Here is a 57,671-nt window from a genome sequence, read left to right on the forward strand (position 1 = left end):
CTGATGCCCAATCATGTCCACCTGGTTCTGGAACCGGCCGATGAGGGCGGTCTGTCCCGGGCGGTGGCGCAGGCGCATCAGCGCTATACCCGACATATCAATGCGCGCGAGGGATGGACCGGTTATCTCTGGCAGGGGCGGTTTTCATCCTGTGCGATGGATGAGGCGCACGCGCTGACGGCGGTGCGCTATGTCGAGCTCAACCCGGTGAAGGCGCGGCTGAGCCCGCGTGCGCAGGACTGGGCGTGGTCAAGCGCGCGCTATCATCTCGGCGGCTGGACGGACGGCCTGACGACGGCAATCGAATATCTGGCGCGCGTGCCTGACTGGCGCCGATATCTTGCGGACGAATTGAGTGCAGAGGAAGAGGCGCGGCTGGGATATTTCACCGAGACGGGCTATCCGATGGGCGCTCCGGACTGGCTGGCCGGGCTGGAGACGAAGTCGTCGCGTCCACTACGCCCCCGCGCACGTGGACGCCCGCGTCTGGACAAGGAATAAATGGTGTGTGTCCCTGTTTTTTCGCGTCTGGACAAGGAATAAATGGTGTGTGTCCCTGTTTTTTCCGTCATGTTCGAGAAACTTGTTCAGTGTTCTGAACCGAGCAAACTAACAAAAGTGGGGTGAGCGTGCGTAGGTCATTCGCAGATCATATAGATTTTTGTCTTGAAGAAATTGCTGATTTTGAAGGAGGAATTTCTACTCAAGCTAGCGATAATCCGCCTGCGCAAATTTCGCTCTTTTCCTATTTGCGAAGGTTTCGATTCGAGCTCGCTTTGTTGCGGTGGCGTCAAGGCGAGATTGCCGCGAGTGTGAGTGAGTTTGAGAAATGCCTCGAAACATATGAAATTCAGAAAGAGCTGGCGAAATCGAGTAGTAAGGCATTGGTCGAGTTTGAGCGCACATATAGAGATCAAATCGCGTTTGTTTACTATGCAGCCCTCTTTACTGGGAGGGAGGTGAGCAAGCTTGTGCCGGGAATAGATTTCATAAAGCGCGATGCAACAACACTCGACGGCATGGACAGCCTCATGTCCGAAGCTCTTCTTTTTGAAGATGAGGTTGACTGGGGAGCAGTCATTCGTGACATGCGGCGGGCGGCGAACGATGTCTATACAAAGCACTATGCGTTTTACGCGGATCTGTTGCAGAAGAAGAAAGTCGTAGCAGCAGACCTCGAAAAGCATCTCACTCTATTCCTCGAAAGAAAAACCCACAGTGGGTTCGAAGAGGCTCATTTAATGGGGGGAGGAGAGTACAATGAGTACATACCGGACTATCGCCTCGCCGCGATCTTGATGAGATATGCGCCAGACGCAGAAGGCCCGCATGCTTGGAAAAGGTCGGGGGTGAATAAATTGGGGCTGACACATTCTCTCTGATCTTTCGGCCCCTCCGACAAGTGACGGAGCGCGAGTTTGCGGCCCGAAAAATGTGTGTGCCCCATTTTTCCGAAAAGGTAGCTGAATTGCGGTTCGTAGACTCTTACACCGACACAGACGGTCAGTACTCGCTTGGCCGTGACTCAGAAACGTCAGATTACTACCTGTCGATACCTGTCTCCAACAGGTTGGTTGACTACGAAGAGTATTATCGCCTGTCCCGAGACCTGTTTGGTGTTTTTCTGCAGGATCGATCTAAAGCCCTTGGGTTTGCGGATCGTTGCCGCGCGAGAGAATGTGATGATCTGCTCATACTGCAACCAGGTGCCGATCGGGGGGAGCCGCGGTAGTCGAGGCTTCGAAGCCGGCCTCCGGTGCCCAAGGAACGCAGTTCCTACAACCCCAAACCCCTCGACAAACCGCTCCCCAACCTTCGTCGGGACCACCCCACCACCCCAAAATCCCGCCCTCCAGGTGCAAGTGACACCTCCAGCTCCTTGTCACGGCGCGCAGAAGTCGTCTAACTGGCACAAACCTTCCTGACTGGACGAATTTCCATGCGCCTTTCCCGCTATTTCCTGCCCGTACTGAAGGAAACCCCTTCGGACGCCCAGATTGTTTCTCACCAGCTGATGCTGCGCGCCGGCATGATCCGCCAGCAATCCGCGGGGATTTATTCCTGGCTGCCGCTGGGCATGAAAGTACTCAAGAAGGTCGAGCAGATCGTGCGCGAGGAGCAGAACCGCGCCGGTGCGGTGGAAATGCTGATGCCGACCATCCAGTCCGCTGATCTGTGGCGGGAGAGTGGTCGTTATGACGATTATGGCCAGGAGATGCTGCGCATCACCGACCGGCATGAGCGCGAGATGCTGTTCGGGCCGACAAACGAGGAGATGATCACCGAGATCTTCCGCTCCTATTGCCGGTCCTACAAGGATCTGCCGAAAATGCTCTATCACATCCAGTGGAAGTTCCGCGACGAGATCCGTCCGCGTTTCGGCGTCATGCGCGGCCGCGAATTCCTGATGAAGGATACCTATTCCTTCGATATCGACGAGGCGGCGGCGCGCCACTCCTATAACCGCATGTTCGTGGCCTATCTCAACACGTTTGCGCGCATGGGCCTCAAGGCCGTGCCGATGCGGGCCGATACCGGTCCGATCGGGGGTGACCTGTCCCACGAGTTTATCGTCCTGGCCGAAACCGGCGAGAGCGAGGTCTTCTGTCATGCCGACCTGGTGGAAATGGCTGTTCCGGGGGCGGATGTGGATTTCGAGGGAGATCTCCAGCCGCTGGTGGATCAGCGCACCGCGCTTTATGCCGCCACCGAGGAAATGCACGACGCGGATGAATTCGCCAAGGTTCCCGCCGACCGCCAGCTGTCCGCGCGCGGCATTGAAGTCGGCCACATCTTCTATTTTGGCACCAAGTATTCCGAGCCGATGAAGGCCATGGTCATGCACCAGGACCAGAAAGAACACGCGGTTCACATGGGCTCCTATGGTGTTGGCGTGTCGCGTCTTCTCGGCGCGATCATTGAAGCGCATCACGACGATAAGGGCTGTATCTGGCCGGAAAGCGTCGCACCGTTCGGGGCGGGCATTCTCAACCTGCGTGCCGGCGACGACGCGGCGGATACGGCCTGTGAGGATGCTTACGCCAAACTGTCGGCGGCCGGGCTCGATCCGCTTTACGACGACACCAAGGAACGTCCGGGCGGCAAGTTCGCGACCGCTGACCTGATCGGCCTGCCGTATCAGCTGGTGATCGGTCCGCGCGGCCTTAAAGAGAACAAGGTTGAGGTCAAGATCCGTCGTTCCGGTGAGACGCATGAGATGTCGCCGGAAGACGCGGTCAACCGTCTCGCAGAAGGTGCCTTCTCGAATGGATAATCCTGCCGCCGGCAAGACGTCTGGCGCATTGCCGTTCAGCCCGTATGAATTCATGATTGCGGGGCGTTTTGTCGGCGCAACCCGCAAGGATGGCGGCGTCGCGCTGATTGCGATTATCTCCTTCATCGGCGTGGCCCTGGCCGTTGCGGCCCTGATCACCGTCATGTCGGTCATGAACGGCTTTCGCACCCAGCTCTATGAACAGCTGCTCGGTGCGCAGCCACATGTCTATGTCGATGCCCGAGTAATGACGCCCGATGACGTGTCCGAGCTTGTCGTCGAGCTGGAAGCCATGCCTGGCGTTGAAAGCGCCGACCCGGTTGTCCAGGGGCAGGTCATGGCGGTGTCTGATCGTTATGAGACCGTGATCCAGGTGCTCGCCGTGGAACCCTCCGATCTCGCACAGATGGAACTGGTGACGCAGGGCGAGACAGCCGGCAGCCTGACGGGGATTATTGCAGGCTCTCTGGGGCGTTTTGGCAGTGGGCGTTATGGCGGCAATGGCATCGTGCTCGGCCGCGGCGTCGCCCGCCAGCTCGGCGTCAGCATTGATGACCGCGTGACCTTCATCACCACCGCCATGCGCAACACGCCGGCGGGAAGTATCCCCACGCAGAAGGCCTATTATGTCGACGCCATCATCTCGACCGGTGTCTCAACCATTGATGATGCGCTGGCCTTCATGCCGCTGGAGCAGGGCAATCTCTTTTTCCAGAAAAACGGGGTGGTGGACCTGATCCAGATCCGTCTGGATGATCCGATGTTGTCGGCCAGTTTTGTGGCGCCCATCCAGGAACGCGCCGGGGTGAATTCCTCGGTCTTTGATTTCACAGGCCAGAACCCGGCGTTTTTTGATGCCCTGCAGATGGAGCGCTCGATGATGCGGCTCCTCCTCTCTGTGGTGATCGGCATAACCGCGATGAACATCATCGGCGGGCTGGTCATGCTGGTGAAGGTCAAGAGCGGTGACATCGCCATCCTGCGCACGGTGGGCGCGACGCGCGCCTCGATCATGCGGATCTTCCTCCTGGTCGGCGCGACGATCGGCATGCTGGGTACGCTTTGCGGGATCATCCTGGGCGTCGTTCTGGTGCTCAATATCGGGCCGATCCAGGATGTTCTGAACGCGCTGACCGGTGGTCCGGTATTTGATCCGTCGGTCTATTATCTCTACCGGATCCCGGCCGAGCTCGATGTCGGCGAGATCTTCTTCGTTTCCATTTTTGGCCTGATCATGTCCCTGGCTGTCACGGTCATCCCGGCCTGGCTGGCCTCCCGTCTCGATCCTGTGGAGGCGCTTCGTTATGAGTGATGCCGTTCTCGAACTGCGCGATATCGAGCGGACCTATGTCACCGAGGCTGGCAATCTGACGGTCCTGCGCGGGGCCAGCCTGACGCTGAACCCGGGAGAAATTGTCGGCCTGATCGGGCCCTCCGGTTCCGGCAAGTCCTCCCTGTTGCATGCTGCGGGGCTGCTGGAGCGCCCCGACGCCGGGGAAGTGGTCATTGCGGGTGAGAACACCCGAGAACTCTCTGACCGCGGACGCACGGCGCTGCGCCGCTCTGAGGTCGGATTTGTCTACCAGTTCCACCACTTGCTGCCTGAGTTCGACGCGCTGGAAAACGTCGTCCTGCCACAGCTCGTAGGCGGCAAGGGTGTGCGCACGGCACGCAAGCATGCCACCGAGCTTCTGACTGGGCTCGGTCTCGGCGAACGCCTCACGCACGCGCCGTCTCAATTGTCCGGCGGTGAGCAGCAGAGAGTCGCCATCGCACGTGCCCTGGCCAATGAACCACGGGTACTGCTGGCGGATGAGCCGACGGGCAATCTTGATCCGGCGACGTCGGAGAGCGTCTTCCTGGCGCTTCAGTCCGCCGTGAAGGAGAGGGGCGCTGCGGCTCTTATCGCCACGCACAATCACCAGCTGGCAGAGCGCATGGATCGCGTTGTCACGCTGGATAACGGTCGCCTGACGGCCTTCGATCCGGCCTGACTGCGGAACAAATCTGGAACAAAAATTCGAATCAGGTGTTGACGGCGGCCTTTATCGTCGAATAGAACAAATCAGGAACATTGGTTTGGGAGGGCGATATGCGCCGCATGATTCAAGATATGTCCGCTGCTACTGCAATTCTTGGCTTCACCTGGATGATCACGATGTGGGGCTCTATTTTAGGCGCGTCCTGATCGCGCTAGTCTGCCAGGATTCGAGCGTCGCCTAGCGGCGCGGGTCCGGGCACTCAGGAGATCAACATGGACAAGAAGCTTCCCTTTGTGCATCTGCGCGTCCGGTCTCCTTATTCGCTCCTAGAAGGGGCGATCCGCATTCCCAAAATGGTCGATGCCTGCCAGGCCTATGGCATGCCCGCCATCGCGCTGACCGATACGAATAATCTTTTCGGTGCGCTGGAATTCTCCGAGAAAATGGCCGAGGCCGGGATCCAGCCCATTGTCGGCATCACCCTCTCGGTCCGTGTGTCTGACCCGCATCCCGGAGAGCGCGCAGAACCGGATGGCACGCTGGCGCTCTACGCCCAGAATGCCGAGGGTTATCTCAACCTCATGGCGCTGACCTCTGCCGCCTTCCTCGATGTGGACGGCGCGGAGGAGCCGCAGGTCGCGCTGGACAATGTGCTGGAACATAGTGCGGGTCTGATTGCGCTGACCGGCGGGCCTGACGGGATTCTCAACAAGTATGTTGTGACTGGACGAGAGGCGGAAGCGGCTGATGTGCTGGGGCGATACCAGGTGGCATTCGGAGATCGTCTCTATGTCGAACTACAGCGCCACGGTCTGGCCGAAGAACTGACCGCCGAGGACTGGCTCGTCGACGAAGCTTATGCCCGTGACCTGCCACTGGTCGCCACAAACGAGGCCTTTTTCCCGGACCAGGGCATGCACCGCGCCCATGACGCGCTTCTGTGCATTTCCGAAAGTACCTATGTCTCGGTCCAGGAGCGGCGCAAGGTCACCGCAGATCACCATCTCGCCACGCCGGACGAGATGCGGGAACGCTTCAAGGACTTGCCCGAAGCGCTTGAGAACACGATAGAAGTCGCCAGTCGTTGTGCCTATCGTGTACGCACGCACCCGCCCATCCTGCCCAGTTTTGAAACCGCCGAGGGCCGGGACGAGGCGGAGGAACTGGTCGCCCGCGCCCATGACGGTCTGACCGACCGTATTGCCGCGGGGCAGGCAAATTCCCTGCCGGAAAGCGAGTATCGCGAGCGCCTGGATTTCGAGCTCAACATCATCAAGCAGATGGGGTTCCCGGGTTATTTCCTGATCGTCTCGGACTTTATCCAGTGGTCCAAGGAAAACGATATTCCGGTCGGTCCCGGCCGTGGTTCCGGTGCGGGCTCGCTGGTGGCCTATGCCCTGACCATTACCGATCTCGATCCCTTGCGGTTTGGCCTCCTGTTCGAGCGTTTCCTCAACCCCGAACGTGTTTCCATGCCCGACTTCGACGTCGACTTCTGCCAGGAACGGCGCGGCGAAGTGATCCGTTATGTGCAGGACAAGTATGGCCACGACCGGGTCGCCCAGATCATCACCTTCGGAACACTCCAGGCCCGTGCCGTGGTGCGCGATGTTGGGCGTGTGCTGCAATTGCCGTTCGGTCTTGTCGACAAGCTCGCCAAGCTGATCCCGGCTAATCCGGCCAATCCGGTTACCCTGGCCGAGGCGCTCAATATCGAGCCGCGCCTGAATGAGATGCGGGCCGAGGACCAGGCCGTCGACAGCCTGCTGGAAGTGGCGCTGAAGCTGGAAGGCTTTTTCCGCAACGCCTCCACCCACGCCGCCGGTGTTGTCATCGGTGACCGCAAGCTGTCCGAACTTGTTCCGCTCTATCGCGATCCGCGTTCCGATATTCCCGCCACCCAGTTCAACATGAAATGGGTGGAGCCGGCCGGTCTCGTGAAATTCGACTTTCTCGGACTGAAAACCCTGACGGTGATCGCGCGGGCGCTGGGCTATATCGCGTCAGCGGGCAAGGAGGTCCCCGATATCGAGGCGGTCAGCCTGGAAGATCGCCCGACGTACGAACTCCTGGCCTCGGGAAATGCCATCGGCGTGTTCCAGCTCGAGAGCTCGGGCATGCGCGATACGCTTAAAAAGATGAAGCCTGACGCGATCGAGGATCTGATCGCGCTCATCTCGCTTTATCGACCGGGCCCTATGAAGAACATCGACGTCTATGTCGACCGCAAGTTCGGCCGCGCCGAGGTGGATTGTCTTCACCCGGACCTGGAAGGCGTCTTGTCGGAAACCTACGGGGTCATCATCTATCAGGAACAGGTGATGCAGATCGCCCAGATCCTGTCGGGCTATTCGCTCGGTGAGGCCGACCTTCTTCGCCGCGCCATGGGCAAGAAGAAAAAGGAGGAGATGGACAAGCAGAAAGTCCGTTTCCTTGATGGTGCCGAAGAGAATGGCGTTGATCGTGCCAAATCCTCGTACATTTTCGAACTTGTTGCCGAGTTCGCCGGTTATGGTTTCAACAAGTCTCACGCTGCGGCCTACGCCGTCATTGCCTACCGAACCGCATTTCTGAAGGCGAACTACCCTGTTGAATTGATGGCCGCGCTGATGTCGCTCGACGCCGCTAACACTGACAAGCTTGCTGCTTTCCACCAGGAAATCCGCCGCATGGGCATCACGGTTCGACCGCCGGATGTAAACGCATCCAATGCCGATTTCTCGGTCGAGGAGGGCTGTGTACGTTTTGCCCTGGGCGCCATCCGCAATGTCGGTTTTTCTGCGATGGAACACATTGTTGCCGAACGCGATGCCAAGGGGCCGTTCAAGGATCTCTACGACTTTGCCGAGCGCATTGATCCACGTCAGGTCAATCGTCGCACGTTCGAAAACCTTGCCAAAGCGGGCGCTTTCGACACCATGGAACCCGACCGGGCCAAGGTCATCGCGTCTGCGGAAATCCTGCTCTCCATGGCCCAGCACACTGCTGAACAGCGCGAGAGCGCCCAGGCCAGCCTGTTTGGCGGCGGTGGTGGCGAGGTCGAGCTACAGCGGCCCAACCTGCCCGAACCTGAACCTTTTACCGCCCAGCAGCGTCTGGACGAGGAATTGTCAGCCATCGGCTTTTATCTCTCCGGCCACCCGTTGGACGATCTGACGGAACAACTGGCAGGCCGCGGCGTAGTGATGTTCGCGGAAAGCACGGGCCGCGTGCTTGAAGGCGCTACGGCCTTGCGATTGAGCGGAGTGGTCCGTCGGCGTCAGGAGCGTGTATCCAACAAGTCCGGCGAACGTTTTGCCTGGGTCACCCTGTCCGACCCGACGGGCGAGTTCGAGGTCTTTGTGGCGCCGGAGCTTCTGCGCACCTCTCGAGACCAGCTGGAAAGTGGTACAGCCGTTCTGGTCAATTGCCGTGTCGATAATCGAGACGAGCAAATCAGCTTCTTTGCTGACCGGCTGGAAGTTCTCGATACCCGGATGGCGGCGCACAGTCTGAAAATCCGTCTCGACGACCCTTCCGCTCTGGCCGGGATCAAGGCGCGGCTCGACCGGGCCAACTCCCGTTCGGATGCCCAACTGGACGCGGCGGTCAATCTGTTCGTGCCGCTGCGCGATGGTGGGGAAGCCGAGATCCGGCTGCCGGGGCGCCATTGCGCTGATGCTGCGGTGCAAGCCGCGCTTCGTGCGGTGAGGGGCGTTGCCAGCATTGATGCGGAGCTGGCGTGATCCGCCCTGGTTCGCATTGATTGAAATGACACCGATCCATCTTAAGCACGCCACCAAAGACGGGCTGGATGGCATTGGCTTTTTTGTTCCGGGCTTTGCCTTGGCAGAGGATCATGATCAAGTGCGCATCAGGCTTGAACGCTCTGCTCGACAAGCGTTTGAACGCCATCGTCTTCGTCATCCGGACATCAAAGGCCAACCGATCATCACTACCGATGGCGTCAGGAAGTGTAACTGGCTCGTTTTCATTGTGCTGCGTGGCAGCAGATTGTTTCCAGTAGGCATGGATTTCACCTGGTATCCTGCTGAAAACGACAGACCAGAGCCCTGATCTGACGATCAATCTCGCTATTCGTTTTCGTGCGGAGCCATGCCGTGCATCTCACCCCTGCATAATTGATAGCACAAAAGCCGGATGAGCCTGCTTGCATTACTCAAAAGAGGTGCCTATAAGCCGCCTCATTACGCACACGGAGCTCCGGCGGGCGCCTTGTCTGCCGCTCCGGTGTCGTTTGTTTGCGCAAGCGACTCCGCTCCGTGGAGGCCAACCGGAAAAGGATACATCGATGGCTCTCCCTGAATTCAGCATGCGCCAGCTGCTCGAAGCTGGTTGTCACTTCGGACACCAGACCCACCGCTGGAACCCGAAGATGAAAGACTACATCTTCGGCGATCGCGCCAACATCCACATTCTTGACCTGTCCCAGACGGTGCCGCTGTTGCACCAGGCCCTGGTCAAGGTCCGCGATACTGCTGCCAAGGGTGGCCGTATTCTCTTCGTCGGCACCAAGCGCCAGGCCTCCGACCCGGTTGCCGCGGCTGCTTCTCGCTGTGCGCAGTACTATATGAACCAGCGCTGGCTCGGCGGTACGCTGACCAACTGGGCCACGATTTCCAACTCCATCGCGCGTCTGCGTGAGCTGGAAGCCATGTTTGATAGCGAAGGCGGTGTTGACGGCCTGACCAAGAAAGAACAGCTGATGCTCACCCGTGAGCGCGAGAAGCTGGAGCGCTCCCTGGGCGGTATCAAGGACATGGGCGGTACGCCGGACCTGATGTTCGTGATCGACACCAACAAGGAAGCGATCGCCATCCAGGAAGCCAAGAAGCTGGGCATCCCGGTCGTTGCTATCGTTGACACCAATTGTGATCCGGACCCGATCGACATGCCGATCCCGGGCAATGATGACGCATCCCGCGCGATCTCGCTGTATTGCGACCTGATCGCCGACGCTGTTCTGGACGGTATGGCAGACAGCCAGCTGGCCATGGGCGTTGATCTGGGTGAAGCAGAAGCTCCGGTTGAAGCCATGCTGGCTGCCGAAGACGCTCCGGCGGAAGAGGCGGCTCCGGCTGCTGAAGCCGCCGAAGAGGCTGCTGCTCCGGAAGCGTCCTCTAAATCTGACAAGACCGAAGCATAAGCTTCGTTAGCAACTCTATTTATTCCAGGAGAATCCGATGGCCGCGATTACTGCTGCTCTCGTGAAGGAACTTCGCGAAAAAACCGGCGTTGGCATGATGGACTGCAAGAAGGCGCTGAACGAGACGGACGGCGATTTCGAAGCCGCTGTTGACTGGCTGCGCAAGAAAGGTCTGTCCAAGGCCGCCAAGAAAGCTGACCGCGTTGCTGCGGAAGGCCTGGTTGCCGTAGCGACCGATGGTGCCAATGGCGCTGTTGTAGAGGTCAACTCTGAAACCGATTTCGTTGCCCGCAACGAAAAGTTCCAGGCTGCTGTTGCCGAGATCGCCAAGCTGGCCCTGACCACCGACGCGACAGTCGAAGCGCTCAACGCTGCGACCCTGCCGTCCGGTGAAACGGTTGAAGCGACACTGACGAACCTGATCGCCACGATCGGTGAGAACATGTCCCTGCGCCGCGTCTTCAAGCTGGACGCCGGAACGGGTGTTGTTTCCTCCTACGTGCACAATGCTGCTGCTGACGGCATGGGCGCGCTGGGCGTTATCGTTGCGCTCAAGTCCGAAGGCGATGCCGGCAAGCTGGCCGAGCTGGGCCGCAAGATCGCCATGCACGTCGCTGCCGGTTCCCCGGCTGTTGCCGTTGCCGTTGATACCGATGGTGTCGACAGCGCGATCGCTGACAAGGAACGCGAAGTGTTCGCTGACCAGGCACGTCAGTCCGGCAAGCCGGAGCAGATCGTCGAGAAAATGGTCGAAGGCCGTATGCGCAAATTCTACGAAGAAGTTGTGCTGCTGAAACAATCCTTCGTCATGGACCCGGACAACACGATTGAACAGGTTCTGGCCAACGCTTCCAAAGAACTGGGCACGCCGGTTGAGATCGTTGGCTTCCAGCGCGTCGCCCTGGGCGAAGGCGTTGAGAAGAAAGAAGAAGACTTCGCCGCTGAAGTTGCTGCTGCAACTGGCCAGGCCTAAGTCAAAAACAGCCAGCGCCGGAGCTTTTCAGCTCCGGCGCTTTCTGTATGCTGCCAGACCGTGACCGACTCAGCTTCCTCCACGCCATCAGGCGCCAGCAATCCGCCGCAATTCCGGCGGGTTCTTCTTAAGGTTTCCGGTGAAGCCCTCATGGGCCGCCAACAATTTGGTATCGACCTGGAAACCGCCAATCGTATCGCGCAAGAAGTCAAACAGGCCGTCGAAGGCGGCACCGAGATGTGCCTCGTCATCGGCGGCGGCAATATCTTTCGGGGATTGTCTGGCGCCGCCAAGGGCATGGACCGCACCGCTGCCGATTATATGGGCATGCTGGCGACGGTGATGAATGCCTTGGCCATGCAAACCGCTCTTGAAAGCATTGGTGTTCAGACCCGTGTGCAGTCGGCCATACCGATGACCACTGTGTGCGAACCCTATATCCGTCGCCGCGCCACGCGGCACATGGAAAAGGGGCGTGTTGTCATCTTTGCTGCCGGGACCGGAAACCCGTTTTTCACTACCGACACGGCTGCTGCGTTGCGCGCCGCCGAGATGGGCTGTGATGCTCTGTTCAAGGGCACCCAGGTCGACGGTGTCTATACGGATGACCCGAGGACGAATTCGGACGCGGAACGTTATGATAAACTCGATTACCTCGATGTCCTGACCCGCGACTTGCGCGTGATGGATGCCTCGGCCGTGACGCTGATGCGCGAAAACCGTATTCCGATCGTGGTGTTCAGCATCCATGAACAGGGCGGCCTGGCCAAGGTTCTGGCCGGTGAGGGTGTGTGTACGACTATCGGCAAGGTGCGTTCGCAAGAAACCGCCTGACCGCAACAGAATAAGGGGAGAGACCCATGAGCGATTATGACGAGGACGATCTGAAACGCCGCATGGAAGGCGCGATCGATTCGCTGCGCAAGGAGTTTGCCGGTCTGAGAACGGGACGCGCCAGCGCCAATCTGCTCGACCCGATCAAGGTTGAAGCCTATGGCACGCCGACCCCGATCAACCAGGTTGGCACGGTCTCCGTTCCGGAGCCGCGCATGATTTCGGTTCAGATCTGGGACAAGGACATGGTGGGCGCTGTCGACAAGGCGATCCGTAATTCCCAGCTTGGTCTTAACCCGGTTGTTGAAGGTCAGCTTCTGCGGATTCCGATCCCGCCGCTCAACGAGGAGCGTCGCGCCGAGCTGGCCAAGCTGGCCGGTAGCTATGCTGAGAACGCCCGCGTTGCTGTGCGCAATGTACGCCGCGACGGCATGGATGGTCTGAAAAAGCTGGAAAAGGATGGCACGCTGTCCGAGGACGAACACAAGTCCTTTGCCGACGACGTCCAGAAACTGACGGATGACGCGATCAAGAAGATCGACGAAAACCTGAAGACCAAACAAGAAGAAATCATGCAGGTCTGACGACCTGAGCGAGGCGACACTTCTATGAGCGAGACCGCATCGGACAAAACGAGCGTTCCGCAGCATGTCGCCATCATCATGGATGGGAATGGCCGCTGGGCGCAGCAGCGCGGCCGGCCCCGTACTTTCGGTCATTCCAAGGGTGTTGAGGCTGTCCGCCGGGTCGTTGAAGCCGCCGGAGACATGGGGATTCACACCCTGACCCTGTTCAGCTTTTCAACCGAGAACTGGAACCGTCCCGCCGATGAGGTCGGGGCGTTGTTCGAGTTGATGAAACGCTATGTTGCCGCGGACCTGAAATCGCTCAAACAGCGTGGTGTGCGTATTCGCATCATCGGTCGGCGGGAGGACTTGCGGGAGGACCTGGCGGAGATTGTGGGCCAGGCCGAGGCCGAAACCGCCAGCAATACCGATTTCAACCTCAATATCGCATTCAATTATGGGGGCCGGGACGAGATCCTGCGTGCGGCACAAAACCTGGCGCGCGCTATCCACGCCGGTGATCTAAGCGTTGACGCGATCGATGAGGGCCGTTTTTCCGGAGCTCTTGATACGGCGGGGCTGCCCGATGTGGATCTGATGATCCGCACGAGCGGTGAACAGCGCATTTCCAACTTCCTGCTCTGGCAGGCCGCTTATGCGGAGTTCCACTTCACCGATGTGTTGTGGCCCGATTTCGACGAGGCCGAGCTGGCTCGAGCGCTGGAGGCCTTCAAGAACCGCGACCGGCGTTATGGAGGCGTTGATGCCGGAGCGGCATGATCCGGTCTTCAAGCGCCGTCTGGTCTCCGCCCTCATTCTCGGTCCTCTGGCAGTTTTCCTGCTCTGGATGGGTGGATTGTTCTTCACCGCTTGGGTGGCGGCTTTTGCAGCCGCCATGGCGTGGGAATGGATCCAGATGTCCGACGAGGACGCGCCGCCTGTTGCCTATGCAATCGCCTGCGCAACCGCATCTGGCGCCGTTTTGCTGGCTGGACAGACAAGCATTCAGGAAGCGCTCGTGTGGGGCGCGCTGGGAACGGCTGCATCCGGCGCCGAGCGTTGGCGTCGTGGCTGGTCGATCGAGGTGCTCGGCATTCTTTATGTCTCGCTGAGCGCTGGTCTTCTGGCGGCTATGCGCGCCGAGGGCGGGCACGGACTTGAGGCCGTGATCCTGTTATTCGCGATCGTGTGGGCGGCGGATAGTTTCGCCTATCTGGTCGGAACCTGGATTGGTGGCCCCAAGCTTCTGCCCCAGGCCAGTCCGAACAAGACCTGGTCGGGTTTGTTGGCCGGTGTGACGGCTGGCGGCGCGGCTGGATACGCAGTCGGACTGCTGTTCGGTCTGTCCACCGAGGGGGTGATCCTCTTCTCGGTCCTGGTCGCCTTTGCCTCTGTTGGCGGGGATCTGGCGATGTCACTGTTCAAAAGATCCTTCGGCGTGAAGGATTCAGGTACACTCATCCCCGGACACGGGGGTGTTCTTGATCGCGTGGATGCGCTGATGCTGGCCGTCGTGACGGCTGTGATCGCGTCACGTTTCATCGATCTTGGCTGGTCGGCATAATGGCAAAGACAAGAAAAATCAGTGTGCTCGGGGCGACGGGTTCGGTTGGTGCAGCCACGCTGGACCTGATCGAGCGTGCTCCGGCCGGGGCGTTTGAACTCGCCGCGCTGACGGCGCATACCAATGTGGACGAGCTTATCCGCCTGGCCCTCAAATTCCGCCCAGAAATGGTAGCACTGGCCGATTCCAGCGGCGAAGCGAAACTGCGGGATGCGCTGGACGGACTCGGGATCGCGATTGCCTGCGGTGAAGGCGCTGTTGTTGAAGCCGCACGACGTCCGGCGGACTGGACGATGGCAGCAATCGTGGGGGCAGCGGGTCTGCGGCCGACGCTGGAAGCTCTGAAACAGGGAAATGCGCTGGCCTTTGCCAACAAGGAGTGCCTGGTCTGTGCCGGCGGGCTTTTCATGCAGGCCGCGACCAAGGCAGGGACCGAGCTGCTTCCGGTTGATTCCGAACACAACGCCATCTTCCAGGTTTTCGACAATCGGCAGAAAAAGCAGATCGACAAGATCACCCTGACCGCGTCCGGAGGACCGTTCCGGACCTGGACGTCTCAGCAGATGGACAACGCACGCCGCGCTGATGCGCTGGCGCACCCAACCTGGGAGATGGGCGCGAAGATCACGATCGATAGCGCCACCATGATGAACAAGGGACTCGAGATCATCGAGGCATGCTGGCTGTTTGACCTGCCCGAAACCCGCGTCGATGTGGCTGTTCATCCGCAGTCCATCGTCCACGGGTTAGTGCATTATGCAGATGGCAGTGTGCTGGCGCAGATGGGATCGCCGGACATGCGGACGCCGATCGCAAACGCATTGTCCTGGCCGCAACGCATGCAGGCGCCGGTCAAACCCCTGGACCTGTGTGCCATTTCGAGGCTGGATTTCGAGGCGCCGGATCTCGCGCGTTTTCCTGCCATGCGTCTGGCGCGCGAGGCGGTCGGGCAGGGTGGGATTTTACCGGCAGTGCTTAATGCTGCCAATGAAATAGCTGTCGACGCCTTCCTGGCCGAACGGATCGGTTTCCTGGACATTGCCGGGACGGTCGAGAATGTGATGGAAGCCGCACTGGGTGATGCGGACATGCCGCAACAGCTGTCGTCATTTGACGATGTTTATGCGATCGATCATCGTGCCCGGGAATTGGCACGCGACTTGATTGCTGTTGCCGCAGCATAACAGAATACGGATCGTTTCATGAGTGCCATTGCGGGTCTCCTGCTAGGAACATTCTCCTTTATCTTCCTGATCTCCCTGGTCGTGGTTATCCACGAGCTCGGCCATTATTGGGCGGGGCGGATGTGTGGGGTTCACGCCGAGGCCTTTTCCATGGGATTTGGCCCGACACTCTGGTCACGCCGGGACAAGAACGGCACTGTCTGGCGCATCGCGGCTTTCCCGCTGGGTGGATATGTGAAGTTTCTCGGCGATGCCGGTGCTGCGAGCGAGCCCGATGCCGACAAGCTGGCAGAATTGCGCGAACGCATGGGGCCTGCCGCCGACCAGTGTTACCACTTCAAGCCGATCTGGGCGCGCAGTTTCATTACCGCCGCTGGCCCGATCGCGAACTTCATTCTCGCGATCGTCATTTTTGCCGTGCTGGCATTGAGTATTGGCGGCCCTCAATATCAGCCGGCTGTGGTTGGCTCGGTTGCGGAGGGATCTGCCGCTGAAGAGGCTGGATTCCTTGAAGGGGATGAAATTCTTGCGATTAATGGCAGTGATATCCACAGTTTTCAGGAAATCATTACGGAAGTGATCTGGCGCCCGGGGCAGGAGATCACTTTTGACGTTTCCAGGGGCGAACAGCAGGTCACCCTGTTCGCAACGCCTCGCGCAACCGAGGTCGAGGACGAGTTTGGCGGAACACGCACATTCGGCCAGCTTGGCATTGGTAATGTCCCACAGCTGATCCGGCGTGATGAGTACGCGATCTCACCGGGTGGTATCGTCTCGGCGATCGGGCATGGTGCGGATCGCACCTGGGATGCCGTCTCGATGACCGGCCGCTATGTCGGACACATAGTAACCGGTCGCGCATCGACAGATCTGCTGAACGGTCCTCTGGGAATCGCGGAAGCGGCAGGGCAGACCGCTCAGCGTAGCGTCGAGGCCGGACGGACTCCGCTGGAAAGCACGTTATTGCTGTTTATTAACCTCATTCAGCTGGCCGGGTATCTGTCCGTCGGACTGGGATTGGTGAACTTATTGCCGATACCGATCCTCGACGGCGGGCATCTTGTGTATTACGCATATGAGGCAGTGGCGCGTCGTCCGCTGAGCATGAAGGCACAGGCCATCGGTTTTCGATTGGGGCTTGTCTTTGTGCTCATGATGATGCTTTTAGCCACCTGGAACGATATTAACTACAAGCTCAGTCAATTCTTCTGATTGAGCGGAGAGAACGGCGATCTTCCATGGCGAGTGTTTTGCGTGTGCTCTTTGCAGCCCTGATGACCTTTAGCCTCGGCGCAGTTGCGTCGGCGCAGGCTCAACCGGCACAAGGGGAGGCGGCGGCTGTCCAAGCACCCGCTCGCCCAGTTGTCCGGCAGATCCTGGTAGAAGGCAATCAGCGCGTCGAAGCTGACACGGTTTTGTCCTATCTGCTGATTCAGCCGGGCCAGTATGCGGATCCGCGCTCGATCAACCTCTCCATCCAGACGCTGTTTGCGACGGGCCTCTTCTCTGATGTTCAGATCGAAGATGGCGGCGAGATCGTTACCATTCGTGTCCAGGAAAACCCGATCATCAACCGCGTGGTGCTGGAAGGTAACCGCGCCATGGATGACGACAAAATCACGGACGAAATCCAGGCTCAGCCCCGCGCGATTTTCACACGCGCACGGGTCCAGAGTGATGTCCAGCGTATCATCGAGGTCTATCGCCGCTCTGGTCGCTTTGCGGCGTCCGTGACACCCCAGATTATCGAGCTGCCGCAGAACCGTGTGGATCTGATCTTCGAGATCTCTGAGGGGCCGGTTACCGGCGTTCGCCGCATCAATTTCATCGGCAATGAGAGTTTCTCGGATCGTCGTCTTCGTCGTGAACTGGTGACAGAGGAATCGCGTTGGTGGCGGTTCTTCAGCTCCAATGACAATTACGACCCGGATCGCCTGGAATATGACCGCGAACTGCTGCGCCAATTCTATCAGAATCAGGGTTATGCGAATTTCCGTGTGCTCAGCGCCGTTGCCGAACTGACGCCGGATCAGGAGAGCTTCTACATCACGATCACGATCGATGAGGGCGAAGTATACAGTTTCGGCGAGGTCACAGTGACCAGCGCTATCGAGGACCTGAACGAGGAATATCTCGAGGCAATCGTACCCACCCGCGAGGGGGCGACCTATCAAGGCCAGCTCATTGAAGATGCAATCGACACGGTGACATTCGCTGCGGGTGCGTCTGGCTATGCCTTCGTCAACGTGCGTCCGATCACGCGTCGCAACCGCGAAACGCGGACTGTTGATGTGGAATATGTCATCGACGAGGGCCCGCGGGTCTATATCGAGCGCATCGACATCGTGAACAACACGCGGACGCTCGACCGGGTGATCCGTCGCGAGCTGGACATTGTCGAGGGTGATGCCTTCAACCGCGTCCTGATCGATCGTTCCCGCAATAATATCCGTCGTCTTGGTTTCTTTGAGGAAGTCGAAATCACGGAAACGCCGGGCTCGACACCGGACCGTGCGCGCCTGCAGGTCGATGTGTCGGAACAGCCGACCGGCGAACTGGCCTTCGGTGCCGGTTTCTCATCCACCGATGCTTTCCTGGTGGACCTCTCAATCTCGGAGCGAAATCTGCGCGGTCGGGGCCAGTTCCTTCGCTTGCGGATTTCGGCGAGCTCGCGCCGCGAGACGATCGATATTCGCTTCACAGAACCGCGATTCATGGATCGCAATCTGGCCGCTGGTTTTGACCTCTTCCGCGTGAACTCAGATTTCCTCAGCGAAGCCTCGTTCCAGACGGAATCGACAGGTGGCAGTATTCGTCTTGGCTTCCCAGTCACGCGGCAGACCAATCTGCAACTGCGCTATACCCTGCGAAACGATAATGTCATTGTCTTCAGCAGCGCGTCACAGGCGCTGCGAAACCAGGCCGGATCGCGTACAACCTCTGTTGTGGGCTACACTTTCCAGTGGTCGCGCCTGAATGATCCGGTCGAACCGAGTGACGGTTTCCGTTTCGTTTTGAACCAGGACCTCGCCGGATTTGGCGGCGATGTGCGCTATCTGCGCACCGAGATCCAGTCGGCTTACTATCACGAGATCTTCCGCGGCTGGGTTGCGAGCTTCACGGGTAATGCCGGTTTCGCAGTCGGCTGGGGCGGTGATGGTATCCGCATCAACGACCGTTTCTTCAAGGGTGGCAACTCTTTCCGCGGGTTTGACGTCGGTGGTCTCGGTCCGCGCACAGTGCAGCGTGATACGTCGACAGGCGAGCTGGTCCGGGGCGACTCTCTGGGTGGCAGGCTTTATGCAATTGGTGCCGTTGAGCTGACGCTGCCAAGTTTCCTGCCAGAGCAATACGGTATCCGGGGCGCGTTGTTCACTGAATTCGGTACGCTGGGCATGCTCGACTCCGCGGACCAGATAGACGAGGGTACGTCAACGATCTTCACAGTCGATGATTTGGCGCTGCGGGCGTCAGCCGGTCTGAGTGTCTTCTGGGACTCTCCGTTCGGCCCGGTCCGTTTCGACTTTGCAGAGGCATTTATGGCGGAAGAATACGACCGTACGGAGTTCTTCCGCTTCAGTACAAGAACAGGGTTCTAGGTTATGAAATTCATTCAATCACTTCTGCTGCTGCCAGTTGCTGTGTTGAGCCTCGCGGCTCCGGCGCTGGCGCAAACGAACATCGCGGTGATGAGCGAAGAACGTGTACTGCGGGAAAGCGCAGTGGGTATTCACATCCAGACACGTCTGGCGGCTATCGCACAGGAAGTTGACGCGGAACTCCAGGCCATGGGCCAGCCCCTGGCTCAAGAGCGTGAAGCGCTCAATGCTGAAACCGCAGCCATGACGATGGCAGCAATCCAGGCGCGTCCGGATCTCGTCCAGCGTATCGAAACCCTGAACCAGCAGGCTCAGGCTTTCGAGGTTCAGCGCCAGATTCGTCAGCGTGAGCTTGTTGCCACCGAGCAGTCTGCAATGCGCCCGGTTTATGAGAGCCTTGGTCCTATCCTAGAAGAAGTTGTCGCTGCACGCGGCATCGACATTCTGGTCGATCGTTCCAACCTGGTTTTCGCCAGCCCGGAAGTTGATATCTCCGAAGAGGTTATCAATATCCTGAATACGCGCCTGCCGACGGTTTCTGTAAACCGCGTGCGCCTGCCGCAGGATGGCGGTCAGGCTGAGGCCGCTCAATAAGACTGGATGTGAACGTGGCTGACCCGAGATTTTTTGATCGGCTCGGTCCTGTCGCAGTATCAAAGATCGCCGCGCTTTCGGGTGCGGCGATTTCTGATTCTTCGGGAGGCGAAGTCGAGGATGTTGCTGATCTGGCGGATGTGAGACCCGGTGCCATCAGCTATCTGGAATCTGACAAGTTCTTCGGCCTTCTGGACGGCAAGTCCATGCGGGGCATAGTCCTCCTGGTCACCGCAGCATTCGCCGGTGATGAGCGTCTGGCCGGAGCAACACTCCTGGTCCATGATAATCCGAGGGCGGCATTCGCTCTTGTCGCCAATCATCTCTACACGCTCAGGGAAGCCGGGTTTGGTGATGCGGACGCGTCGTCCGCCCGGGTGGACGCGAGTGCTCGCATCGCGGCGACCGCAGTAATCGGTGAGGGCGCCGTAATCGGCGCAAATGTCACGATCGGCCCAGGCGCGCACATCGGTCCCGGTGTGACGATCGGGACAGGGTCGCGGGTTGGAGCCAATGCCTCGGTCATCTGTGCGGATATCGGCGAAAACTGCAACATTCTGGCAGGAGCTGTGATTGGCGAAGCCGGCTTTGGCGTTGCAATGTCCAAGTCCGGCTCGATTGACGTGCCGCATCTGGGTCAAGTGACCCTGGGGAATAATGTGACTATCGGAGCCAATTCCTGCGTGGATCGGGCGGTGTTCGGTTCGACCAGGCTCGCCGACGGCGTCAAGATCGATAATCTCTGCCACATCGCTCATAATGTGTCGGTGGGAGAGAATACGTTGATGGCAGCGTTTGCAGGCGTTTCCGGAAGCACGACGATCGGCCAGCGGGTCATGTTCGGAGGCCGTGTCGGTGTCGCGGATCATGTCGATATTGTCGATGACGTCATTGTTGGTGGTGGCGCGGCGGTCATGAAGAGCCTTCCAAAGGCAGGGGCGTATTCGGGTATGCCGGCCCAACCCCTTCGAGATTACATGCGCGAGGTTGCCGAGATCCGGCGCCTTGTTCGTTCCAAGAACAAAAAGACTTAGGATCCACCATGAGTGACCGAATTGAGAGCGCTGAAATCCAGACTCTGCTGCCGCATCGCTATCCGTTTCTGCTAATCGATGCAGCCGAGGACTATGTCGAAGGTGAGAGCATTACAGGCATCAAGGGAGTGACGTTTAACGAGCCCTTTTTCCCTGGCCACTTCCCCGGCAATCCGGTGATGCCCGGCGTCTTGATGATCGAGGCCATGGCGCAGGCAGGCGCGGTTCTCATGTACAAGACGCTCAAAGCCTCTCCTGCGGATGCCACGGTCTTCTTCATGGGTGCTGACAAGGTGAAGTTCAGGGCTCCCGTGCGCCCGGGAATGATGTTGCGCATGCCGGTTAAGGTGAATGTTGCACGCCATGGCGTGTTCAAGTTTTCCGGCGAAGTCTACGCTGATGGTGTCAAAGCCGTTCAGGCAGAGTTTGCAGCCAAGGCGATGCCCCACTCATGAGTGCCAAGATCCATCCGTCTGCGGTCGTTGATCCGGCTGCTGAACTCGGCCAGGACGTCGAGATCGGTCCCTTCTGTGTAATTGGTCCTAAAGTCGTTCTGAAAGACCGCGTGCGTGTCATTTCAAACGCGACGGTAGCCGGGTTGACCGAGGTTGGGCATGACTGTGTCCTTTATCCCGGCGTGCACCTGGGCCACCCTCCGCAGGATTTCAAGTATCAGGGCGAAGATACGACGCTGACTATCGGTGATCGCAATGTAATGCGCGAGAATGTCACCATGCACCCCGGCACAAGTGTCGGCGGCGGGGCCACGCGCATTGGCCATGATGGATACTTTATGGTCGGCGCACATGTGTCTCACGACAGCCAGGTGGGCGATCGTGTGGTTTTCGCCAATGGCGCGGCCATTGGCGGCTGCAGTCACATCGAGGACCACGTCATCCTTGGCGGTTATGCAGGAATACATCAATTCAGCCGCATCGGGCGTCACGCCTTCATCGGGGCGATGGCCATGGTCACCGCGGATGTGATTCCCTATGGTTCGGTCATCGGCAATCATGCGCATCTTGCGGGACTGAATGTTGTCGGTCTGAAACGCAGAGGCATGCCGCGGGAAACCCTGCGCGAGTTGCGGACAGCCTATCGACTGCTCTTCGCGGAGGAGGGTACGTTTCAGGAACGACTGGACGATGTGGCCCGGGACTACTCTGAGAATGCTCCGGTGATGGAAATTATCAACTTCATTCGTGCGGCGGATGCCAAACGCTCGCTTTGCATGCCCAATGGCTGAGTCTCCGGCAATATCTGGCAGATGGTCACGCCTTGGTATCCTGGCGGGGGGGGGTGACCTTCCCAGACTCATTGCCGAGGCCGAAGCTGAACGATCCCCGCTGGTTGTCGAACTCACCGGATTTGTGGACCGCGAATTTCCCGAGTTCGAGACCGCGCAGTTTTCAGTCGGGCAGATCGGTGCGATCTGCAAGGCCCTGAAAGCCGGCGGCTGTGACGCCGTCTGTTTTGCTGGTTACATTCAGCGCCCTGACATCAAAACACTCAAACTGGATGCGCGTGGCATGATCATGGTGCCCAAGGCGCTGGCCGCTGGACGGAAGGGTGATGATGCGCTGTTGCGGGTGGTCGTCGGCGAGTTTGAAACACAGGGTTTCAAGGTTGTTGGCGCGAACGAGGTGCTCGAGAGCCTGACACCGGATGCCGCAGCCGGCTTCAATTCCCAATCAGTACCCGAACACCAGCATGATGTCGTAAAGGCCTGTGCTGTCGCGCGCGAAATCGGCCGTCTGGATATCGGTCAGGGCGCTGTGGTCGCCGATGGGCTGGTTCTAGCCGTGGAAGCCCAGGAAGGCACAAACCAAATGCTGGAACGGGTCGCCGGCCTTCGGGCTGAGGTCCGTGGAACACCGCAGGCGCGACGCGGCGTGCTCGCCAAAATGCCCAAACCGATCCAGGAGCGTCGAATCGATCTGCCGACAATGGGTGTGGAGACCATCGAGCGTGCGTCTGCGGCAGGCCTTGCCGGTATCGCCCTGCAGGAGGGTGCGGCCCTCATCGTCAATCGAGATGCCGTTGAGGCCGCCCTTCGCGAACATGACATGTTCCTGGCGATCGTGGAGCCGGCGGATGAGTGAGGACACTCCGCTGATCTATGTGGTCGCAGCGGAACGGTCCGGCGATCTACTCGGCGCCGGCCTCATCAAGGCAATGCGTTCGCGATACGGTAATGGCGTGAGTTTTCGCGGCATGGGCGGTGAGGCGATGGCAGAGGGGGGCGTGCCCTCTACAGTGAGTATCGAAGGCCTCTCCATTCTGGGTTTTTTCGACGGACTCAAGGCGTTTTCGCGCATCAAGGAACGTGTCGCCGAAGTTGTCGCGGATATCATCCGACACAAACCCGACGCGGTCGTGCTGATTGACAGTTGGGGGTTCATGCTGCGTGTCGCTCAGGGCGTGCGCGAAGCAGATCCTTCCATCAAGTTGATTAAATATGTCGGTCCGCAGGTGTTTGCGACGCGTCCCGGTCGCGCCAAGACCCTCGCCGAAACGGTGGACCATCTCATGTCCATTCTCAGTTTCGACGAGCGCTATTATCGTCCTTTCGGCCTGCCGGTGACCTTTGTCGGCAATCCCACACTCGATCGGATCGAACCGGGGGATGGCGCAACCTTCCGCGCTCGCCATGGGATAGCTGCCGATGCCCACACCGTCCTGGTCCTGTTCGGGAGTCGGAAATCGGAAATCGATCGTATCGGGCCGGCCTTTGTTGCCTCGCTGGAGCAATTGAAGGCGGAACGCGAAGTGACGCCGATCATAATCGTCGCTGGTGCCGTGAAGGACCAGCTCGCACCTGTCCTGGACCATGCGCGCAGTGAGTTTGGCGCTGTCATCGTTGATGAAGCTGAAAAAACCGATGCCTTCGCTGCCGCCGACGTCGCGTTGGCCTGTTCTGGGACCGTTGTTACCGAGCTCGCGACCGCTGGCGTTCCAACCGTGACGGCCTACAAGCTGGGCTGGCTGACCTGGGCGATTATCCGAGCCTTCAACATCATGAAAGCGCCTTATATCAGCCTGGTGAATATCGCGGCTGATGAAATGCTGGTCCCGGAATTTGTCCAGACCCGCTGCCGCGGCGGTCTGCTGGCCGCGGAAGTCTCTGCACTTCTCGATGACCCGAAACGCCGAGAACGCCTGCACAGTGAACTGGCAGCCGCGACAGACAAACTGCGCGGCGAGGGCGATGCCAGCGAGAATGCGGCGCAGACCGTGTTTGAACTGACCCAATAAAAAAGGCCGCTCGATTGAGCGGCCTTCTTCTTGTACCGAGTAAAGCCTAGCGCTTGCCCAGCGGGACGTAGTCGCGGGACTGGGCGCCGGTGAAGAGCTGGCGCGGGCGGCCGATTTTCTGGGACGGATCGCCCAGCATTTCTGACCACTGCGCGATCCAGCCGACCGTACGTGCCAGGGCGAAGAGAACGGTGAACATCTCGGTCGGGAAACCCATCGCCTTCAGCGTGATGCCAGAATAGAAGTCGATGTTCGGATAGAGCTTCTTCTCGACGAAATACTCGTCTTCCAGCGCGATGCGCTCCAGCTCCATGGCGACCTGCAGGGTCGGGTCATTGCGAACGCCCAGTACGTCGAGGACCTCGTGACAGGTTTCACGCATGACTTTCGCACGCGGATCGTAATTCTTGTAGACGCGGTGACCAAAGCCCATCAGGCGGAACGGGTCGGACTTGTCCTTGGCCTTGGCAACGTATTCCGGGATCTTGTCGACGGAACCGATCTCGTTGAGCATGTTCAGCGCGGCTTCGTTGGCACCACCGTGTGCCGGCCCCCACAGGGAGGCGATGCCGGCTGCGATACAGGCAAACGGGTTGGCACCGGAAGAACCGGCCAGGCGAACCGTGGACGTCGATGCATTCTGCTCGTGGTCGGCGTGCAGGATGAAGATCTTGTCCATCGCCTTGGCGAGAACCGCATTGCTTTCATAATCCTCGGCCGGAACAGCAAAACACATGCGCAGGAAGTTAGCGGCATAGTCCAGCTCGTTGCGCGGGCTGATGAAAGGCTGTCCGATGGCATACTTGTAAGCGCGGGCGGCGATTGTCGGCATTTTCGCAATCATGCGATGGCTGGCGATGGTGCGCGCTTCGGGGTCATTGATGTCGGTTGAGTCGTGATAGAAGGCCGAGAGGGCGCCGACCGTACCCACCATGATGGCCATCGGATGCGCATCGCGGCGGAAACCGCGGAAGAACATCTCGAACTGGTCATGCAGCATGGAGTGGCGACGGATCGTCCAGTCGAAATCATCCAGCTCTTTTTGTTCCGGCAGACGGCCATTCATCAACAGGTAGCAGACCTCGATGAAGCTCGATTGTTCGGCCAGCTGGTCGATCGGGTAGCCGCGATAAAGAAGTGTGCCTTCATCGCCGTCGATATAGGTGATCTGGCTTTCACAGCTGGCGGTCGAGGTGAAACCCGGATCATATGTGAACGCCCCGGTCTGGGCGTACAGCTTGCGGATATCGATGACATCCGGCCCGATCTCACCGCTGAAGACCGGCAGTTCGATGCTCTGGCCATTATAGTTCAGGGTGGCGGAGCCGTTCGGCTTTGCTTTGCTTTCCATGACGTCTTCCCTCTACGCGTGGCGGGCAGTTAGCTGCCCTGCGACATTTGATCTTTGATGCGATCCAGCGCTTCGTCGCGGCCGAGGAAGACCATGACTTGTGCCAGATCGGGGGCGGGTGCCCCTCCGGTCAAAGCCGCGCGGAGCGGTTGACCTACTTTACCGAAACCAACCTCTTCAGCGTCGGCGAAATCCTGCAGGGCCTTTGCCAGCACCTCTTCTGTCCAGTCCGTGGTGTCGGACAGAGTGGTGAAAAGGCGGTTAAGACGTTCTCTTGCGTCTTCTTTGAGCGCCTTGGCGGCCTTGCCGGAAAATACGAATGGACGAGATTTGATCAGAAAATAGCCTTGCTGAGCCAACTCATCCAGTCTTGATGCGCGGGTTTTCAATACCGGCATCGCGCGCATGTAACGCGCCTTGATCACTTCAAGGTCCTCGAGCCGTTCCTCGAGGCCCTCAATCCAGGGCCAGCTCAGCTCCAGCAGCCGAGAATCATCGGCCAGGCCGATATGGTGGCTGTTGATGTGAGCGAGCTTGTCAAAATCCATGCGAGCCGGGGCCTTGTTCAGGCCGCCCATGTCAAAGGCCGCAATGGCTTCCTCGTCGGTGAACAATTCCTGGTCACCATGGGCCCAGCCGAGGCGCAGCAGGTAATTGCGCATGCCTTCAGATAGATAACCCTGGTCCCGATATTCTTGAGCGCCCAGTGCGCCGTGGCGTTTGGACAATTTCTTGCCGTCATCACCATGGATCAGTGGGATATGCGCGAAAACCGGGCGTTCCCAGCCCATCGCATCATAGATCTGGCTCTGGCGGCCACCGTTTACCAGGTGATCATCACCGCGAATAATGTGGGTGATGCCCATGTCATGGTCATCCACAACAACCGCGAGATTATAGGTCGGTGTGCCATCGCTGCGCAGCAGGATAAGATCATCAAAATCCTTGGCAGCCCACTTCACCGTGCCCTGCACAGCGTCTTCGATCACGGTATCGTCATCACTGGCGCGGAAACGGATGGTGAAAGCCTGTCCGTCCTGTTCCGCGCCCGGCTGCTTGTCGCGCCAGGGTGAGCGAAGGGCGCGGCCTTCCTCGAACGCTTTGTCGCGCAGGGTCTGGGTTTCTTCCGGGCTCAGATAACAGCGGAATGCCTTGCCGCGTTCGAGCAGAGCGTTGGCAACCTCGACATGGCGATCAGCCTGGGCAAATTGCGACACGGCATCACCGGTCCAGTCCAGGCCCAGCCACTCCAGTCCTTCGCCAATTGCATCAACGGCTTCCTGGGTCAGGCGCTTGCGGTCCGTGTCCTCGATTCGCAGCAGGAACTCGCCGCCATGATGTTTGGCGAACAACCAGTTGAACAAGGCGGTACGGGCGCCGCCAATGTGCAGAAAGCCCGTCGGAGAAGGTGCGAAGCGAGTTCGGATCGTCATTTGGTTTTGTTGCACCTGCGAAATCATGTTGCGCTGCAAGGAAGGAATTCAGGTGTTAGCATGATTAACTCCTCGAGCGATAGAGCGAAGGCACAGACATGTCTCTTGGTGTGCACGGGTTCAAGCGTTTGAAAGCAGTCCTGGATCCGCCGACGCATACGCGGCCGGTCGCACCAGCCCTCCTGCTCGCGCTCGGGCTGGCAGCCGGGGCTGTGCTGTATTTCTCGGCCGGACAACGCCCTGGCTCAGTGTGGACCGGGGGGGCAAAGGTCATGGCTCTGTGCGGGTTTGCCGCACTTTTCCTGCTCCCCGAACTTCGAAAACTGGCCCTGATCCTTACAGGAGTAGCCTCGGGATTGCTGGTTTCGGACATGCGCCTGTCCTCGATTGAAAGCGTTCTGCCCGGGCATCAGTTGTCCGGGCGCAACGAGATCACCGGTTGGTTGGAGCGGATCGAGCGCAGCGGATCTGGTCGCTCCCGTCTTATCATCAGGATCGAGGAGGCGGATCGCTGGCACCGCGTGCGTGTGCTGGCTCGTCCGGGCGAGGCCCGCCCGGGAGACAGGCTGTCCCTGTCCGCCATGCTTGAACCGCCGCGGGGCGCGGTGGTCCCGGGTGGATATGACGGGCGTTATTACGCCTGGTTCCAACGAATACGCGGTTCGGGTTGGGCGTTGTCTCTGCCTGAGCGTCTGGAAGACGAAGACCGGCGGGGTCCGCCACGTTTACTGGCCCGCTGGCGATATGACATGGCCGAGACCATTCGTGCTCGCATCAACGGACCGGCGTCAGGAATCGCAGCAGCGCTGCTGGTCGGGGATCGCTCCGGCATTGACCCGGAGACGGCGGAAAGCCTTCGCGTGGCAGGGCTTGGCCATATTCTGGCGATATCCGGGTTACACATGGCATTGATGGCCGGCGGAACCTTCTTTGCGGTTCGTCTCGGGCTTTCCGCTATTAATCGGCTCGCACGCAGACAGGATGTGGCGCGACTCGCCGCGATTGTTGCTCTGGTGGTTTCGGTCGCCTACCTGCTGATTTCCGGTGCCGGAATTCCGACACAGCGGGCTTTTGTCGTCACCGTGGTGGCACTGGGAGCGATGATCGCGGGGCGACGAGCGTTTTCCCTGCAATCCTTTGCGCTCGCGTTAGGGGCTGTCGTGCTGATCCAGCCTGAAAGTGTGATCTCACCCGGCTTCCAGATGTCTTTCAGCGCGGTGGGGGCCCTTATTGCCGTTCACGAATGGCGACGTTCCAGAGAGGATGTCATGGAACGGCGATTGCCCGGTTTCCTGCGCCCTTTCTGGGAACTGACGCTTACAAGTTTTGTGGCCGGAACCGCTACGGCAGTTATCGGTGCTTTCCACTTCCATCGCCTGGCCAGTTACGGGCTCCTGGGCAATTTGCTTGCGATGCCGGTGTTTTCATTCCTGGTCATGCCGGCGGGCGTTCTGGGGCTGTTGCTGATGCCTGTGGGACTGGACGCTCCGGCCTTTGCTCTGATGGAGCTGGGACTTAACACCATTCTCAGTATCTCACGATGGATCGAGGCCTTGCCTACAGCGGCGCGTGCCGTGCCGTCTGTTCCGGGGTGGTGGCTGGCGCTTTATATCGCTCTCGCAGCGTTGTTGATCCTGGGGCGCGGGCTGCTGGCCCGTCTTGTCGCGGGCGGCGTGGCTGCGACGCTGGTCGGACTCTGGGCGCTCTGGCCGCAACCGGATGTCTTCATCAGCGCCGATGGGGTTGTGGTAGCTCGGTCGGGCGAGGGATGGACCGCCAACACGTTGCGTCGTGGCCGGTTCGGGCGCCAGGTCTTCCTGGAGCGGTCTGCCATGGCGGGGCAAACCGGGGAGAGGGCGGCCTGTGATGATCTGGGTTGCCTGCTTGAAACCGACTATCTGCGCATTGCAGTGCCCAGTCGGATTGAGGCCTTGCAGGAGGATTGCGAGCGCGCCGACCTGGTCGTGCTTTCCGCGGACACACCGCGTTGGATTGGGCGCCGATGCGGGCGTCCGGTCATTGCACTGTCTGAACTCGCCGAACGCGGCAATGCCCTGGTCTGGCTCAACAACAGCGGTGTCGCCCGTATCCGCTATGTGGATGCGGCGGAAACCAGCTGGCCCTGGCAGACCTGAAATCTAGTGATAGCTACGCAGCAGGCCGACGAGCTTGCCCTGAACCTTCACCCGGTGTGGCGGGAAGATACGGGTCTCGTATTCCGGATTAGCCGCTTCAAGCGCGACAGACCCGCCTTTCTTGCGCAGCTTCTTCAGCGTGGCTTCCTCGTCATCGACCAGCGCGACAACGATGTCGCCTGTATCGGCCACATCGCAGCGACGGATGAGGACCGTGTCACCATCGAGAATACCGGCCTCGATCATGGAATCGCCGTTCACTTCGAGCGCGAAATGCTCGCCATTGCCCAGCATGTCAGCCGCGACGGGCAGGCGATCGGTTTCGTGCTGGATGGCAGAAATGGGAACACCGGCAGCAATACGCCCCAGCATGGGAACCTCGATCGTGCCGCGATCATCGGAGGGGGCTGCACCCTGGCCTGTGAAATCAGCGCGCACCACATTGGGACCAAGATCGGCTGATTTTTCCTCGGTGTTTTCAGCGGCGGCGCTTTCGGGAAGCTTGAGGACCTCCAGTGCGCGGGCGCGGTGGGCAAGACGGCGGATGAAACCGCGTTCTTCCAGTGCCGTGATCAGGCGGTGAACGCCGGATTTCGAGGCCAGGCTGAGTGCACCTTTCATCTCGTCAAAGGAGGGTGAGACACCGGTTTCCTTGATGCGCTCATGGATGAACAAAAGCAGTTCATGTTGCTTGCGGGTCAGCACAGCTCGACTCCCTCCAATTCGCCGGAACAAAGCGGCAACTTGATGGGTGTTCTACATGTGTTCTATTTTGTCGTCAACAGGGGCTAATAGGCCGCCATCAGCGTTTTCGTTGCCTGTTCGACATCAGTCTGACGCATCAGGCTCTCGCCGACCAGCAAGGCTCCGGCGCCTGAAAGCTTCAGCCGCGCAGCATCATCAGCCGTGAATATCCCGCTTTCGGCTACCATGAACTGGTCGTCCGGCACGAGTGTGGACAAACGCTCGAAAGTGCTGAGCGAGGTTTCGAATGTCCGCAGGTCACGATTGTTGACGCCGATCAGCGGTGCCTCTAGGGCGAGCGCTCGGTCCAGCTCCGCCTCGTCATGGACTTCCACAAGCGCGTCGAGTGACCACTTGTCGGCTTCATCCATGAGCTCGCGGGCACAGGCATCATCAACGGCCGCCATGATGACCAGGATTGCGTCAGCGCCGAGCGCTCGGGCTTCCGCGACCTGGTAGCGGTCATAGAGAAAGTCCTTGCGCAGCGCGGGAAGCCCGGTGGCATCGCGTGCCGCGGCCAGGAAGCTGTCATCACCCTGGAAGCTTGGCGTATCAGTCAGCACGGAAAGGCAGGTGGCTCCACCGTCTTCATAGGCCTTGGCCAGTACCGGAGGATTGAAGTCCTCGCGGATAAGACCCTTGGAGGGGCTGGCCTTCTTGACCTCGGCGATAAGGGCCAGGCCGCGTTCGCGCGCATCGCGTCGAAGTGCATCGAAGAAGCCGCGCACCGGAGGCTGATCGGCAGCGAGCGCGGCGATGTCCTCATAGGAACGCTGCGCCTTGCAGGCCTGGATATGGTCCAACTTGTAGGCGGTGATGCGCGCAAGTGCGTCAGGCATCTGGTTCATGCGTCGACCCCCTGCGAGGTGATTGCGATCATCTGCTCGAGCGTTTTACGGGCACGTCCGTCAACGATAGCGGCCCTGGCCTTGGTGATGCCGTCGGCTAGATCGTTGGCCAGGTCAGCGATTACGAGCGCGGCCCCGGCGTTGAGGACGACGATGTCGTGAAAAGCGCCGGGCTCACCATCGAGCAAGGCCCGGATCGCCTTTGCGTTAAACTCCGGATCGCCGCCCTGGAGGTCTGCCTCGCTGGCCTTGGCGATGCCGTATTCTGCCGGATCGACGACAAAGCGCGTGATCTCGCCATTCTTCAGCTCAGCGACCTGGGTCGTGGTCGTTGTCGTGATTTCATCCATGCCGTCATCACCGATCATTACCCAGGCACGTTCGCAGCCCAGGTCACGCAGGGCTTCGGCCATGGGCTCAAGCCAGCGCTCGTCGAAGACACCCAGCAATTGCCGTTTGACCCCCGCCGGATTGGAAAGCGGACCTAGGAGGTTGAAGACGGTGCGCACACCCAGGCTCTTGCGGGCGCTGGCCACGTGGCGAACGGCGCTGTGGTGGGCTGGCGCAAAAAGGAAACCAGCACCGGCCTTTTCGAGGCTTTCCTCGACCGTTTGCGGGCCCACGTCCAGGCGTACGCCCAATGCCGCGAGAACATCCGAAGACCCCGATTTCGAACTGGCAGCGCGATTGCCGTGTTTGGCGACGTTGGCGCCGGCGCCAGCAGCGACAATCGCGGCAGCGGTGGAAATATTGTAGGCACCCTTGCCATCACCACCGGTTCCGCAGGTGTCGATGGCCCCGTCAGGCGCGTTGATCCGGGTCATGCGGCCACGCATCACGCGAGCGCCCGCTGCGATGTCTGCCGGACTTTCTCCAAGTGCGGCAAGCCCCATCAGGAAGCCACCAATCGCGGCATCGGGCGCATCACCTTCCATCAGGAGGTTGAAGGCGGCTTCAATCTGTTTCGTGTCCGGTCGTTGCCCGCGGCTCATGGCCTGCAGGCAGATAGCGAGCTCTGTCATCGCTCTCTCTTGTTCAGTTTGTCTGGAGAAGGGTGGGCTAGCAGGGCAAGCTGCGCCATCGCCGATCCAGCACACGGCATCGAACGCGCGATGACGGCATGACTGACGCCACTGCCGGATCGGCAGTGAAGGCATTCAGGACATGTCGGTTCAGGATCGGCATACCGGCTGGCTCAGGTTGAACTTCGCGAACCCGGCAAATCTAGCTGGCTGTGGCAGAAATTCAATCGCCCGCGATGGGTCTCACGCAGCTGTTTTCAGTGGCGTGCCAGCCAATTCCAGGAAGTTGCGCAGCAATTGATGGCCGTGTTCCGACGCGATGGACTCCGGGTGGAATTGCACCCCGTGAACCGGTCGCTCGACATGATGTACGCCCATGATCTCGCCATCGGCGGTCCAGGCATTGGCCTTGAGTTCAGCGGGCAGGCTGTTCGGTTCGATGGCCAGGCTGTGGTAACGTGTTGCCTCAAAAGGTGAGGGCAAGTCTTTGAAAACACCGGTGCCGGCATGGGTGACCGGACTGGTTTTCCCGTGCATGATTTCCTTGGCGGAAACAACCTTGCCCCCGAAGATCTGACCGATGGACTGATGACCCAGGCAGACGCCCAGGATCGGCATGTCGTCTGGCGATTGGGCAATCAGGTCGAGACAGATGCCGGCACGGTCAGGATCACACGGACCCGGTGAGAGCACGATGGCTGACGGGCCAAGAGCCAGCGCTTCATTGACGCTCAACGCATCGTTGCGATGCACAGCAATATCAGCTCCGAGCTCCTGGAAATAGTGCACCAGGTTGAAGGTGAAGCTGTCATAATTGTCGATCATCAAGAGCATTGCGGGCCTCCGCGGCCAAACTAGGCGCTTCGGTTGTCAGGGCCAATCCCTGCTACTGCTTAACGGATGATTTACCGACTCCCTTCGCACTAGCAGCATGAGACGACGCCATCCGAATCGCTTCCGAGTTCTGCAATCTGCAACGCCGGCTTTTGCCAGTGTTGTGGCTGCTGCGGCCTATGGTGTGGGTGCGATCGTCTTCTCGTTTACCAGCAAGGCCGACCCGGCGGACCTGCCGGAGTTTTCCCTGAGCTACGATCCGCCGAGCCTGTATGTAAGTGGGATTGCTGATCCGGCTGAGACGGACCTGGTCGCGCTTGCTGCGCCGGAGGAGGTTGCAAGCTCACAGGTCGTTGTGCCCGAGATTGATGAAATGCTCGAGGCGCAGCCTGCCAGTTACCCAGTGCCCACTGCAAACACGCCGCCACGGATTGCTCTGGTGATTGATGATGTCGGGTTGGATCGTGACGCTGCACGGCGGACTTCGGAGCTCGGTGTTCCGATCTCCATGGCGGTGCTGCCCTATGCCGATGCGTCCCGTGATGTTTCACGGCAGGTCCGTGAAGCAGGGCACGATCTTTTGCTGCACATGCCGATGGAACCACTTGGACTGGCAGATCCTGGGCCGCATGCCTTGCGGGTAGGCCAGAGTGAGGACGAGCTGCGCCTGCGTGTGCGCTGGGCCTTTGCCCGCGTGCCTGGCGCGATCGGTATGAACAATCACATGGGCAGTCGATTGACGCAGGATACCAGTGCTCTGCGGCCGGTTCTTGAAGCTCTTTCTCAGGAGGCGGGCCTGTTCCTGGACTCCATGACGACTGCAGAAAGTCGTGGCGCTGCGGTAGCGCGCGGACTTGGTCTGACAGCGCTGGAACGAGATATTTTCCTTGATCACACCATCGAGGTGGCGGCGATCAATGCCCGGCTGGCCGAGGTTGAGGCGCTGGCCTCACTGCGTGGTTGGGCGATAGCGATCGGTCATCCGCATGACGAAACCCTGGAAGCGCTGGAGAGCTGGATCGCCGAGGCAGAAGCACGCGGCTTTGAATTCGTCACGCTGACAGAGCTCGCTCGTTCGCTGGAAACGCCATCCCAGCAAATCGTGGAAGCCTCAATCCGCTAGTGAGTCTTCAGCAGCCCGGAAAAGTGCGGCGGCCTTGTTGCAGCATTCCTCGTGTTCCGATGCTGGGTCGGAATCCAGAACAACGCCGGCCCCTGCTTGAACATTCATCTGGCCATCCTTGAACACCGCTGTGCGCAGGGCGATACAGGTATCCATCGAGCCATCAGCACCGAAATAGCCTACCGCGCCGGCATATACGCCGCGTCGGTGAGGTTCCAGCTCGTCAATAAGCTCCATGGCGCGAACCTTGGGAGCACCGGAAACCGTGCCAGCCGGGAAACCGGCGAAAAGTGCTGATACCGCATCCTGATCGTCCGCGAGGTCACCTTCGACATTGGAAACGATATGCATGACGTGGCTGTAGCGCTCGACGATCTCGCGCGCGGTGATGCGGACGCTGCCGGGTTTGGAAATCCGTCCGACGTCATTGCGACCGAGATCGAGCAACATGAGGTGTTCGGAGCGCTCCTTCGGATCCGCGAGCAGATCTGCCTCCAAAGCGTCGTCCTCGGCCGGAGACTTGCCACGCGGGCGGGTGCCGGCGATCGGGCGGATCGTCGCGACACCGTCGCGCAGTCGCACCAGAATTTCCGGGCTTGAGCCGACAATCTCGAACCCGTCCATGCGGAAGAAGAAGAGGAAAGGCGAGGGGTTCAGGCGGCGCAATGATCGGTAAACCCAGAACGAGTCTGCAGGGTAATCGGCGCTGAAACGCTGGCTGGGAACGACCTGGAAGGCATCGCCGGCCCGGATGTAGTCCCGCGCCTTGTCGACAGCAGCCATATAGGTTGCCGGTGACTGGTTCGAGCGTATCTCGCCCAGCTCGCCTTGCGCGCGTTCGATCTCGGGCATCTTGCCCGCCAGCGTCCGAAAAACGGCATCAATACGTTCGCATGCGGCATCATAGGCTTCACGCGGTGTAAACCCGTCGGTGCGGATCGGGCAAAAGACCTGGATCTCCTGTTTCAGGGAATCAAAGACAACGATCGTGCGAGGACGCATCAGGACCGATTCTGGCAGATCCAGCGGTTCCGCCGCAGCCTGTTCCGGAAGGCGCTCCATGTAGCGCACCATGTCGTAACCGAGATAGCCGAAAAGGCCGGCGCCGATCGGAGCTGAACCGTCAGGCAGGGTGCAACGCGCGCTTTCGATGACATCGCGCAGGGCCTGCATGGGGTGGTCGTCCAGCGGCTCAAATGTCTTGTCCACCAGATTTTCGCCCGTGCAGACTGCGGCTTGGCCGTCGCGGCAACGCCAGATGAGATCCGGATCGAGCCCTATCGCTGAATAACGTCCGCGCCACGCACCGCCTTCCACCGATTCCAGCAGGAAGGTATGCGGGGAGGAGCCGGCGAGCTTCAGATAGGCCCCGACAGGTGTCAGTAGATCGTCTGCACGGCGTGCCGTTACGACAATGGTTTCACCGCGCTGGCAGGCAGCTTCGACGGTACGAAAATCCGGGATTACGACCGGCGCTCGGGCCGGCGTCACCGGTTGGCGTTGGAATCGCGGCCCAGTGCCTGGTCAACCAGACGGGCGTCGATGCCACCTTCTTCGTCCTGACCATATTCTGCAAGCAGCGCTGCCTGGGTCATGATCAACATGTCCTCCTGCATCTCGCCAAGAATGGTCGTGCTGAGCAGCCCCATCTCCCCGAGTGCCGCTGCGGCCGGATCCACGTGTACAATGTCGTCGACAACGAGGATGACCCGAAGGCCATCACCTGTTCCCGATGCGATGACCGGTTGACCGGGTTCGGCGAAGAAAGCTTCCCGAACGACTGTCCCGGCGAATTCGCCTGCGCTTTCGTCACGTTTCAGTGTGGCGGTCTCGACCCGGCCTCCAGAGGTCAGCGCGACAATATCCATGTCCTCTCCGGCCTCGAGCTGGGCGAGGGCCTCCTCGGCGCGCGCCTGTAGCTGAATGCCGATCTGGGACTGGCGCCACAGTATTTCCGCTTCTTCGCGAACCTCGGAGAGTTCCAGATCACGACTTTCGACGATGCTGTCGACGCGAACAATGAAGAAATCGGTGTCATTGAATTGCTGCATATCGGTCGCAAGCCCTTCGAACTGATCGAAGGCGGACGGCAGGATGTCAGCCGAAAGAGCGGCGTAGCGCGGGAAGTTGAATTCACGATCCGCACCACGTGCGACGCGATCCATAGGGGCGAACATTTCCAGCGGGCTCCCCGAGGCCGCAGCGGCTTCCTCAAGGGTGGCGCCGGAATCGAGAGCGTCCTGGAACAAGCCCATTGTGTTGTACATGACGTCGAGTGCCTGTTCGCGCGCAGCAGCCTGGCGCAGTTCGGGCAATTGCTCCTGGAAGGACGGTGTCACCGCATCCGTACCGCTGGTGACCTGTACGGCGTAGGTGGCAAAGGCGCCTTCCACGACGATCGTTTCACCTACGGCGGCAGCGAAGACGGCGTCAGCCAGCGCCTGATCTGGCACCTGGTAGGCAAGCGACTCAGTCTGTTCAAACGGTGCCGGCAGGCCGAGATCGTTGGCGATGTCCAAAGCGACTTCGCCGGCGGTGAGACGATCCACGACCTGGCTGGCCGTTTCAGTGTCGTTGACGACGAGCTGGAGGAAACCGCGTGTTGCCGGCGTGCCGATTTGTCCCGTCTCGAGCTGATAATCATAAAACTCGCGCAGCGGTTCTTCGTCGACGGTCTCGTTGGCAGTGAAGTCATCGAGCTGGAAACGAACGAGCGTGATCCCGCGTAGTTCCGTGCCGGTGAAGACAGGCAGGCCCAGCTGATCAGTCGCTTGCCGGTTTTCATCGATGAATGCCTGAAGCTCTTCATCGGTGGGCGGCTCGATCGCGTCTGCGGTGGAAGCATCAATGAACAATCCCCGCATGGACCGACGCTCCTCGGTCACTCGATAGCGGTTGCTGGCAAATTCAGCGGGAACGGAAATTCCGCCAGCCAGCGTCGAGGTGAATTGGGCTCTGAGCACATCATCCGCCAGCTCTTCCTCGAACTGACGTGGTGTGTAGCCGAGCTGCCGCAGATACTCGCGACCGGCTGCAAAACTGTAGTCGCCCGTTGCAGGGTCCTGGAAAATGTCAAACTGCGAAGCGGCTTCCAGCAAGGCCTGGTCAGAGACAGACAGGCCAAGTTCTTCAGCCTTGGCAGAAAAGGCGGCAAGCACGATTAGACGATTGAGAACCTGGTTTTCCCGTTCTTCAGCGAGGGCCTGCTCGCGCGTGAAGGTCGGATCCTGCTGCTGGATATTGCGGATCTCGCTTTCGAAAGCGCGCGAGAACTGGCTGACACTGACTTGCTGATTGCCAACGACGGCAATCGCGGTTCCGGTTCCCGTAAAGACGCCTCCGACGCCGGTCAGGGCGAAGGCGAGAACGAGAAGTCCAATGATAACAATCGCCCAGGGTGATTTGGCGAAAGCTCGTAGCAGGGTCAGCATTGTACACAGGCCTTAAGAATAGTGAGAGCGGGAACGTAGCGACACACCCATTGGGATACAAGCGCTCTGGGCTGTGGTTGAAGCATTGCCTCACATGGGCTCCCGCCGTAATGCTGGTTCGATAACATATCGGCATCGCGACAACTTGGGGGAGACATGGCGCGGCAACTCATCGCTGGCAATTGGAAGATGAACGGGCTCAGTAGCCAACTCAGCTTCTTTGACGATCTCGTGAATGCTGTCGGCGACAGTCCAGCCGAGCTGTTGATCTGTCCTCCGGCAACTCTGATCGAGCGCTGTTCCCGAGCCGCCGACGGCAGCGGGATCGCAATCGGTGCCCAGGATTGTCACGTCAGTGCAAGTGGCGCCCATACCGGAGATCTTTCCGTTGCCATGCTGGCGGACGCCGGAGCGCGCTTCGTGATTCTCGGACATTCCGAGCGCCGGGCTGATCATGGGGAAACCAGCGCCGAGGTTAAGGCGAAAGCCGAAGCTGTACTCGCGGGTGGGCTGACATCGATAATCTGCGTGGGCGAGACATTGAAACAGAGGGAGCAGGGCAACGCCGAAACCGTCGTTACCGAGCAATTGCTGGCGTCCCTTCCGGAAAATGCCGGGGACAGGTGCGAGATTGCCTACGAGCCTGTCTGGGCCATCGGAACTGGCCGCACGGCCTCGTCAGCAGACATTGTCGCCATGCACGGCGCTCTGAAGGCGGCGCTTCCGGCGGACGTCAATGCTCGCATCCTCTATGGCGGATCGGTGAAGCCCCAGAATGCCGAAGAGATACTCGGGCTCGACAACGTTGACGGTGCGCTCGTCGGCGGGGCCAGTCTGAATCCGGTGGACTTTGCTGGCATCATAAAAAATACAAGGTGTTGAGGGGCTGGTAAGGCGATTGAAACCAATTGAATCCATGATGTTCATTCGTTTGTCCTGAGTATTCGCCTTAACGGAGCTCCCCAGCGCATGGCCGAACCCGACTACGCCCGAGCCCCAGTTCTTCTGTTTGATCCCGTTCATGCCAACCAGCGAACGACGCGTTATGCGCTTTTCGAAATCGGTTTTCGGCAGATTGAGTGTGTGTCGACACTGGAAGATCTGAAGGCCGGGATCACGGACAGCAATCCGCTGATGATCGTCGCCGAAAGCAGCGCAACCGATGCTGATGTGTTTCGAATTGTACGTTCAATCCGGCGTTCTGAACTGGGGAATAACCCCTTCGTCGTGATCCTGTTGACAACATGGAGCCGGGACACGCTGCATATCCGCAAAGCCATCGAGTGCGGTGCCGATGATCTCATCGTGAGGCCGTTCTCGACCATGTTTGCCGAAGAACGTGTCCGCACCCTGATCAAGGGACGCAAGAGTTTCATCGTGACCAGCGATTATATCGGCCCCGATCGGCGCAAGGCCAATGACCGGTCTTCCTCCGCTCAGTCGCTGGAGGTCCCCAATCTTCTACAGGCTGTCGTCGAGGGTGATACCGAAGCGCTGGCCAAGGGAAGCCAGTGGATCCAGGCGGCAAAATCGACTGTCAACGCGGAACGTATTCGCCGGGTTGCCATGCGCATTGTGGTGGGAGTCGAGCTGTTCCTGTCTGGAGCCAAGGACGGGGCGACACCTAAACTGGACCTGGAGGACATGGCCAAGACGGCGCGCGAGCTGCGGGCCCAGATGATCAAGGCCAACCGCGCTGAGGCTGCGGAAGTGGCCCAGGCACTCATCGACCAGATCGGTGCAATCAATCCAGCAGAAGTCTCGCCGGCCACGCTCAAACTGGTCAAGGAATTGTCGATGGGCGCCTATGCGGCCTTTGCCAATGGAGATGGCCTGGAGAAATCCCGTGACGAGATCGACCGTACGGTTGCCAGCCTGCGTAAACGCCTGCAGGCGCGCGCTGCTGCAGTCCAGGCTCAGCAAGCAGCGCAAGCAGCAGATGATGCTGGCCAAGGCGAACAAGCTGCTATAAAACGCGCCGCCATGTAAATTCGTCCCTATATGGTGGACGAAGACAGAGAACGGCGAGTTTCATGACAACGGTACTGCTCATCATTCAGCTTCTGGTCGCGGCAGCCCTGATCGCGGTTATTCTCCTTCAGCGTTCTGAAGGTGGCGCGCTCGGTATGGGTGGCGGCGGCGGTGGTGGTGCCGGTGGCATGATGACCGGCCGCGGCGCGGCAAACCTGCTGACCCGAACCACGATGGTGCTCGCTGCGGTCTTCATCGGCAACTCGATCGCTCTGGCCATTCTGACCGGCGCTGATTCCGGTGATAATCTGCGTCTGGACCAGGACTTCGACACTCCGGTGGTCGAAGAAGAGGCAACTGATCAGGTTCCCACCGACGGCTAGTCCGTATCAAATTTTACCTGAAAAGCTCACATCGCGTCTTTCGGCGCGAACGAATCTCGGATACTGAGACGGCCCATGCCGCGTTATATCTTTATCACTGGCGGCGTGGTCTCCTCGCTTGGAAAAGGCCTCGCCTCCGCCGCTATGGGCGCTCTGCTGCAGGCTCGTGGATATAAAGTCCGCCTGCGCAAGCTGGACCCTTATCTCAATGTCGACCCGGGCACGATGTCGCCCTATCAGCATGGCGAGTGTTATGTGACCGATGATGGTGCGGAAACGGACCTTGATCTCGGGCATTATGAACGTTTCACCGGAGTGCCGGCGAGCCAGTCCGACAATATCACCACGGGCCGAATCTATTCGCGAATCATCGAACGCGAACGCCGCGGCGATTATCTCGGCGCGACGGTGCAGGTCATCCCGCACGTGACTGACCAGATCAAGCAATTCGTCCTGTCTGACGCGGGCGATGTCGATTTTGTTCTCTGCGAGATCGGTGGCACTGTTGGTGATATCGAAGGCCTGCCCTTCTTCGAGGCCATTCGCCAGCTGGGCCAGGAACTCGGCCCCGACAATGCCGTCTTCGTTCACGTCACGCTGCTGCCCTTTATCAAGGCAGCCGGCGAGATGAAGACCAAGCCGACCCAGCACTCCGTCAAGGAGTTGCGCTCGATCGGCATCCAGCCGGATATTCTTCTGTGTCGATGTGAAATCCCGATCACGCCAGGCGACAAACGCAAGATCGGTCAGTTTTGTAATGTCCGTGAAAGCGCTGTGATCGAAGGCCGTGATGCGCGCTCTCTTTACGATGTGCCGCTGGAATATCACCGTCAGGGGCTGGACCGCGAGGTCTTGCGCTGTTTCGGCCTGGAAGACGCGCCAGCACCGGACCTGACTCGCTGGGAGACGATCTCTCAAGCGATTGCAGAGCCGGATGGCGAAGTCACCATTGGTGTTGTCGGCAAGTATGTTGGCCTTCTGGACGCCTACAAATCCCTCATCGAGGCCCTCCATCACGGCGGGATCGCCAATGGTGTGAAGGTCAATCTCAAATGGCTCGATAGTGAGCAGTTCGAGAATGATGGGCCTGTTGAACCGCTCGAGGATGTTCACGCTGTCCTGGTCCCCGGTGGCTTTGGCGAACGTGGCGTGGAAGGCAAGATCGCTGCGGCGAAGTTTGCACGCGAGCGCAAGGTGCCGTTCTTCGGCATTTGTTACGGCATGCAGATGGCCGTCATCGAGGCCGCACGCAATCTGGCGGGCATCGATGATGCCATGTCGACGGAATTCTCCGAAAAGGGAACGTCCATCATCGGCCTGCTGACCGAGTGGACCCGTGGCAATGAAGTCGAGACCCGTTCCAGTGATGGGGACATGGGTGGGACGATGCGCCTGGGCGCTTATCCGGCTGTGTTGGGCGAGGGCACGCGCGTGCGTGACATCTATGGTTCCGCGCACATCGAGGAACGCCATCGTCACCGTTACGAGGTCAATGTCGCCTATCGCGACCAGCTCGAGCAGTCCGGCCTGAAATTCTCCGGACTTTCGCCGGATGGCGTCCTGCCCGAGATTGTCGAGATCGAGGACCATCCCTGGTTCATCGGCGTCCAGTTCCACCCGGAGCTGAAATCACGCCCCTTCGAGCCGCACCCGCTGTTCGCCAGCTTTGTCGGTGCCGCGCTCGAACAGAGCCGCATGGTGTAATTTTTCCCGGGGGGACGCATCCAAAACGCGTCCCGGATGCATCCTATTGTCAGCTGCACTAGTTTCGCGCGTGCAGACAGGACAAGTGTCGATAGTGACAGGGATGGAAAAATGAAACTCTCAGCTTTTCTGGCAAGTGCGGCTGCCATAGCGATGACCTCGACGGCGATCGCGCAGGACAGCCAGAATGTAGATGTCGAAAGCTTTTCCCGAATTAATGCGGGCGGCGGATACCGTCTGGTCGTAACTCAGGGGGACAGTTACACGCTTCGCCTTGATGGCGACGGCGATGACTTCTCCAAGGTTGAGATCGATGTCCGCCGTGACGGCCTTTATATCGAGCAACAATCCCGCCTGTTCGGTCGCAATCGCGGCCTGGACGTAACAGTGCATGTCACTGTGCCGTCTCTGGACGAGCTGGACTTCTCTCGCGGCCTGCGGGCTGACGTTGAGGGATTCGAGTTTTCTGCTCTTGAGGTGGATGTCAGCACCGGAAGTTTCGTGTCTATGGCAGGAAGTTGCGGTGAACTCGACGTCAGCGGTTCCACAGGTGCAGTTTTTGATGGTCGGGACCTGGAGTGCCAGATTGTTGACGTGTCGACGTCCACGGGTGCCTCAGCGCGCGTACACGCCGCTCAGTCGGTCGATGCCAGTGCTTCTCTCGGCGGAGACGTTGTTGTTTATGGCAGCCCGCGCTCTCACGACAGTTCCGAGACGATGGGCGGCAATGTCCGCTTTGACCGCAACGGCTGATCTAAGCCGCTGACAGCATGGAGCGCAGGCAAGTGCTTGCGCTCCCCCTGCGAAGCAGGTATACGGCGCGGCTCGAATGGATGGCAAATCGCCGTCCCCAGACAGTTTTCTACACGGTGGAGAGGCTCATGGCCGTCCCTAAGAGTAAAATCACAAAGATGAAGCGTGGCTTCCGTCGTAGCCACGATGCCCTGACGGCGTCTGCCTATGTCGAGGACAAGGACAGCGGTGAGCTGCGTCGTCCGCACCACATCGACCTGAAGTCCGGCATGTATCGCGGCCGTCAGATCCTGGATCCGCAGGACGACTAAGGTCTATGTGCCGTAAAGGTTCAAGAGCGCGGTTGGCTTTGGCCAGCCGCGCTTTTCTTGTTTCTGCCTAAATCCGCGTCGAGATTTCCTCGATGACGGCAATCGCTGTCTCCACATCCTCCCGGCGGGTCTCGAACTGTCCGACCTGGAAGCGAATCACGAAATCGCCGCGGTGCTTCGTCTGAGTGAGATAAATTCGGCCATCATCATTGATGGCTTCCAGCAGCGCCATGCTGGCCTCATCGCCATCACGGCCCTCAGGTTCCCAGCGGAAGCTGAACAGACTGAAACGGCTGTTCGATGTGATCGTGAAACCAGGCAGGGCGGCAATCCTTTGTTCCGCTAGCTTTGCCCAGGCGATGTGATTGCGGATGCGTTCGCGCAAGCCCTCCAGTCCATAGCTGCGAATGAGAAACCAGAGCTTCAGTGCACGAAAACGGCGTCCTAGGGGCACTGTCCACTCGCTGTAATTGACGATCTCGTCCTGGCCGAGCGTTTCCAGATAGTCCGGGCGCAGACCCAGCGTGCGCACCTGTTCTTCGGGGTGCCGCAGGAACTGGATCGAGCAATCAAACTGCGCGCCCAGCCATTTGTGCGGGTTGAATACAATCGAATCGGCGCGTTCAACGCCGCGCCAGTGAACCCGCTGTTCTTCACAGATCATCGCGGAACCGGCCCACGCTGCGTCGACATGGACGTAGAGCCCTTCGGTCTCGGCGATGTCCATGATAGCGTCTATCCTGTCGCAGGCTCCGATGGATGTGCCGCCCGTGCAGGCGACGATTCCGGCCGGCAGATATCCTGTTGCGCGATCTGACTTGATCTGCGCTGCCAGAGCGTCGGGTTTCATCGACCAGTTCCCGTCGGTCTCGATCTTAATCAGATTGTCCTGACCGATGCCGGCGATCCAGACCGCCTTGTCGATGGAGGAATGGGTCTGGGCGGATGCATAGATGCGCGGTTGGCCCTGGCCGGCAGCACCGCTCTTGATGCCGGCCCAGTCCAGCGCACGTTCGCGCATGGTCAGCACCGCGGCCAGCGTTGCTGATGAAGCGCTGTCATGGATCACCCCCCGCAGGTTTTCTGGCAAGCCAAGGGCCTGACGCATCCATTCGACCATGCGTGTTTCCATCTCGTTCGCTGCAGGAGAGGTCTGCCACAACATGCATTGCGCTGCGATTGCCGAGACCAATTGCTCCGCGAGCAGGGACGGCGGGGTTGTATTGGCCGGGAAATAGGCAAAGAAACGCGGGTGCTGCCAATGGGTCATGCCTTCCGGGACGATGCGTTCGAAGTCCTTGAAGATCTCGGCCATGTCCTCGCCTGTCTCCGGAGGGGCAAGAGGAAGCTGGTGGAGCGTGTCTCCGGGCTGTGCCGGCGAGCGAACCGGTCGCTCCCTAAGGCCCTCGTAGTATTGTACCGTCCAGTCGACCAGGCGCTTGGCCCAGTCATGATACTCAGACATCAACATGGTGGTGTTTCTCCCCGATTTGGCCTCGTTGGTATCATGCGTCGGGAGGCGGGCAACGCCTGCGACAACCTCAAAACCGCAGCCGGGAAGCGGCTATGCGTAGATATCCTGCAGAAAAGGCGGCAGGTTTGCGCTAACACCAATTGAGAGCCCTTGCTTCGCATGAGGGCTGGGTTATGAAGCGCGCGAAAGACTTTCTTCCTCCGGAGACTGAACACATGACCGCCATTACCGATATCATCGCGCGCGAGATCCTCGACAGCCGTGGCAATCCGACTGTTGAAGTTGATGTGTTGCTGGAGGATGGTTCCTTCGGTCGCGCCGCTGTTCCGTCCGGAGCTTCGACCGGTGCCCACGAGGCCGTTGAAAAACGCGATGGCGACGAGCGTTATGGTGGCAAGGGTGTGCGCCAGGCGATCGAGTCGGTTGAAGGCGAGATCTACGAGTCGCTGGCCGGTTTCGAAGCCGAGGACCAGCGCCGCGTCGACGAGGCGATGATTGAGTTGGACGGCACTGCCAACAAGGGCCGCCTCGGCGCCAATGCGATGCTGGGCGTGTCCATGGCTGTTGCCAAGGCCGCGGCCGACGCCCAGGGCATGCCGCTTTATCGCTATATTGGCGGTCTCAACGCGCGTGTCCTGCCGACCCCGATGATGAATATCCTCAATGGTGGCGCGCACGCGGACAATCCGATCGACTTCCAGGAATTCATGATCATGCCGGTGGGCCTGCCGAGTTTCTCGGAAAGCCTGCGTTGCGGTGCCGAGATCTTCCACGCGCTGAAGGGCAATCTGAAAAAACAGGGCCTGAATACCAATGTCGGCGACGAGGGTGGTTTCGCCCCGAATATCGCCACCGCTGAACAGGCCCTTGACGCTGTCATGGCCGCGATCGAGCAGGCAGGCTACAAGCCGGGTGAGGAAGTTGCCCTGGCGCTGGATGTGGCATCCACCGAATTCTACAAGGCGGGCCGCTATGAGCTGGCCGGTTCCGGCGAGAGCTATAACGCCGAAGGTTTCGCGGATTATCTCGGCAGCCTTGTCGACAACTACCCGATCATCTCTATCGAAGACGGCATGGCCGAGGATGACTGGGAGGGCTGGAAAGCCCTGACCGATCGCCTCGACGGCAAATGCCAGCTGGTCGGCGATGATCTCTTCGTCACCAATCCGGAGCGCCTGGCCCACGGCATCGAGATCGGTGCCGCCAATGCCATCCTGATCAAGGTCAACCAGATCGGCACGCTCTCCGAGACCCTGGACGCCGTCGACATGGCGCTGCGTTCCGGTTACGGCGCTGTGATGAGCCATCGTTCCGGTGAGACAGAAGACTCGACGATTGCCGACCTGGCCGTCGCCACCAATTGCGGTCAAATCAAGACCGGCTCGCTGGCGCGCGCCGATCGCACAGCCAAGTATAACCAGCTGCTTCGTATCGAGTCGGAACTGTCCGATACCGCTGTTTATGCAGGCAATACCGCGATCAACTACTGATCCGGTAACGCTTCCTTCACGCTGATCGCGTCTAGTTGGAACCCTAGACACGGCGAATGGCCGGCAGACAGGGTGACCAGCGGTGGACGCGATCAAGCGCTTCATACCGAGCTTTTTTATCGCTATGGCGATTGCCTATTTTGGCTATCACGCCCTGACCGGTGAGCAGGGCGTGCTCAACTGGCTCGTCATCGAAAACGAAATCCGCGAGACGGAAATCCAGCTGGCCGAGGCCCGCGCTGAGCGCGAGCGTATGGAAGAAGTCGCGGCGCGGCTGCGTTCTGACAGCCTGGATCTGGATTATCTGGATGAGCGGGCTCGTGATGTGCTCAATGTAGCCCATCCTCGCGATTTCATTGTCGAAATCGACACGACCAACCGTCGTTAACTTTTCTTCGCACACGGAATAGCTCGAGCGAAAGTCCGATTTGCGTGCTTTCTTGGCAAATGGACCGGGTTTGATCTTGCAGAGTTACCGCAAACTCTGATAAGTCGCAGCTCAATTCCCGGCGCGTCTGCGTCAATTAATTTCGCGAGCGAAATATGCCAGCCAAACGTACTGCCGCCAAAGGCGCTTCGAAAGAGCAAATGCTTCAATACTATCGGGACATGCTGCTGATGCGGCGGTTCGAGGAAAAAGCAGGTCAGCTCTACGGCATGGGTCTCATCGCCGGTTTCTGTCACCTCTATATCGGCCAGGAGGCGGTTGTCGTGGGTGTCCAGGCGGCGCTGGAAGAGGGCGATCAGGTCATCACCGGTTATCGTGATCACGCGCATATGCTGGCCTGTGGCATGGACGCGAATGGCGTCATGGCCGAGCTGACGGGGCGCGAGGGCGGCTATTCCCGCGGCAAGGGCGGCTCCATGCACATGTTCTCCCGCGAGAAGAACTTCTATGGTGGCCACGGCATTGTCGGCGCGCAGGTCGCGCTGGGTACCGGTCTGGGCTTTGCCAACTGGTACAAGGACAATGGCAAGGTCTCCGTTGCCTATTTCGGCGATGGCGCGGCCAACCAGGGCCAGGTGTATGAGAGTTTCAACATGGCCAAGCTCTGGAATCTGCCGGTCATCTATGTGATCGAGAACAACCAGTACGCCATGGGCACCGCGGTCAAGCGGGCCTCCTCCGAGACTGAGTTGCACAAGCGTGGCATCTCCTTCGGTATCCCGGGCGAGGCCGTGGACGGCATGGATGTTGAAGCGGTGCGCAAGGCCGCCGACAAGGCAGCCAAACACGCACGCTCCGGCAAGGGCCCCTACATCCTGGAAATGAAGACCTATCGCTATCGCGGTCACTCCATGTCCGACCCGGCCAAATACCGCTCGCGCGAAGAGGTCGATGAAGTGCGCTCGCACCACGACCCGATTGACATGGTCAAGGAAAAGATCCTCGAGAAGAAATGGGCCAGCGAAGACGAGCTCAAGGCCATGGACAAAGAGGTCAAGGCCATCGTCAATGAGAGCGCCGAATTCGCCAAGACGTCGCCCGAACCGGATCCGTCCGAGCTTTATACCGACGTTCTGGTGGAGGTTTGAGCATGACTCCACAGGTGCAACATTTCCTCGATGAATGGCATGGCGCGGTGGAAAACCGCGATCATAACCGTCTCGAGGCGATTATTGCCGAGGGCTGCGAGCTGCACTCCCCGGTCGTCTGGAAGCCGAGCGCGGACAAGCATTACCTGCTGCACATCCTGATGGGCGTGATCACCACGATCGATGGGTTCCAATACCGCGATCAGTGGGTCAAGGATAACGAGATCATTCTTGAGTTCACCGGCACGGTTGATGGCAAGGGACTGTCTGCCATCGACCGCATCACCCTGAATGACGAGGGCAAGATGTGCCGGATCGAAGTGATGATCCGCCCGCTCAACACGCTGATCGAATTTGCCACACGCATGCGCGAACACGCGCTGCGTTACGAGCCTGAAGCCGCAAACGGCTAATCCTGCAGGACTGAAGATATGTCGATTGAAATCCTGATGCCCGCCCTGTCTCCGACCATGGAAGAGGGCACGCTCGCCAAGTGGAATATCAAGGAAGGCGACACCGTCGAGAGCGGTGACGTGATTGCCGAGATCGAGACCGACAAGGCGACAATGGAAGTTGAAGCCGTCGAAGAAGGCACCGTCGCCAAGCTTCTGGTCGAGGAAGGTGCCGAGAACGTCAAGGTCAACGCCGTCATCGCCATCCTGGCAGAAGAGGGCGAGGACGTGTCTGCAGCGGCTGCCGCACCGTCTGCGCCGGTTGCAGAGGCAGCGCCTGTTGAAGCCGCACCGGCTATCGATGAACGCCCGGCGATGATGCAGACCAATGTCGCGTCGCTGGCCGACCCGGATATTCCGGCCGGAACCAGCTTCACCTCCACCACGGTCCGTGACGCCCTGCGTGACGCGATGGCTGAGGAAATGCGCCGTGACGACACGGTGTTTGTCATGGGTGAGGAAGTCGCTGAATACCAGGGCGCCTACAAGGTGACCCGCGAACTCCTGCAGGAGTTTGGGCCCAAGCGCGTGGTCGACACGCCGATTACCGAACACGGCTTTGCCGGTCTGGGTGTGGGCGCTGCCTTCAACGGTCTCAAGCCGATCGTTGAATTCATGACCTTCAACTTCGCCATGCAGGCGATCGATCACATCATCAACTCTGCCGCCAAGACGCTCTACATGTCCGGTGGCCAGATGGGTTGCCCGATCGTGTTCCGCGGCCCTAACTCGGCCGCCAGCCGCGTGGGTGCCCAGCACTCCCAGGACTATTCTTCCTGGTATGGCAATGTGCCGGGCCTCAAGGTCGTCGCGCCGTATGACGCTGCTGACGCCAAGGGCCTCCTGAAGGCCGCCATTCGTGACCCGAACCCGGTCGTCTTCCTCGAGCACGAGCTGATCTATGGCGAGAGCTTTGATGTGCCGGACCTGGACGATTACGTCCTGCCGCTCGGCAAGGCCAAGGTTCGTCGCGAAGGCACGGATGTCACCATCACCGCGCATTCCCGCATGGTCGGTTTCGCGCTCGAGGCTGCAGAGACCCTGGCAGGTCAGGGCATCTCCGCCGAGGTCATCGACCTGCGCACCATCCGTCCGCTCGATACCGACACCGTTGTTCAGTCCGTCATGAAGACCAACCGCCTGGTCACTGTCGAGGAAGGCTGGGGCCGTATGGGTGTCGGCGCCGAGATCGCAGCTGTCGTGACCAAGGACGCGTTCGACTATCTCGACGCGCCGCCGGTTCGCGTCCACCAGGAAGACGTCCCGTTGCCCTATGCCGGCAATCTGGAAGCCCTGTCCCTGCCGAATACGGATGATATTGTCCGCGCGGTGAAGGAAGTTTGTTACGTAGGCTGAGGCAATGACCAATTCCCCTGAGAAATCCTGGCGCCATGGTGAGTGTCACTGCGGTGAAGTCGGTTTTGCAGTTAACTTGCCGGATCATGTCGTGGCGTTGTCGTGCAATTGCTCGATCTGCGCCAAGACGGGGTTCATCCATCTCATTGTCGAGAAGGATGATTTCAAGATCGAACGGGGTGCGGAAAGCCTGACGAATTACCAGTTCGGGTCGAAGACAGCGAAACATTTCTTCTGTTCCAAGTGCGGCGTGAAACCCTTCTATGTGCCTCGCTCGCACCCGGATGGCTGGTCGGTAAATCTGCGCGCCCTCGATGCAGAGGCGAACCTGCAATTGCGCTTCCAGGAGTTTGACGGTGCCAACTGGGAAAAGAATATCGACCAGATCGCCGGCGACAAAGGCCAGGCCTGACACCTGCCCACCTTTCTGAAACGCAATCTGGCTGACATCTCCGTGTTTTGACGTGCATGGCAATTTGCCCGCGCTCACACAGCTCGGGGATTGTCCATGTTCCAACATCTACTTGCCGGCGCCGCTGCGCTGGCCATTTCCACGTCTGCCTTCGCCCAGGACCGGTGTGAGGAATATCCGCTTGCACCCGCCACAGATCCGGCTGCGCTCGGATTTTCCGAAACCGACCTCGCTGGCCTGAACCAGCTCGCAACCGATCTCGAATCCACCGCGATGATGATCGTGCGGGGCGGTGAGGTGGTTTTCTCCCACGGAGAGACCGATCGCCTGATCATGGTGCATTCCCTGCGCAAGTCGCTGATGAGCGGGCTGATGGGCATTGCCGTGGATGCCGGTGCTGTGCAGCTCGACCAGACGCTGGCGGAGCTGGGGGTGGATGATCTTGTCGGTCTGACCGAACAGGAACGCTCGGCCACGGTCCGCGACATCATCACCTCCATGTCCGGTGTCTACATCCCGTCGGCGGCAGAAACGCCGCAAATGCGCGAGAGCCGACCGGAGCGCGGTGAATACGCGCCGGGTGAGCACTGGTATTACAATAACTGGGACTTCAACGTCGCCGGCCACATTTTCGAGCGCTCGACCGGGCGCAATTACGACAGCGCTTTCCTGCGCCTGTTCGCCGAGCCGCTCTGCATGCCTGATTTCGACGTATTCGAGACCCATCGCCAGCATGCGCCCGGCACAATGTTCTCTGCCTATCACATGCGCCTGTCTGCGCGGGATGTGGCCCTGTTCGGCCAGCTCTACCTACAAAATGGCGAGTGGGACGGCGAACAAATCCTCTCCCAGGACTGGGTCCGCGAAAGCACGGGCGATCATGCCGACACCGGATGGCCGGGCGCCTGGATGGGTGGATACGGCTTCATGTGGTGGAAAGTGCCGGATGAAGCAACTGCCGAAGAGTTTGGCCTTCCTCAGGACATGTATACGGGTGCCGCTTATGGCGGTCAGTATGTGACTGTGATCCCGAGCCTGGACATGGTCATCGTCAATCGCATGAACACGGATATCCAGGGCGGCCCGCGCATGGGTGGCCGGGATTATACCCGGGTCCTGCAAGCAGCGATCCGTGCTGCCCGGGACTAAAGCAACTGAGTGCTCGTGACGGAAAGCCCGGGGCTGCTGGCCCGGGCTTTTTCCGTGTGCGCAGCAAATAAACATTCGCTAGCGAAGCAAATGCCTCCAAACGTGTTGTGTGCCCGGATTGTTTGCGCTATCTCGGGTGCAAATCATTCCTTTTTGGGGGTCTCCCATGCCAATCGAAATCCTGATGCCCGCCCTGTCTCCGACCATGGAAGAGGGCACACTGGCCAAGTGGAACATCAAGGAAGGCGATACCGTCGAGAGCGGCGATGTCATTGCCGAGATCGAGACTGACAAGGCGACAATGGAAGTTGAAGCCGTCGACGAGGGCACCGTTGGCAAGATCCTGGTTGAAGAAGGCACGGAAGGCGTCAAGGTCAATGAACTGATCGCGCTGTTGCTCGAAGATGGCGAGGATACGTCTGCGCTGGATAATGCCGGTTCGGCACCGGTCGCGGCGGCTCCTGCACCAGCTCCGGTTGCTGCTGCTCCGGCACCTGCTGCACCCACGCCTGCCGCTCCGGCTCCAGCTCTGGCGGCTCCGGTCGCTGCCTCGGGAGACCGAATCAAGGCCAGCCCGCTTGCCCGTCGTATTGCCGCAGACAAGGGTCTGGACCTCGCCAGCCTGACGGGCTCCGGCCCCTATGGCCGTATCGTCAAGCGCGATGTCGAAGGCGCCAGCGTGACAGCCCCCGTTGCGGCGCCGCAAGCAGCGGCGACGCCGTCCGCGCCGGCTGCGGTCATCGATCATGACGAGCCGCTGGCAGCCTATGGTATCCCGGCTGAGCGTTATGAGGTCGTCAAGGCGGACAATATCACCAAGATCTCGGCCAAACGCCTGTCCGAGAGCTTCCGCGATATCCCGCATTTCCCGCTCAATATCGATTGTAATATCGACAAGCTGCTGGATTTCCGCAAACGCGTGAACGCCGCTGCCGAGGCAGAAGGCGCCAAGGTTTCTGTCAATGACATCCTGATTAAGTGCGCCGGCCTGGCGCTCAAAAAGGTGCCGGCCGCAAACGCGTCCTGGATCGAGGATGGCCGCATTGCCATGCACAAACACGCCGACGTTTCCATGGCCGTCGCCATCGAGGGCGGCCTGATCACGCCGATTATCAAGGATGCGGATCAAAAGGGTCTCGTCGAGATCTCCCGCGAGTCCAAGGACCTGGCGATGCGTGCGCGCGACCGCAAGCTGGCACCGGAGGAATTCCAGGGCGGCACATTCTCGCTCTCCAATCTGGGCATGTTCGGCATCAAGTCCTTCGCCTCCATCATCAACCCGCCGCAGGGCATGATCATGTCGGTTGGCGCTGGCGAGCAGCGTCCCGTCGTCAAGGATGGCGCGCTGGCGATCGCCAATGTCATGACCGTCACCCTGACCTGTGACCACCGCGTGGTGGATGGTGCAACCGGTGCGAAATGGCTGGCCGCATTCAAGACCTTCGTTGAAGACCCGATGACGATGCTGATGTAGGCAGATCATCATGCCCATCACCTCCCAACTTGCCGAGATTCGCCATACCGATCTGGTGTTCCCGGAACAGACCAATCATCAGGGTACGTATTTTGGTGGTGCGGCGATGGCGGTGATGGACAAGGTGGCTTTCCTGGTCTCCGCGCGTCACGCCCGCCGGCCGTTTGTAACGGCATCCTGCGACCGTATCGATTTCCGCAATCCGGCCTATGTCGGCAATATGATCGAATTGTCCGGCCAGGTGCGTCTTGTAGGTCGGTCTTCACTCGTCGTGGACGTGGAGCTTGCAGCAGAAGACCTGCGCACAGGCGAGCGGCGCATCTGTACGCGTGGTGCCTTCACCATGGTCGCGGCAGACCGAAAGACCAATCCGGAACGCCTGCCTCCAGCCCCCGATGCCAAGCCCGAATTTGCGCCATCACCGGTCGGGTCTGCGCGGACGCTGCGCCTGGTCTTCCCTGGCGATACCAATCATCTGGGCCAGCTGTTTGGTGGCGGGGCGATGTCGATCATGGGCAAGGCTGCCTATATCGCCGCGTCACGGCATGCCCGCTGTGAGATCGGCATGGCGGCGTCCGACAAGATCGATTTCATCGCCCCCACCCAGGAAGGCGAAATGCTTGATGTCGTTGCAGAAGTCCGTGAGGTTGGACGCTCTTCACTGCGTGTTGGCGTGCGGGCGGAAGCGGAAAACCTGATGACGGCCGAGCGGCGTCTGGTCGGTGAGGCAGAGTACGTTATGGTCGCCCTGGATGACGAGGGCAATCCAACAACGGCGCCCCCACTGGCCTAGGGCGGGCGACTCTCTCTACCTCTAGTGCGTGCCCGCTACTGGAGATCGCCGATGACCGTGAAGTCCATTTCCCTGAACGAAAAACACAGCCAGTTCGAAGCGCCGTGGTCACCCAAGCGCATCGCCACGGTGGACAATTACGACATCAAGCTGGCCAAGGCCGAAGGTCATTTCGACTGGCACAAACATGATGATGAAGACGAGATGTTCTTCATTTCGCGTGGTTTGCTGGAAATCGAGATCGAGGGACAGGACCCGGTCATTCTTGGACCCGGTGAGCTCTGTGTGATCCCCAAGGGAATCCGTCATCGCCCGGTCGCCAAGACCGAGGAAGTCCACATCATGCTGTTCGAAAAGGCCGGGGTCACGAACACCGGCGATAATCCCGACAGTGACCTGACCCAGACCATCGAGGATATCTAGGGCTTTTGGTCCAGACCAAAGCGCTCTACGGCGGCCCGGGCAATGGGTTCACCCCATTCCTGGACAAAGTGACCGCCGTCAGCAATTTCCATCGGTTCCGGACAATTCCTGATCAGGCGTTGGAGTGATCGCATGGCTGGTGGGCCCAACACAGGGTCCTGCATCCCGATCGCCATGAAACTCTCGCCCTGCCAGTCTTGCTTCCAGAATTTCGCAGCGGCCAGTCCTGTGTCCACACCTTCCATTTCCGGGGAGGTCTGTACCAGCATGGGGAAACGGCGGACGCCAGCCTTGTAATCATCCGACGGGAAGGGAGCGTTATAGGCCGCGACTTCGGCCTCGTTCAGAACAGGTGTCGCGCGCGCCATCAAGCCACCGACGTCGAAATTGGGTGTCGTGGCGACGTAATTGCGCCAGGCGTCAAAACCGTCCCCGGCAGGGCGTCCGACACCCAGCCCGGTATTCATCACCAGCAGGCGTGTAAAGCGATCCGGATAGTCCTTGGGGATGGTCAGCCCCAGAAGCCCACCCCAGTCCTGGCAGACCAGGCAGACATCCTGGATGTCCATGCGCTCGAGAAAGGCCTTGAGCATGTTGCGGTGGAAATGGAATGTGTAGTCAGCGTCTTGGACCGGCTTGTCGGAGCGCCCGAAACCGAGAAAATCAGGCGCAATCACGCGGGCACCGGCTTCAAGGAAGACCGGGATCATCTTCCTGTAGAGGAATGACCAGCTGGGCTCGCCGTGCAGACACAGGAAGACGGGTGCGTCCGATTTCGGTCCTTCATCCACATAGTGTACGCGAAGGCCTTCATATCCAGGCAGCTCATCCACATAGTTTGGTGCATAGGGCCAGTCAGGCAGATCCGCAAAACGATCATCATCGGTGCGGAGCGCTTTAAGTACTGTATCGACCATAATTTTCCTCCCGTTTATCGCGCGTCAGAGTAATCCCCGTCCGCGGGCCTCGCCAGCATTGATCCGAACCGGGTTCGCTGCTAGGAGAAAAATCGAATTCCGCAAATTCGTTCACACGCGAAGAAAGTCACGCCCATGCCTGCAACAGCTTATGATGTTATCGTTATCGGTGGTGGTCCCGGCGGCTATGTCGCCGCGATCCGGGCAGCCCAGCTGGGCATGAAGGTGGCCGTCGTCGAGCGGGAGCATTTGGGTGGTATCTGTCTGAACTGGGGCTGTATCCCGACCAAGGCCCTTTTGCGGACCTCCGAGGTCTATCATCTCATGCAGCACGCGTCTGATTTCGGTCTAAAGGCAGAGAAGATCAGTTACGACATCGAGGCAATCGTCAAACGCTCGCGCGGTGTTGCCAACCGCCTCTCGAGCGGGATCGGCATGCTTCTGAAAAAGAACAAGGTCGACGTGATCGAGGGTGAGGCCAAGCTGAGCAAGGGCGGCGTGGCTCCGAACGTCGTTGTGGCCGGCAAGTCCTACTCTGCCAAACACGTCATCCTGGCCACGGGAGCCCGGGCGCGCACCGTGCCGGCAGCAGGACTTGAGCCGGACGGTGACAAGATCTGGACCTATCGTGAAGCCATGGTGCCCAAGGAGATGCCGAAATCTCTGCTGGTCATCGGTTCGGGCGCGATCGGGATCGAGTTCGCGAGTTTCTACAAGACGATGGGCGCGGATGTAACTGTTGTCGAAATGATGGATCGTGTCCTGCCGGTCGAGGATGAGGAAATTTCCAAGCTCGCTGCGAAGGCTTTCAAGAAACAGGGCATGAATCTGATGACAGGAGCCCAGGTCGAAAAGCTCGACAAGGGCCCCAAGACCGTCAAGGTTCACGTCAAGGACGCCAAGGGCAAGGTCCAGATTGTCGAGGTCGAGAAAGTCATCCTGGCGATCGGTATTGTCGGCAATGTCGAGAATCTCGGCCTTGAAGCGCTGGGTGCCAAGGTCGACCGTGGCCATATCGTCAATGATGGTTTCGGACGCACCAATGTAAAAGGCCTCTATGCCATCGGTGATGTCGCCGGGCCGCCCTGGCTGGCCCACAAGGCGTCTCACGAAGGTGTGGTCTGTGTTGAGAAGATCGCCGGCCTCGATGTTCACGCCTTCGAGACGTCGAATATCCCGGGATGTACGTATTGCCACCCGCAGGTCGCTTCGGTCGGTCTCACCGAGGCCAAGGCTAAGGAAGCCGGCTACGACATTAAGGTTGGTCGGTTCCCCTTTGTGGGTAACGGCAAGGCTATCGCGCTGGGTGACGACCAGGGCTTGGTGAAGACGATTTTCGACAAGAAAACCGGTGAACTCCTGGGCGCTCACATGATCGGTGCGGAAGTCACCGAGATGATCCAGGGTTATGTCGTTGCGCGTCAGCTGGAAACGACCGAGGAAGACCTCATGCACACTGTCTTCCCGCACCCGACCTTGTCGGAAATGATGCACGAAAGCGTCCTCGACGCCTATGACAAGGTCATCCACATGTAGGAGTTCGGGGCAGGGGATGTGTTCAGGAGCATTCCCTGCATGCAAAATCGTCTCCGCATGCATCATAGGGTCTGAAAGCACACCCTGCGGAGGACATCATGTTGCGCAATCTGGCGATAATCACGGTTTCGGCCCTGGCCGTATCAGCCTGCACCTATTCCAGCTATGGTCCGGATGAGCACCGTTCCGTTGAATCTGCCGGACTGGTTTCCTCACGCAATGTCGATGTAACCGGAGATGCCGAGTTTGCCGGCATGATCGTGCGTGCTGACGGTGATATTGATGGCGATCTGGACGTGGCGGGTGCCACAGTGCGTTCCAACGCCGACGTCGGCGGCAATCTCTCAGCTGCCGGAGCACGTCTTCGGTTCAACGGAACTGTCGCGGGTGATGCCGAAATCGCTGCTGCCACTGCGCATGTCGATGCGATCATCGAAGGCCATACGGAAATTGCCGCGGCACGACTGCGTCTGGATGGTGAAATGCGCGGCCCGGTCGAGATCGCGGCCTCTCGCGCCACGATTCGCGGTCGTTTTCTCCAGGGCTTCGAATTTGAGGGGCATGGGAACCGCAAGAGCGGTGACCTGACGCTGGCGGGTGAATTTCTGGGCGGTGGAGCCATTTGTTCAACCGAGATCGAAATCACCAGCGCCGCGCGTTTCGAGGGCGATTTTCTCTTTGTCTCGGACAGCCGGCCGGATCGCTTGCCGTCCGGCGCGGAGTTCATTGATCTCGACGGACGCGATTGCGAGAAATTCGAACACGAACGTTTCAGTCGCCACGGCTAGGAACTGACAACATCAAAAGAAAAGGCCCGGATTGTCCGGGCCTTTTAGTGTCTGCATCTTTCAAGCGCTACTGCGCTGGCTCGGGCTCGACGGCTGTGACCGGTGGTTCGGCCATCGCCTCGTTTACCATGGCCTGGACACGGCCGTAATTGGTCTTGCCGGTTCCAAGAACAGGGATCTCGTCGACAATCACGATCTTCTTGGGCACTGCGAGCTCGGTCACGCCATGATTTTTCGCGAAGGCCAAAAAATCAGCGCGCCCGGCATTCTTGTAGGTGGTCAGCAGAATGATTTGCTCTCCCTTGCGCTTGTCCGGGATCGCAGCTGCTGCATGCATGCTGTCGGGCCAAAGCGATGTTGCGCAATTTTCGACAACAGCGAGAGAGACCATTTCCCCACCAAGCTTGGCAAAGCGTTTGACCCGGCCGCGGATTCTGAGAAAGCCCTCGTCATCGATCGCCACGATATCACCCGTGTCGTGCCAGCCGTCCGCCGGTTCTTCCAGAACCAGGGGCGCTGACGGGCGGATATAGCCACGCATGATATTGGGCCCTGAGATGTGAAGCTGTCCGCCATCATCAATTCCATTGACGGGAATCAGCTTTGCCTTGGCGCCAGGCAGGAGGCGACCAACGGTGCCAGGTTTGTTCGCGTCGGGCTGGTTCACGGCAAGCACCGGGGCCGCTTCGGTCAGGCCATAGCCTTCAACAATATCGACCTCGAACTTGTCCTTGAGCATGGTGCGGGTCTCGTCCTTGACGCGCTCGGCACCGCACACCGCCATGCGCAGGCTGGACAAATCCTTCTTGTCGGCCGCGCGGGCGTATTGATTGATAAAGGTGTCAGTGGCGAACAGGATCGTTGCGCCTGTTTCGGCAACCCGTTTGACGATGGTCTTTGCCTGCAGCGGCGTCGGGTGACAGATCGCCGGTATGCCCAGGTTGATTGGTAACAGAACCCCGCCCGTCAGGCCGAAACTGTGGAAGGTCGGCATCGGGTTGAAAAGCACATCTGTTGGCAGAAGCGTGATGTGATCACGGACCTGTTCAACATTGGCCAGCAGATTGGCGTGGCTGAGCACCACGCCCTTCGGCTGCCCCTCGGTACCGGATGTGAAGAGGTAGACTGCTGCGTCATCAGGATCAGGCCATGCGCGGACCGCCCAGGGCGCGATCGTTCCAACTGCAGCCGCAATCTTGTCCTTGATGCTCAGATTCTCACGGACATCCTCGAGATAGATCATCTCATGGTCAGCCGCCAGCGACTCTTCGAGCGCCTGCAATTCGCCGAGTTCAATGAAGCGGTGCGCTGTCACGATGCGTTTGCATTTGCTGGCTATACAAGCGGACTTAATCGCCGCCTCGCCCGCAGTGAAGTTCAGCATAGCCGGCACACGGCCATAGGCGGAGACTGCGAAGATAGATACGATTGCACCAACCCCGGTTGGCAGCAGGATCGCGACGGCTTCGCCCTTTTCAGTGCCCGCCTTGAGAGCATGACCGAGAGCAAATGCAGCCTGAATCAGTTCGTTGTAGCTGAGCTCGCGTCCATCCGCGTCGATCGCGGCAACCTTCTTGCCACCGTAACGGCCGCGTGATTGCAGCAGGCCTTCGAATATTGACTTGCGGATGCGGTTCTCGTCGAACTTGTCACCCTCGTAAATCTTGTCGGCCGGTTGCTCGATTGCCGTCGCAATCGGTTCACCAGCGGCAGAATCAACCGCCATTCAATCCTCCCGGAAGTCCGCCATTCTAATGTTTTAGCGGCACACTTTTGATTGCTGGATATTACTGCGAACCGGCGGGGAGGGAAGAGCTGAGTGC

Annotated in this window: 53 protein-coding genes; 42 read left to right on the forward strand and 11 right to left on the reverse strand. The window is 59.5% G+C overall.

All coding sequences use genetic code 11. The features are described 5' to 3' along the window. The 22 genes from JJ889_RS11455 to lpxB all read left to right on the forward strand — a co-directional run. Positions 1-501, forward strand: a 501-nt coding sequence (locus JJ889_RS11455; RefSeq protein ID WP_291895208.1) for a transposase, incomplete at its 5' end; no start/stop codon positions are given. Positions 502-629: 128 nt separating this feature from the next. Continuing rightward, positions 630-1,382 carry a hypothetical protein gene (locus tag JJ889_RS11460; RefSeq protein WP_291895210.1) on the forward strand — a complete coding sequence of 251 codons (753 nt, stop codon included), beginning with the start codon at positions 630-632 and terminating at the stop codon, positions 1,380-1,382. Positions 1,383-1,939: 557 nt separating this feature from the next. Then, positions 1,940-3,274, forward strand: a complete 1,335-nt coding sequence (proS, locus tag JJ889_RS11465; RefSeq protein ID WP_291895212.1) for a proline--tRNA ligase — start codon at positions 1,940-1,942, stop codon at positions 3,272-3,274. Next, positions 3,267-4,586: a lipoprotein-releasing ABC transporter permease subunit gene (locus JJ889_RS11470; RefSeq protein WP_291895214.1), complete on the forward strand. Its 1,320-nt coding sequence runs from the start codon at positions 3,267-3,269 to the stop codon at positions 4,584-4,586. The genes proS and JJ889_RS11470 overlap by 8 nt, the downstream gene beginning before the upstream one ends. Beyond that, the gene (locus JJ889_RS11475; RefSeq protein WP_291895216.1) at positions 4,579-5,268 is read left to right on the forward strand and encodes an ABC transporter ATP-binding protein; all 690 of its coding nucleotides are present in this window, start codon (positions 4,579-4,581) and stop codon (positions 5,266-5,268) included. The genes JJ889_RS11470 and JJ889_RS11475 overlap by 8 nt, the downstream gene beginning before the upstream one ends. 260 nt (positions 5,269-5,528) lie before the next feature. Then, positions 5,529-8,981 carry a DNA polymerase III subunit alpha gene (gene dnaE, locus JJ889_RS11480; protein ID WP_291895218.1) on the forward strand — a complete coding sequence of 1,151 codons (3,453 nt, stop codon included), beginning with the start codon at positions 5,529-5,531 and terminating at the stop codon, positions 8,979-8,981. Beyond that, the gene (locus JJ889_RS11485; protein WP_291895220.1) at positions 8,965-9,312 is read left to right on the forward strand and encodes a hypothetical protein; all 348 of its coding nucleotides are present in this window, start codon (positions 8,965-8,967) and stop codon (positions 9,310-9,312) included. Before dnaE ends, JJ889_RS11485 begins: the two co-directional genes overlap by 17 nt. A gap of 235 nt (positions 9,313-9,547) precedes the next feature. Beyond that, a complete protein-coding gene (gene rpsB / locus JJ889_RS11490; RefSeq protein ID WP_291895222.1) occupies positions 9,548-10,402 on the forward strand; it encodes a 30S ribosomal protein S2 in 855 nt (284 codons plus the stop codon). Between the two features lie 37 nt (positions 10,403-10,439). Beyond that, complete coding sequence (gene tsf / locus JJ889_RS11495) at positions 10,440-11,375, forward strand: translation elongation factor Ts (RefSeq protein ID WP_291895224.1); 936 nt, start codon at positions 10,440-10,442, stop codon at positions 11,373-11,375. A 60-nt stretch (positions 11,376-11,435) separates the two neighbouring features. Further along, positions 11,436-12,209: a UMP kinase gene (gene pyrH / locus JJ889_RS11500; protein ID WP_291895226.1), complete on the forward strand. Its 774-nt coding sequence runs from the start codon at positions 11,436-11,438 to the stop codon at positions 12,207-12,209. A gap of 26 nt (positions 12,210-12,235) precedes the next feature. Then, complete coding sequence (frr, locus tag JJ889_RS11505) at positions 12,236-12,793, forward strand: ribosome recycling factor (protein WP_291895228.1); 558 nt, start codon at positions 12,236-12,238, stop codon at positions 12,791-12,793. Between the two features lie 24 nt (positions 12,794-12,817). Next, a complete protein-coding gene (locus JJ889_RS11510; protein ID WP_291895230.1) occupies positions 12,818-13,555 on the forward strand; it encodes an isoprenyl transferase in 738 nt (245 codons plus the stop codon). Next, complete coding sequence (locus tag JJ889_RS11515) at positions 13,539-14,339, forward strand: phosphatidate cytidylyltransferase (RefSeq protein WP_291895232.1); 801 nt, start codon at positions 13,539-13,541, stop codon at positions 14,337-14,339. Before JJ889_RS11510 ends, JJ889_RS11515 begins: the two co-directional genes overlap by 17 nt. Next, complete coding sequence (locus tag JJ889_RS11520) at positions 14,339-15,523, forward strand: 1-deoxy-D-xylulose-5-phosphate reductoisomerase (RefSeq protein WP_291895233.1); 1,185 nt, start codon at positions 14,339-14,341, stop codon at positions 15,521-15,523. Before JJ889_RS11515 ends, JJ889_RS11520 begins: the two co-directional genes overlap by 1 nt. An 18-nt stretch (positions 15,524-15,541) precedes the next feature. Beyond that, positions 15,542-16,735, forward strand: coding sequence for an RIP metalloprotease (locus tag JJ889_RS11525; RefSeq protein WP_291895234.1), 1,194 nt, complete (start codon positions 15,542-15,544; stop codon positions 16,733-16,735). A gap of 26 nt (positions 16,736-16,761) precedes the next feature. Continuing rightward, positions 16,762-19,122: an outer membrane protein assembly factor BamA gene (gene bamA, locus JJ889_RS11530; protein ID WP_291895235.1), complete on the forward strand. Its 2,361-nt coding sequence runs from the start codon at positions 16,762-16,764 to the stop codon at positions 19,120-19,122. A gap of 3 nt (positions 19,123-19,125) precedes the next feature. After that, entirely contained in the window at positions 19,126-19,716 is a 591-nt protein-coding gene (locus tag JJ889_RS11535; RefSeq protein ID WP_291895238.1) for an OmpH family outer membrane protein, read from the forward strand. A 14-nt stretch (positions 19,717-19,730) separates the two neighbouring features. Further along, on the forward strand, positions 19,731-20,750 hold the full coding sequence (gene lpxD, locus JJ889_RS11540; protein ID WP_291895240.1) for a UDP-3-O-(3-hydroxymyristoyl)glucosamine N-acyltransferase: 1,020 nt from the start codon (positions 19,731-19,733) through the stop codon (positions 20,748-20,750). 8 nt (positions 20,751-20,758) lie between these two features. Next, complete coding sequence (fabZ, locus tag JJ889_RS11545) at positions 20,759-21,205, forward strand: 3-hydroxyacyl-ACP dehydratase FabZ (RefSeq protein WP_291895241.1); 447 nt, start codon at positions 20,759-20,761, stop codon at positions 21,203-21,205. Further along, positions 21,202-21,996 (forward strand): acyl-ACP--UDP-N-acetylglucosamine O-acyltransferase, encoded by a 795-nt coding sequence (gene lpxA, locus JJ889_RS11550; protein ID WP_291895242.1) that lies wholly within the window; start codon positions 21,202-21,204, stop codon positions 21,994-21,996. Before fabZ ends, lpxA begins: the two co-directional genes overlap by 4 nt. After that, positions 21,989-22,852, forward strand: a complete 864-nt coding sequence (gene lpxI / locus JJ889_RS11555; protein WP_291895244.1) for a UDP-2,3-diacylglucosamine diphosphatase LpxI — start codon at positions 21,989-21,991, stop codon at positions 22,850-22,852. Before lpxA ends, lpxI begins: the two co-directional genes overlap by 8 nt. Beyond that, positions 22,845-24,005 carry a lipid-A-disaccharide synthase gene (lpxB, locus tag JJ889_RS11560; RefSeq protein ID WP_291895245.1) on the forward strand — a complete coding sequence of 387 codons (1,161 nt, stop codon included), beginning with the start codon at positions 22,845-22,847 and terminating at the stop codon, positions 24,003-24,005. Before lpxI ends, lpxB begins: the two co-directional genes overlap by 8 nt. Positions 24,006-24,051: 46 nt before the next feature. Here lpxB and gltA read toward each other — a convergent pair whose 3' ends face one another. Further along, positions 24,052-25,356, reverse strand: a complete 1,305-nt coding sequence (gene gltA, locus JJ889_RS11565) for a citrate synthase (protein ID WP_291895246.1) — start codon at positions 25,354-25,356, stop codon at positions 24,052-24,054. Positions 25,357-25,385: 29 nt separating this feature from the next. Then, entirely contained in the window at positions 25,386-26,789 is a 1,404-nt protein-coding gene (gene gltX / locus JJ889_RS11570) for a glutamate--tRNA ligase (protein WP_291895247.1), read from the reverse strand. Between the two features lie 98 nt (positions 26,790-26,887). On the opposite strand from gltX, the gene JJ889_RS11575 reads away from it, so the two are divergent. Then, entirely contained in the window at positions 26,888-28,924 is a 2,037-nt protein-coding gene (locus tag JJ889_RS11575; RefSeq protein ID WP_291895249.1) for a ComEC/Rec2 family competence protein, read from the forward strand. Between the two features lie 3 nt (positions 28,925-28,927). On the opposite strand, the gene lexA is transcribed toward JJ889_RS11575, so the two are convergent. The 4 genes from lexA to JJ889_RS11595 form a co-directional block, all read right to left on the reverse strand. Continuing rightward, the gene (gene lexA / locus JJ889_RS11580) at positions 28,928-29,629 is read right to left on the reverse strand and encodes a transcriptional repressor LexA (protein WP_291895251.1); all 702 of its coding nucleotides are present in this window, start codon (positions 29,627-29,629) and stop codon (positions 28,928-28,930) included. A gap of 83 nt (positions 29,630-29,712) precedes the next feature. Beyond that, positions 29,713-30,507 (reverse strand): indole-3-glycerol phosphate synthase TrpC, encoded by a 795-nt coding sequence (trpC, locus tag JJ889_RS11585; protein ID WP_366940118.1) that lies wholly within the window; start codon positions 30,505-30,507, stop codon positions 29,713-29,715. A gap of 5 nt (positions 30,508-30,512) precedes the next feature. Further along, positions 30,513-31,538 (reverse strand): anthranilate phosphoribosyltransferase, encoded by a 1,026-nt coding sequence (gene trpD / locus JJ889_RS11590; protein WP_291895255.1) that lies wholly within the window; start codon positions 31,536-31,538, stop codon positions 30,513-30,515. Positions 31,539-31,781: 243 nt separating this feature from the next. Next, positions 31,782-32,372 (reverse strand): aminodeoxychorismate/anthranilate synthase component II, encoded by a 591-nt coding sequence (locus JJ889_RS11595; protein ID WP_291895257.1) that lies wholly within the window; start codon positions 32,370-32,372, stop codon positions 31,782-31,784. Positions 32,373-32,469: 97 nt separating this feature from the next. Here JJ889_RS11595 and JJ889_RS11600 point away from each other — a divergent pair, with 97 nt between their 5' ends. After that, positions 32,470-33,495, forward strand: coding sequence for a divergent polysaccharide deacetylase family protein (locus JJ889_RS11600; RefSeq protein ID WP_291895259.1), 1,026 nt, complete (start codon positions 32,470-32,472; stop codon positions 33,493-33,495). Here the strand turns inward: JJ889_RS11600 and trpE are convergent. Continuing rightward, positions 33,484-34,911, reverse strand: a complete 1,428-nt coding sequence (gene trpE / locus JJ889_RS11605) for an anthranilate synthase component I (RefSeq protein ID WP_366940119.1) — start codon at positions 34,909-34,911, stop codon at positions 33,484-33,486. The genes JJ889_RS11600 and trpE overlap by 12 nt on opposite strands. A 71-nt stretch (positions 34,912-34,982) precedes the next feature. After that, positions 34,983-36,926, reverse strand: coding sequence for a SurA N-terminal domain-containing protein (locus JJ889_RS11610; RefSeq protein ID WP_291895265.1), 1,944 nt, complete (start codon positions 36,924-36,926; stop codon positions 34,983-34,985). Between the two features lie 156 nt (positions 36,927-37,082). On the opposite strand from JJ889_RS11610, the gene tpiA reads away from it, so the two are divergent. The 6 genes from tpiA (at position 37,083) to rpmF (ending at position 42,048) form a co-directional block, all read left to right on the forward strand. Next, positions 37,083-37,808: a triose-phosphate isomerase gene (gene tpiA / locus JJ889_RS11615; RefSeq protein WP_291895268.1), complete on the forward strand. Its 726-nt coding sequence runs from the start codon at positions 37,083-37,085 to the stop codon at positions 37,806-37,808. Between the two features lie 87 nt (positions 37,809-37,895). Further along, positions 37,896-38,915 carry a response regulator receiver protein gene (locus JJ889_RS11620; protein WP_291895271.1) on the forward strand — a complete coding sequence of 340 codons (1,020 nt, stop codon included), beginning with the start codon at positions 37,896-37,898 and terminating at the stop codon, positions 38,913-38,915. A gap of 44 nt (positions 38,916-38,959) precedes the next feature. Continuing rightward, on the forward strand, positions 38,960-39,280 hold the full coding sequence (gene secG, locus JJ889_RS11625) for a preprotein translocase subunit SecG (protein WP_291895274.1): 321 nt from the start codon (positions 38,960-38,962) through the stop codon (positions 39,278-39,280). Between the two features lie 75 nt (positions 39,281-39,355). After that, positions 39,356-40,984: a CTP synthase gene (locus JJ889_RS11630; RefSeq protein ID WP_291895276.1), complete on the forward strand. Its 1,629-nt coding sequence runs from the start codon at positions 39,356-39,358 to the stop codon at positions 40,982-40,984. Between the two features lie 111 nt (positions 40,985-41,095). Continuing rightward, positions 41,096-41,737, forward strand: a complete 642-nt coding sequence (locus JJ889_RS11635) for a head GIN domain-containing protein (RefSeq protein ID WP_291895278.1) — start codon at positions 41,096-41,098, stop codon at positions 41,735-41,737. Positions 41,738-41,865: 128 nt separating this feature from the next. Then, positions 41,866-42,048, forward strand: a complete 183-nt coding sequence (gene rpmF, locus JJ889_RS11640) for a 50S ribosomal protein L32 (protein ID WP_291895281.1) — start codon at positions 41,866-41,868, stop codon at positions 42,046-42,048. 67 nt (positions 42,049-42,115) lie between these two features. Here the strand turns inward: rpmF and JJ889_RS11645 are convergent, their stop codons facing one another. After that, on the reverse strand, positions 42,116-43,519 hold the full coding sequence (locus JJ889_RS11645; protein ID WP_291895284.1) for a pyridoxal-dependent decarboxylase: 1,404 nt from the start codon (positions 43,517-43,519) through the stop codon (positions 42,116-42,118). Positions 43,520-43,737: 218 nt separating this feature from the next. Between JJ889_RS11645 and eno the strand changes: the two genes are divergently transcribed. The 10 genes from eno (at position 43,738) to JJ889_RS11695 (ending at position 52,607) form a co-directional block, all read left to right on the forward strand. Beyond that, on the forward strand, positions 43,738-45,012 hold the full coding sequence (gene eno, locus JJ889_RS11650; protein WP_291895286.1) for a phosphopyruvate hydratase: 1,275 nt from the start codon (positions 43,738-43,740) through the stop codon (positions 45,010-45,012). Between the two features lie 82 nt (positions 45,013-45,094). Then, positions 45,095-45,400, forward strand: a complete 306-nt coding sequence (locus JJ889_RS11655) for a septum formation initiator family protein (protein ID WP_291895287.1) — start codon at positions 45,095-45,097, stop codon at positions 45,398-45,400. Positions 45,401-45,555: 155 nt separating this feature from the next. Beyond that, a complete protein-coding gene (gene pdhA, locus JJ889_RS11660) occupies positions 45,556-46,548 on the forward strand; it encodes a pyruvate dehydrogenase (acetyl-transferring) E1 component subunit alpha (RefSeq protein ID WP_291895289.1) in 993 nt (330 codons plus the stop codon). Positions 46,549-46,550: 2 nt separating this feature from the next. Further along, positions 46,551-46,961 (forward strand): hypothetical protein, encoded by a 411-nt coding sequence (locus JJ889_RS11665; RefSeq protein WP_291895291.1) that lies wholly within the window; start codon positions 46,551-46,553, stop codon positions 46,959-46,961. A gap of 18 nt (positions 46,962-46,979) precedes the next feature. Next, complete coding sequence (locus JJ889_RS11670; protein ID WP_291895293.1) at positions 46,980-48,356, forward strand: pyruvate dehydrogenase complex E1 component subunit beta; 1,377 nt, start codon at positions 46,980-46,982, stop codon at positions 48,354-48,356. A gap of 4 nt (positions 48,357-48,360) precedes the next feature. After that, complete coding sequence (locus JJ889_RS11675) at positions 48,361-48,768, forward strand: GFA family protein (RefSeq protein WP_291895295.1); 408 nt, start codon at positions 48,361-48,363, stop codon at positions 48,766-48,768. Positions 48,769-48,864: 96 nt separating this feature from the next. Next, entirely contained in the window at positions 48,865-49,917 is a 1,053-nt protein-coding gene (locus JJ889_RS11680; protein ID WP_291895297.1) for a serine hydrolase, read from the forward strand. Positions 49,918-50,083: 166 nt separating this feature from the next. Continuing rightward, a complete protein-coding gene (locus JJ889_RS11685) occupies positions 50,084-51,391 on the forward strand; it encodes a pyruvate dehydrogenase complex dihydrolipoamide acetyltransferase (protein ID WP_291895299.1) in 1,308 nt (435 codons plus the stop codon). 10 nt (positions 51,392-51,401) lie between these two features. Beyond that, a complete protein-coding gene (locus JJ889_RS11690; RefSeq protein ID WP_291895301.1) occupies positions 51,402-52,184 on the forward strand; it encodes an acyl-CoA thioesterase in 783 nt (260 codons plus the stop codon). A gap of 51 nt (positions 52,185-52,235) precedes the next feature. Beyond that, a complete protein-coding gene (locus tag JJ889_RS11695; RefSeq protein WP_291895304.1) occupies positions 52,236-52,607 on the forward strand; it encodes a cupin domain-containing protein in 372 nt (123 codons plus the stop codon). Here the strand turns inward: JJ889_RS11695 and JJ889_RS11700 are convergent. Further along, positions 52,604-53,524: a haloalkane dehalogenase gene (locus tag JJ889_RS11700; RefSeq protein WP_291895306.1), complete on the reverse strand. Its 921-nt coding sequence runs from the start codon at positions 53,522-53,524 to the stop codon at positions 52,604-52,606. The genes JJ889_RS11695 and JJ889_RS11700 overlap by 4 nt on opposite strands. A gap of 135 nt (positions 53,525-53,659) precedes the next feature. On the opposite strand from JJ889_RS11700, the gene lpdA reads away from it, so the two are divergent. Together lpdA and JJ889_RS11710 are read left to right on the forward strand one after the other, a co-directional pair. Continuing rightward, the gene (gene lpdA / locus JJ889_RS11705; protein ID WP_291895308.1) at positions 53,660-55,060 is read left to right on the forward strand and encodes a dihydrolipoyl dehydrogenase; all 1,401 of its coding nucleotides are present in this window, start codon (positions 53,660-53,662) and stop codon (positions 55,058-55,060) included. Between the two features lie 98 nt (positions 55,061-55,158). Beyond that, entirely contained in the window at positions 55,159-55,848 is a 690-nt protein-coding gene (locus JJ889_RS11710; protein ID WP_291895311.1) for a polymer-forming cytoskeletal protein, read from the forward strand. A 67-nt stretch (positions 55,849-55,915) separates the two neighbouring features. On the opposite strand, the gene JJ889_RS11715 is transcribed toward JJ889_RS11710, so the two are convergent. Next, positions 55,916-57,574, reverse strand: coding sequence for an AMP-binding protein (locus JJ889_RS11715; protein ID WP_291895313.1), 1,659 nt, complete (start codon positions 57,572-57,574; stop codon positions 55,916-55,918). Positions 57,575-57,671 lie beyond the last annotated feature (97 nt).

Source organism: Maricaulis sp., from assembly GCF_017643475.1.
Lineage (GTDB): Bacteria > Pseudomonadota > Alphaproteobacteria > Caulobacterales > Maricaulaceae > Maricaulis.

Coding starts and splice junctions, on each gene's coding strand:
- proS (WP_291895212.1), top strand. CDS start 1,940: ATGCGCCTTTCCCGCTATTTCCTGCCCGTACTGAAGGAAACCCCTTCG.
- JJ889_RS11470 (WP_291895214.1), top strand. CDS start 3,267: ATGGATAATCCTGCCGCCGGCAAGACGTCTGGCGCATTGCCGTTCAGC.
- JJ889_RS11475 (WP_291895216.1), top strand. CDS start 4,579: ATGAGTGATGCCGTTCTCGAACTGCGCGATATCGAGCGGACCTATGTC.
- dnaE (WP_291895218.1), top strand. CDS start 5,529: ATGGACAAGAAGCTTCCCTTTGTGCATCTGCGCGTCCGGTCTCCTTAT.
- JJ889_RS11485 (WP_291895220.1), top strand. CDS start 8,965: ATGCGGAGCTGGCGTGATCCGCCCTGGTTCGCATTGATTGAAATGACA.
- rpsB (WP_291895222.1), top strand. CDS start 9,548: ATGGCTCTCCCTGAATTCAGCATGCGCCAGCTGCTCGAAGCTGGTTGT.
- tsf (WP_291895224.1), top strand. CDS start 10,440: ATGGCCGCGATTACTGCTGCTCTCGTGAAGGAACTTCGCGAAAAAACC.
- frr (WP_291895228.1), top strand. CDS start 12,236: ATGAGCGATTATGACGAGGACGATCTGAAACGCCGCATGGAAGGCGCG.
- JJ889_RS11510 (WP_291895230.1), top strand. CDS start 12,818: ATGAGCGAGACCGCATCGGACAAAACGAGCGTTCCGCAGCATGTCGCC.
- JJ889_RS11515 (WP_291895232.1), top strand. CDS start 13,539: ATGCCGGAGCGGCATGATCCGGTCTTCAAGCGCCGTCTGGTCTCCGCC.
- JJ889_RS11520 (WP_291895233.1), top strand. CDS start 14,339: ATGGCAAAGACAAGAAAAATCAGTGTGCTCGGGGCGACGGGTTCGGTT.
- JJ889_RS11525 (WP_291895234.1), top strand. CDS start 15,542: ATGAGTGCCATTGCGGGTCTCCTGCTAGGAACATTCTCCTTTATCTTC.
- bamA (WP_291895235.1), top strand. CDS start 16,762: ATGGCGAGTGTTTTGCGTGTGCTCTTTGCAGCCCTGATGACCTTTAGC.
- JJ889_RS11535 (WP_291895238.1), top strand. CDS start 19,126: ATGAAATTCATTCAATCACTTCTGCTGCTGCCAGTTGCTGTGTTGAGC.
- fabZ (WP_291895241.1), top strand. CDS start 20,759: ATGAGTGACCGAATTGAGAGCGCTGAAATCCAGACTCTGCTGCCGCAT.
- lpxA (WP_291895242.1), top strand. CDS start 21,202: ATGAGTGCCAAGATCCATCCGTCTGCGGTCGTTGATCCGGCTGCTGAA.
- lpxI (WP_291895244.1), top strand. CDS start 21,989: ATGGCTGAGTCTCCGGCAATATCTGGCAGATGGTCACGCCTTGGTATC.
- lpxB (WP_291895245.1), top strand. CDS start 22,845: ATGAGTGAGGACACTCCGCTGATCTATGTGGTCGCAGCGGAACGGTCC.
- gltA (WP_291895246.1), bottom strand. CDS start 25,356: ATGGAAAGCAAAGCAAAGCCGAACGGCTCCGCCACCCTGAACTATAAT.
- gltX (WP_291895247.1), bottom strand. CDS start 26,789: ATGACGATCCGAACTCGCTTCGCACCTTCTCCGACGGGCTTTCTGCAC.
- JJ889_RS11575 (WP_291895249.1), top strand. CDS start 26,888: ATGTCTCTTGGTGTGCACGGGTTCAAGCGTTTGAAAGCAGTCCTGGAT.
- trpC (WP_366940118.1), bottom strand. CDS start 30,507: ATGCCTGACGCACTTGCGCGCATCACCGCCTACAAGTTGGACCATATC.
- trpD (WP_291895255.1), bottom strand. CDS start 31,538: ATGACAGAGCTCGCTATCTGCCTGCAGGCCATGAGCCGCGGGCAACGA.
- JJ889_RS11595 (WP_291895257.1), bottom strand. CDS start 32,372: ATGCTCTTGATGATCGACAATTATGACAGCTTCACCTTCAACCTGGTG.
- JJ889_RS11600 (WP_291895259.1), top strand. CDS start 32,470: ATGAGACGACGCCATCCGAATCGCTTCCGAGTTCTGCAATCTGCAACG.
- JJ889_RS11610 (WP_291895265.1), bottom strand. CDS start 36,926: ATGCTGACCCTGCTACGAGCTTTCGCCAAATCACCCTGGGCGATTGTT.
- tpiA (WP_291895268.1), top strand. CDS start 37,083: ATGGCGCGGCAACTCATCGCTGGCAATTGGAAGATGAACGGGCTCAGT.
- JJ889_RS11620 (WP_291895271.1), top strand. CDS start 37,896: ATGGCCGAACCCGACTACGCCCGAGCCCCAGTTCTTCTGTTTGATCCC.
- secG (WP_291895274.1), top strand. CDS start 38,960: ATGACAACGGTACTGCTCATCATTCAGCTTCTGGTCGCGGCAGCCCTG.
- JJ889_RS11630 (WP_291895276.1), top strand. CDS start 39,356: ATGCCGCGTTATATCTTTATCACTGGCGGCGTGGTCTCCTCGCTTGGA.
- JJ889_RS11635 (WP_291895278.1), top strand. CDS start 41,096: ATGAAACTCTCAGCTTTTCTGGCAAGTGCGGCTGCCATAGCGATGACC.
- rpmF (WP_291895281.1), top strand. CDS start 41,866: ATGGCCGTCCCTAAGAGTAAAATCACAAAGATGAAGCGTGGCTTCCGT.
- JJ889_RS11645 (WP_291895284.1), bottom strand. CDS start 43,519: ATGTTGATGTCTGAGTATCATGACTGGGCCAAGCGCCTGGTCGACTGG.
- eno (WP_291895286.1), top strand. CDS start 43,738: ATGACCGCCATTACCGATATCATCGCGCGCGAGATCCTCGACAGCCGT.
- pdhA (WP_291895289.1), top strand. CDS start 45,556: ATGCCAGCCAAACGTACTGCCGCCAAAGGCGCTTCGAAAGAGCAAATG.
- JJ889_RS11665 (WP_291895291.1), top strand. CDS start 46,551: ATGACTCCACAGGTGCAACATTTCCTCGATGAATGGCATGGCGCGGTG.
- JJ889_RS11670 (WP_291895293.1), top strand. CDS start 46,980: ATGTCGATTGAAATCCTGATGCCCGCCCTGTCTCCGACCATGGAAGAG.
- JJ889_RS11675 (WP_291895295.1), top strand. CDS start 48,361: ATGACCAATTCCCCTGAGAAATCCTGGCGCCATGGTGAGTGTCACTGC.
- JJ889_RS11680 (WP_291895297.1), top strand. CDS start 48,865: ATGTTCCAACATCTACTTGCCGGCGCCGCTGCGCTGGCCATTTCCACG.
- JJ889_RS11685 (WP_291895299.1), top strand. CDS start 50,084: ATGCCAATCGAAATCCTGATGCCCGCCCTGTCTCCGACCATGGAAGAG.
- JJ889_RS11690 (WP_291895301.1), top strand. CDS start 51,402: ATGCCCATCACCTCCCAACTTGCCGAGATTCGCCATACCGATCTGGTG.
- JJ889_RS11695 (WP_291895304.1), top strand. CDS start 52,236: ATGACCGTGAAGTCCATTTCCCTGAACGAAAAACACAGCCAGTTCGAA.
- JJ889_RS11700 (WP_291895306.1), bottom strand. CDS start 53,524: ATGGTCGATACAGTACTTAAAGCGCTCCGCACCGATGATGATCGTTTT.
- lpdA (WP_291895308.1), top strand. CDS start 53,660: ATGCCTGCAACAGCTTATGATGTTATCGTTATCGGTGGTGGTCCCGGC.
- JJ889_RS11710 (WP_291895311.1), top strand. CDS start 55,159: ATGTTGCGCAATCTGGCGATAATCACGGTTTCGGCCCTGGCCGTATCA.
- JJ889_RS11715 (WP_291895313.1), bottom strand. CDS start 57,574: ATGGCGGTTGATTCTGCCGCTGGTGAACCGATTGCGACGGCAATCGAG.